The 57,671-nt window shown below is 35.4% G+C and carries 51 protein-coding genes and 1 riboswitch (2 of these 52 cut by a window edge); of the genes, 16 read left to right on the top strand and 35 right to left on the bottom strand.

The annotated features are described in order from the left end of the window. The 3 genes from AAIE21_RS21340 to AAIE21_RS21330 all read left to right on the top strand — a co-directional run. Window positions 1–865 carry the 3' portion of a purine/pyrimidine permease gene (locus tag AAIE21_RS21340; protein ID WP_343268652.1) on the top strand. Its footprint begins 419 nt before the window's first position, so only the last 865 of its 1,284 coding nucleotides appear in the window; its start codon lies beyond the left edge, outside the window; the stop codon is at window positions 863–865. Window positions 866–1,285: 420 nt separating this feature from the next. After that, the gene (locus tag AAIE21_RS21335) at window positions 1,286–2,107 is read left to right on the top strand and encodes a Cof-type HAD-IIB family hydrolase (protein WP_343268625.1); all 822 of its coding nucleotides are present in this window, start codon (window positions 1,286–1,288) and stop codon (window positions 2,105–2,107) included. A 382-nt stretch (window positions 2,108–2,489) separates the two neighbouring features. Beyond that, a complete protein-coding gene (locus AAIE21_RS21330) occupies window positions 2,490–2,780 on the top strand; it encodes a DUF3817 domain-containing protein (RefSeq protein WP_343268624.1) in 291 nt (96 codons plus the stop codon). Window positions 2,781–2,823: 43 nt separating this feature from the next. Here AAIE21_RS21330 and AAIE21_RS21325 read toward each other — a convergent pair whose 3' ends face one another. The 5 genes from AAIE21_RS21325 to AAIE21_RS21305 form a co-directional block, all read right to left on the bottom strand. Beyond that, complete coding sequence (locus tag AAIE21_RS21325) at window positions 2,824–3,501, bottom strand: uracil-DNA glycosylase (RefSeq protein ID WP_343268623.1); 678 nt, start codon at window positions 3,499–3,501, stop codon at window positions 2,824–2,826. A gap of 19 nt (window positions 3,502–3,520) precedes the next feature. Further along, entirely contained in the window at window positions 3,521–4,513 is a 993-nt protein-coding gene (locus AAIE21_RS21320; RefSeq protein ID WP_343268622.1) for an ABC transporter permease, read from the bottom strand. Further along, complete coding sequence (locus AAIE21_RS21315) at window positions 4,506–5,423, bottom strand: ABC transporter ATP-binding protein (RefSeq protein WP_343268621.1); 918 nt, start codon at window positions 5,421–5,423, stop codon at window positions 4,506–4,508. Before AAIE21_RS21315 ends, AAIE21_RS21320 begins: the two co-directional genes overlap by 8 nt. Then, window positions 5,420–6,232 carry an SGNH/GDSL hydrolase family protein gene (locus AAIE21_RS21310; protein ID WP_343268620.1) on the bottom strand — a complete coding sequence of 271 codons (813 nt, stop codon included), beginning with the start codon at window positions 6,230–6,232 and terminating at the stop codon, window positions 5,420–5,422. The genes AAIE21_RS21315 and AAIE21_RS21310 overlap by 4 nt, the downstream gene beginning before the upstream one ends. Before the next feature lie 80 nt (window positions 6,233–6,312). Further along, window positions 6,313–7,290 (bottom strand): LacI family DNA-binding transcriptional regulator, encoded by a 978-nt coding sequence (locus AAIE21_RS21305; RefSeq protein ID WP_343268619.1) that lies wholly within the window; start codon window positions 7,288–7,290, stop codon window positions 6,313–6,315. A 98-nt stretch (window positions 7,291–7,388) separates the two neighbouring features. Between AAIE21_RS21305 and AAIE21_RS21300 the strand changes: the two genes are divergently transcribed. Next, entirely contained in the window at window positions 7,389–8,015 is a 627-nt protein-coding gene (locus tag AAIE21_RS21300) for a YczE/YyaS/YitT family protein (protein WP_343268618.1), read from the top strand. A gap of 15 nt (window positions 8,016–8,030) precedes the next feature. Here the strand turns inward: AAIE21_RS21300 and thrC are convergent, their stop codons facing one another. From thrC to AAIE21_RS21270, 6 genes are all read right to left on the bottom strand, one after another. Continuing rightward, the gene (gene thrC / locus AAIE21_RS21295) at window positions 8,031–9,089 is read right to left on the bottom strand and encodes a threonine synthase (protein WP_343268617.1); all 1,059 of its coding nucleotides are present in this window, start codon (window positions 9,087–9,089) and stop codon (window positions 8,031–8,033) included. Continuing rightward, complete coding sequence (locus tag AAIE21_RS21290; protein WP_343268616.1) at window positions 9,089–10,384, bottom strand: homoserine dehydrogenase; 1,296 nt, start codon at window positions 10,382–10,384, stop codon at window positions 9,089–9,091. Before AAIE21_RS21290 ends, thrC begins: the two co-directional genes overlap by 1 nt. 144 nt (window positions 10,385–10,528) lie before the next feature. Further along, window positions 10,529–11,434 (bottom strand): homoserine O-acetyltransferase MetA, encoded by a 906-nt coding sequence (metA, locus tag AAIE21_RS21285; RefSeq protein ID WP_343268615.1) that lies wholly within the window; start codon window positions 11,432–11,434, stop codon window positions 10,529–10,531. Then, window positions 11,418–12,716 carry a bifunctional O-acetylhomoserine aminocarboxypropyltransferase/cysteine synthase gene (locus AAIE21_RS21280; RefSeq protein WP_343268614.1) on the bottom strand — a complete coding sequence of 433 codons (1,299 nt, stop codon included), beginning with the start codon at window positions 12,714–12,716 and terminating at the stop codon, window positions 11,418–11,420. Before AAIE21_RS21280 ends, metA begins: the two co-directional genes overlap by 17 nt. A 91-nt stretch (window positions 12,717–12,807) precedes the next feature. After that, a riboswitch (SAM riboswitch) is annotated at window positions 12,808–12,913 on the bottom strand. Window positions 12,914–13,045: 132 nt separating this feature from the next. Further along, the gene (locus tag AAIE21_RS21275) at window positions 13,046–13,669 is read right to left on the bottom strand and encodes a hypothetical protein (RefSeq protein WP_343268613.1); all 624 of its coding nucleotides are present in this window, start codon (window positions 13,667–13,669) and stop codon (window positions 13,046–13,048) included. Between the two features lie 234 nt (window positions 13,670–13,903). After that, complete coding sequence (locus tag AAIE21_RS21270; protein ID WP_343268612.1) at window positions 13,904–14,590, bottom strand: YjjG family noncanonical pyrimidine nucleotidase; 687 nt, start codon at window positions 14,588–14,590, stop codon at window positions 13,904–13,906. 119 nt (window positions 14,591–14,709) lie between these two features. Here AAIE21_RS21270 and yeiL point away from each other — a divergent pair, with 119 nt between their 5' ends. After that, complete coding sequence (yeiL, locus tag AAIE21_RS21265) at window positions 14,710–15,384, top strand: transcriptional regulator YeiL (RefSeq protein ID WP_343268611.1); 675 nt, start codon at window positions 14,710–14,712, stop codon at window positions 15,382–15,384. A gap of 120 nt (window positions 15,385–15,504) precedes the next feature. On the opposite strand, the gene AAIE21_RS21260 is transcribed toward yeiL, so the two are convergent. The 3 genes from AAIE21_RS21260 to AAIE21_RS21250 all read right to left on the bottom strand — a co-directional run bounded on the left by AAIE21_RS21260 (window position 15,505) and on the right by AAIE21_RS21250 (window position 18,575). Beyond that, window positions 15,505–16,131: an FMN-dependent NADH-azoreductase gene (locus AAIE21_RS21260; RefSeq protein WP_343268610.1), complete on the bottom strand. Its 627-nt coding sequence runs from the start codon at window positions 16,129–16,131 to the stop codon at window positions 15,505–15,507. 196 nt (window positions 16,132–16,327) lie between these two features. Beyond that, the gene (locus AAIE21_RS21255; protein WP_343268609.1) at window positions 16,328–16,975 is read right to left on the bottom strand and encodes a response regulator; all 648 of its coding nucleotides are present in this window, start codon (window positions 16,973–16,975) and stop codon (window positions 16,328–16,330) included. A 25-nt stretch (window positions 16,976–17,000) separates the two neighbouring features. After that, window positions 17,001–18,575 carry a GAF domain-containing sensor histidine kinase gene (locus AAIE21_RS21250; protein ID WP_343268608.1) on the bottom strand — a complete coding sequence of 525 codons (1,575 nt, stop codon included), beginning with the start codon at window positions 18,573–18,575 and terminating at the stop codon, window positions 17,001–17,003. 157 nt (window positions 18,576–18,732) lie between these two features. Here AAIE21_RS21250 and pdxK point away from each other — a divergent pair, with 157 nt between their 5' ends. Beyond that, window positions 18,733–19,557, top strand: coding sequence for a pyridoxine/pyridoxal/pyridoxamine kinase (gene pdxK, locus AAIE21_RS21245; protein WP_343268607.1), 825 nt, complete (start codon window positions 18,733–18,735; stop codon window positions 19,555–19,557). A gap of 146 nt (window positions 19,558–19,703) precedes the next feature. Here pdxK and AAIE21_RS21240 read toward each other — a convergent pair whose 3' ends face one another. The 7 genes from AAIE21_RS21240 to AAIE21_RS21210 form a co-directional block, all read right to left on the bottom strand. After that, window positions 19,704–19,907 carry a YbdD/YjiX family protein gene (locus AAIE21_RS21240; protein WP_343268606.1) on the bottom strand — a complete coding sequence of 68 codons (204 nt, stop codon included), beginning with the start codon at window positions 19,905–19,907 and terminating at the stop codon, window positions 19,704–19,706. Beyond that, a complete protein-coding gene (cstA, locus tag AAIE21_RS21235) occupies window positions 19,900–21,975 on the bottom strand; it encodes a carbon starvation protein CstA (RefSeq protein WP_343268605.1) in 2,076 nt (691 codons plus the stop codon). The genes AAIE21_RS21240 and cstA overlap by 8 nt, the downstream gene beginning before the upstream one ends. A gap of 122 nt (window positions 21,976–22,097) precedes the next feature. Beyond that, a complete protein-coding gene (locus AAIE21_RS21230) occupies window positions 22,098–22,814 on the bottom strand; it encodes a LytR/AlgR family response regulator transcription factor (RefSeq protein ID WP_343268604.1) in 717 nt (238 codons plus the stop codon). A gap of 157 nt (window positions 22,815–22,971) precedes the next feature. Further along, on the bottom strand, window positions 22,972–24,171 hold the full coding sequence (locus tag AAIE21_RS21225; RefSeq protein ID WP_343268603.1) for an MFS transporter: 1,200 nt from the start codon (window positions 24,169–24,171) through the stop codon (window positions 22,972–22,974). Window positions 24,172–24,643: 472 nt separating this feature from the next. Further along, window positions 24,644–25,384, bottom strand: coding sequence for a WecB/TagA/CpsF family glycosyltransferase (locus tag AAIE21_RS21220; protein ID WP_343268602.1), 741 nt, complete (start codon window positions 25,382–25,384; stop codon window positions 24,644–24,646). A 14-nt stretch (window positions 25,385–25,398) separates the two neighbouring features. Next, window positions 25,399–26,502, bottom strand: coding sequence for a glycosyltransferase family 4 protein (locus AAIE21_RS21215; protein WP_343268601.1), 1,104 nt, complete (start codon window positions 26,500–26,502; stop codon window positions 25,399–25,401). A gap of 85 nt (window positions 26,503–26,587) precedes the next feature. Further along, the gene (locus AAIE21_RS21210) at window positions 26,588–28,012 is read right to left on the bottom strand and encodes an O-antigen ligase family protein (RefSeq protein ID WP_343268600.1); all 1,425 of its coding nucleotides are present in this window, start codon (window positions 28,010–28,012) and stop codon (window positions 26,588–26,590) included. 302 nt (window positions 28,013–28,314) lie between these two features. On the opposite strand from AAIE21_RS21210, the gene AAIE21_RS21205 reads away from it, so the two are divergent. Beyond that, window positions 28,315–28,953 carry a trimeric intracellular cation channel family protein gene (locus tag AAIE21_RS21205; RefSeq protein ID WP_343268599.1) on the top strand — a complete coding sequence of 213 codons (639 nt, stop codon included), beginning with the start codon at window positions 28,315–28,317 and terminating at the stop codon, window positions 28,951–28,953. A gap of 119 nt (window positions 28,954–29,072) precedes the next feature. Here the strand turns inward: AAIE21_RS21205 and AAIE21_RS21200 are convergent, their stop codons facing one another. Beyond that, window positions 29,073–30,392, bottom strand: coding sequence for a hypothetical protein (locus tag AAIE21_RS21200; protein WP_343268598.1), 1,320 nt, complete (start codon window positions 30,390–30,392; stop codon window positions 29,073–29,075). A gap of 415 nt (window positions 30,393–30,807) precedes the next feature. On the opposite strand from AAIE21_RS21200, the gene AAIE21_RS21195 reads away from it, so the two are divergent. The 3 genes from AAIE21_RS21195 to AAIE21_RS21185 all read left to right on the top strand — a co-directional run bounded on the left by AAIE21_RS21195 (window position 30,808) and on the right by AAIE21_RS21185 (window position 34,165). Beyond that, window positions 30,808–31,320: an acyl-CoA thioesterase gene (locus AAIE21_RS21195; RefSeq protein ID WP_343268597.1), complete on the top strand. Its 513-nt coding sequence runs from the start codon at window positions 30,808–30,810 to the stop codon at window positions 31,318–31,320. 495 nt (window positions 31,321–31,815) lie between these two features. After that, a complete protein-coding gene (locus AAIE21_RS21190) occupies window positions 31,816–33,270 on the top strand; it encodes an oligosaccharide flippase family protein (protein WP_343268596.1) in 1,455 nt (484 codons plus the stop codon). Between the two features lie 73 nt (window positions 33,271–33,343). Beyond that, window positions 33,344–34,165 (top strand): glycosyltransferase family 2 protein, encoded by an 822-nt coding sequence (locus AAIE21_RS21185; RefSeq protein ID WP_343268595.1) that lies wholly within the window; start codon window positions 33,344–33,346, stop codon window positions 34,163–34,165. 52 nt (window positions 34,166–34,217) lie between these two features. On the opposite strand, the gene AAIE21_RS21180 is transcribed toward AAIE21_RS21185, so the two are convergent. Both AAIE21_RS21180 and AAIE21_RS21175 read right to left on the bottom strand, forming a co-directional pair. Further along, the gene (locus AAIE21_RS21180; RefSeq protein ID WP_343268594.1) at window positions 34,218–35,156 is read right to left on the bottom strand and encodes an SDR family NAD(P)-dependent oxidoreductase; all 939 of its coding nucleotides are present in this window, start codon (window positions 35,154–35,156) and stop codon (window positions 34,218–34,220) included. Window positions 35,157–35,212: 56 nt separating this feature from the next. Further along, a complete protein-coding gene (locus AAIE21_RS21175; protein WP_343268593.1) occupies window positions 35,213–35,785 on the bottom strand; it encodes a TetR/AcrR family transcriptional regulator in 573 nt (190 codons plus the stop codon). A 129-nt stretch (window positions 35,786–35,914) separates the two neighbouring features. On the opposite strand from AAIE21_RS21175, the gene AAIE21_RS21170 reads away from it, so the two are divergent. The 3 genes from AAIE21_RS21170 to AAIE21_RS21160 all read left to right on the top strand — a co-directional run bounded on the left by AAIE21_RS21170 (window position 35,915) and on the right by AAIE21_RS21160 (window position 40,183). Then, entirely contained in the window at window positions 35,915–37,507 is a 1,593-nt protein-coding gene (locus tag AAIE21_RS21170) for an ABC-F family ATP-binding cassette domain-containing protein (RefSeq protein WP_343268591.1), read from the top strand. Between the two features lie 102 nt (window positions 37,508–37,609). Next, a complete protein-coding gene (locus AAIE21_RS21165) occupies window positions 37,610–39,094 on the top strand; it encodes an MBOAT family O-acyltransferase (protein ID WP_343268590.1) in 1,485 nt (494 codons plus the stop codon). A gap of 18 nt (window positions 39,095–39,112) precedes the next feature. After that, a complete protein-coding gene (locus AAIE21_RS21160) occupies window positions 39,113–40,183 on the top strand; it encodes a hypothetical protein (protein ID WP_343268589.1) in 1,071 nt (356 codons plus the stop codon). A 147-nt stretch (window positions 40,184–40,330) separates the two neighbouring features. Here AAIE21_RS21160 and AAIE21_RS21155 read toward each other — a convergent pair whose 3' ends face one another. Continuing rightward, complete coding sequence (locus AAIE21_RS21155; RefSeq protein ID WP_343268588.1) at window positions 40,331–41,785, bottom strand: glycosyltransferase family 39 protein; 1,455 nt, start codon at window positions 41,783–41,785, stop codon at window positions 40,331–40,333. Window positions 41,786–42,337: 552 nt separating this feature from the next. Between AAIE21_RS21155 and AAIE21_RS21150 the strand changes: the two genes are divergently transcribed. Continuing rightward, a complete protein-coding gene (locus AAIE21_RS21150; protein ID WP_343268587.1) occupies window positions 42,338–42,718 on the top strand; it encodes a GtrA family protein in 381 nt (126 codons plus the stop codon). A gap of 43 nt (window positions 42,719–42,761) precedes the next feature. After that, window positions 42,762–43,739, top strand: a complete 978-nt coding sequence (locus AAIE21_RS21145; RefSeq protein WP_343268586.1) for a glycosyltransferase family 2 protein — start codon at window positions 42,762–42,764, stop codon at window positions 43,737–43,739. Window positions 43,740–43,829: 90 nt separating this feature from the next. Here AAIE21_RS21145 and AAIE21_RS21140 read toward each other — a convergent pair whose 3' ends face one another. After that, window positions 43,830–44,705 carry a TetR/AcrR family transcriptional regulator gene (locus AAIE21_RS21140; RefSeq protein WP_343268585.1) on the bottom strand — a complete coding sequence of 292 codons (876 nt, stop codon included), beginning with the start codon at window positions 44,703–44,705 and terminating at the stop codon, window positions 43,830–43,832. Between the two features lie 150 nt (window positions 44,706–44,855). Here AAIE21_RS21140 and AAIE21_RS21135 point away from each other — a divergent pair, with 150 nt between their 5' ends. After that, on the top strand, window positions 44,856–47,972 hold the full coding sequence (locus tag AAIE21_RS21135; RefSeq protein WP_343268584.1) for an efflux RND transporter permease subunit: 3,117 nt from the start codon (window positions 44,856–44,858) through the stop codon (window positions 47,970–47,972). A 25-nt stretch (window positions 47,973–47,997) separates the two neighbouring features. On the opposite strand, the gene msrB is transcribed toward AAIE21_RS21135, so the two are convergent. The 9 genes from msrB to AAIE21_RS21090 all read right to left on the bottom strand — a co-directional run. Then, window positions 47,998–48,963: a peptide-methionine (R)-S-oxide reductase MsrB gene (gene msrB, locus AAIE21_RS21130; RefSeq protein ID WP_343268583.1), complete on the bottom strand. Its 966-nt coding sequence runs from the start codon at window positions 48,961–48,963 to the stop codon at window positions 47,998–48,000. A 97-nt stretch (window positions 48,964–49,060) separates the two neighbouring features. Next, complete coding sequence (locus AAIE21_RS21125; protein WP_343268582.1) at window positions 49,061–50,089, bottom strand: AI-2E family transporter; 1,029 nt, start codon at window positions 50,087–50,089, stop codon at window positions 49,061–49,063. A gap of 229 nt (window positions 50,090–50,318) precedes the next feature. Then, a complete protein-coding gene (gene lrgB / locus AAIE21_RS21120; protein ID WP_000168859.1) occupies window positions 50,319–51,011 on the bottom strand; it encodes an antiholin-like protein LrgB in 693 nt (230 codons plus the stop codon). Window positions 51,012–51,045: 34 nt separating this feature from the next. After that, entirely contained in the window at window positions 51,046–51,477 is a 432-nt protein-coding gene (lrgA, locus tag AAIE21_RS21115; protein WP_343268581.1) for an antiholin-like murein hydrolase modulator LrgA, read from the bottom strand. 132 nt (window positions 51,478–51,609) lie between these two features. Next, entirely contained in the window at window positions 51,610–52,350 is a 741-nt protein-coding gene (locus AAIE21_RS21110; RefSeq protein WP_343268580.1) for a LytR/AlgR family response regulator transcription factor, read from the bottom strand. Continuing rightward, a complete protein-coding gene (locus AAIE21_RS21105) occupies window positions 52,328–54,100 on the bottom strand; it encodes a LytS/YhcK type 5TM receptor domain-containing protein (protein ID WP_343268579.1) in 1,773 nt (590 codons plus the stop codon). The genes AAIE21_RS21110 and AAIE21_RS21105 overlap by 23 nt, the downstream gene beginning before the upstream one ends. 135 nt (window positions 54,101–54,235) lie before the next feature. After that, window positions 54,236–55,027 (bottom strand): DUF6944 family repetitive protein, encoded by a 792-nt coding sequence (locus AAIE21_RS21100; RefSeq protein ID WP_343268578.1) that lies wholly within the window; start codon window positions 55,025–55,027, stop codon window positions 54,236–54,238. 388 nt (window positions 55,028–55,415) lie between these two features. After that, a complete protein-coding gene (locus tag AAIE21_RS21095) occupies window positions 55,416–56,984 on the bottom strand; it encodes a BCCT family transporter (protein ID WP_343268577.1) in 1,569 nt (522 codons plus the stop codon). A 328-nt stretch (window positions 56,985–57,312) separates the two neighbouring features. After that, on the bottom strand, window positions 57,313–57,671 hold the 3' end of the coding sequence (locus tag AAIE21_RS21090) for a nitric oxide synthase oxygenase (protein WP_343268576.1). Its footprint extends 712 nt past the window's final position; the window shows 359 of its 1,071 coding nt (coding positions 713–1,071); its start codon lies off the right edge, out of view — the gene reads right to left on this strand; its stop codon occupies window positions 57,313–57,315.

The raw sequence follows: 57,671 nt of genomic DNA, 5'->3' as shown, positions 1-57,671 counted from the left end.
CGGTTCTTTTCTAAAAGGAATGTTCGGCCTTGATGGACAACATACTGAAGTACAAGCAAACGTATTTATTCTTTCACTTATTGTTATTTTACTATCATTTTTCATTATGAAGCTACCTATTATTGGACAATACTCTGTTCTTTTCAGCATTGTCTTTGGATGGATTTTATTTGCATGTTTCGGATTGTCCAATCCAATTACACCGGTAACAGATACTATTCGACTTCCATCCCTATTTGTCTTTGGGACACCTCGAATTGAATGGAATATGGCAATTACCGTTGTCTTTGTCACACTGTTACTTTTAACGAACATGTTAGCAAGTATTCGTGTTGTACAAAAGGTTGTTTCTAAATATGAAGAAGATGCAGTTCAAAATCGCTTTAAACACGCTGGAATTATAACGGGAATAAATCAGCTATTAGGTGGGCTTTTCTCAGCAATTGGACCAGTAGCTATTTCAGGTTCAGCTGGATTTATTGCAACAACAAATATTTATAAACGACTTCCTTTTATATTAGGGTCAAGTTTTATTATTGTTATTAGTATATTTCCAAAGATCACATCATTCTTTGCAGCTATTCCTGTCGCTGTTGGATATGCAGCCATTTATCCTGTATTTGCAAGTATGATTGGTCTTGCCTTCCGCGAATATGACACTGTAGAAAATAAAGAGCGCTTATTCCGCGTTGCTGGCCTGTCTCTCTTCACAGGAATCGGTGTTATGTTTGTCCCACCGCAGGCATTTTCGACCCTGCCACCATTTTTAGCATCATTTTTAAGTAATGGCCTTGTGCTCGGTTCCGTCATGGCTATTGTACTTGAAGTTTTATTTTCCCGTTCAAAGGAAAAACAGCCATCATAAATTGGAAAACTTCCATCTTCACATATGTTTAGAGGTGGGAGTTCTCTCGAAAGATATGATAGAATTATCATGGGCAATACGCCCATGATAATATATACTAACAATACAGTAATTCACTTCACCATATAAATCGATTTTGATTTTTCAACATAGAAATTACGGCTCGGAAATCAAAAAAAGCCCTGCTCTCATTTTCTCCTTGTGTTTTCACATGGCATGGGGGCTAAAAGGGCTCTGTCCGCTTCTATCCATGAGCGGATTCTCTCTTCCACCTAAAAAAAGTGAGTTTCTATATTTTTCAATTTGCATTTATATATCTTCAAAGAGGCTTGATGTCTTACTATTTATTCCCTATCATTTTACTAGAATGAATTTCTAGCAAAATCAACCATTACCCCAACAAAGAAAGGAACTTTCTATATGTCTTATAAAATGATTGTTTTAGATTTAGATGATACTTTATTACGCGATGACCATACAATTTCAGAGCGTACAAAACAAGCTTTAATGACAGCCCAAGAGCAAGGTGTAAAGGTTGTACTTGCTTCCGGCCGTCCGACATTTGGTATGCGCCATATTGCAAAGGAGCTTCGCTTAGAAGAATACGGCAGTTTTATCCTATCATTTAATGGTGCTAAAATTATTAACTGTAAAACAGATGAAGAACTATTCAGTAGTACACTATCTCCTGAAATCGTTCACAGCCTATATGAAATCAGTAAAAATGAAGACGTTTGGATTCATACGTATATCGGAGATGATATCGTAACAGAAGAGAATAATCCATATACAGACATCGAAGGTCAACTAACAGGCATGTCAATTATCAAAGTAGATAGCTTTACTGCTGCCGTGCAAGGGCCTGTTGTAAAAGTATTAATGAATAAAGAAGCTGAACGCCTTATTGAAGTAGAAAAGAAGCTACAAAAACAATTAGAAGGCAAACTAAGTGTTATGCGTTCTAAGCCATTTTTCTTAGAGTTCACAGAAGCTGGTGTTACAAAAGGAACAAGCTTAAACCAATTGATTCAAAGGCTTGGTATTAAGCGCGAAGAAGTTATCGCGATGGGTGATAGCTACAACGATCAAGCAATGATTGAGTTCGCTGGACTTGGCGTTGCCATGGGTAATGCTCCAGATGACATTAAAGAAATTGCAAACTATGTAACAGACACAAATATGAATGACGGCGTTGCCAAAGTTGTAGAAAAATTTGTACTGAAAACCGAAGTTCTTGTTTAATATATAAATTTTTAAACACATAAATTACTGCTATGAAAACCAAAGGTGACCTACACTCATTTTCTCCCTTTGTTTTCACTTGGCATGGGGCGAAAAAAGGCTCTGTCCGCTTCTATGCATGGGCGGATCCTCTCTCCCATCTAAAAGAAAAAGGTTTTTGTACTTATCTTAATAGATACATTCACAAAACCCATTTGAAGTCAAACACTTCAAATGGGTTTTTATTTAAATGTAACTAGCTTTGTGAAGATATTTCGAACTTTACAACATTCTCGTAGTGTAAACTTTGTTTTTGTATATAATGAAACAAAATAGACTATTTTATTTTGAATTAGAATACAAATTTACTATATACAAGCTCATATTATAAGGAGGCTGTTTCATGTTATCTACACCAATCGGAAGATTAAGAGCAATTGGATTAGTCGAAGGGATTTCCTTTCTACTATTATTATTCGTAGCAATGCCGTTAAAATACTTCGCGGGTTTTCCAACAGCCGTTAAAATTACAGGTATGGCTCACGGCGTACTATTCGTACTATTCATCTTTGCAGTAATTCAAGTAACAATTGTACATCGTAAGTCTATTTTATGGGCTCTTGGTGCATTTATTGCATCAGTTATCCCATTTGGTACGTTTGTACTAGATGCAAAATTAAAAAATGAACAATAATAAAAAAAGTAGCTAACAATTATTCTGTTAGCTACTTTTCTTTTTACAGATTTGGAATTTGCCAATCAATTTCTTTCTCATTCATGCTAGATAAGATATCATTCACTTTTGAAAATGGTTTGCTTCCAAAGAAACCACGTCTTGCTGATAATGGACTTGGATGTACAGATTCAATAATGTGATGATTTGCATTTGTAATCAGCTTTTTTTTCGCCTGTGCATGACGCCCCCACAGTATAAAAATCACTGGTTTATCTCGTTCATTTAAAAGTTCAATTACGCGATCAGTGAAATACTCCCACCCTTTTCCTTTATGAGAATTTGCTTCACCTTGTCTGACAGTTAACACCGCATTAAGTAATAACACACCTTGCTCTGCCCATTTCACTAAATAACCGTTATTCGGAATTTCACAACCAAGGTCTGCATGCAGTTCTTTGTACATATTTTGCAGTGATGGTGGTGTTTTCACACCAGGTTGTACAGAAAAACTTAGCCCATGTGCTTGGTCTGGTCCATGATATGGATCTTGTCCTAAAATGACAACCTTTGTATTCTCATAACTTGTATAATGCAATGCATTAAAAATATCATTGGCATTTGGATATACTACATGGGTACTATATTCTTCTTTTAAAAACTGCCTTAGTTTCTGATAGTATGGTTTCTCGAATTCTGGTGCAAGTAACGGCTCCCAATCATTCTTTAAAATATGTTCCATCTCTTCACTTCCTATTCATTTAATTGACCATGTCTTGCTTTGTAAAGACTACAAACGAAACGATAAGGGAAGCTACGGCCCAAACTGTTAAATTCATTAACGAAAAGCTCATCGATAGACCTTGCAATGCTGGTAACTTTCCTGACAAATAATCTGTTAGTGATAAATTCACACTAAAAATATATTTTGCCCCTTCCCAAGACGTTGCGAAGGAACTTAAGATACCACCTGCAATTAGTGCTGCCAGCATGACTCCCATACCAGCTGGTGTATTGCGAATTAACACAGAAACCATAAAGGATATAGTTCCCACAACAATTGCCACAAACCACGCCAGTCCATAAGCCATTAAAATGTATTGCCACTGCGGAATAAGGTGGACAAAATTTGTATTTAATGTTTCTTTATTAATTCCAAACCCTGTCAATACCGGTAAATTCCACCCGGCATATCCGAAAACAACACCTGATAATGCATAGGAAAAAATTCCAACCAGGAGTAATATAAGTGAGATAAATAACAACATCGTCACATATTTACTGAGAAGGATTTTCCAGCGCCGAATTGGCCGCGTTAGAAGCATTTTCATCGTTCCATCACTTCGTTCTCCCGATACAATATCAATTGCAACAATCATGACAAGGAGCGGAATAAACAACGTAATCCCCTGTTCAATGAATGCTCGTACAAATGTCGGTGCCCCCGGTGCTGTTGGATTAATATCATGATCTAAATAATATTGTTGTTGCTCTACTCGTACTTTCAGCCAATCCCGCCATTCTTCTGGCAACCTAGAGTTATTTAAACGATTTTGCGAATCAACAATTTGTTGCTGAAGTGCTACTTTCCAATCACTTGTTCCAAGGCGCTTTTGCGTTGTTTGCACTTCACGGTACTGTGCATACACAAACAAAGGAATTAAAATTGCCAATATGAGCATAACGACCAAAATACGTTTCTTTCGATAGATTTTTTCGGATTCATTTAAAACAAGATTCGCAAATTCACGCATGCTGCTCACTCCTTGTGAGTTCAATGAATAAATCTTCTAGCGTAAACACAAATTCCTTCACGCTATGTACCGCTATCTCACTTTCTACAAAACGCTTATTCCAAGTACTAATTGATGAAATGTCCATTCGGCACAGTAAACGCTCATTGTCTACACTAATTTCTCTTACTTCTTCTGCCGCTTCTAACATATCCTTCGCCTTTGCAATCGGTGTAACAATCCATTCAACACGATCGCTCGCAGTTTTAATTAACTCTTCAATAGGCGCAACTGTAATCATTTTTCCTTTATGAATAATAGCAACGCGGTCACATATCATTTGCACTTCACTTAGTAAATGACTCGAAATAAAGACACTCATATTTTCTTCTTTCACAAGCGTATGTATAAACTTCCTCATCTCTCTTATACCAGCTGGATCTAGGCCATTTGTCGGTTCATCTAATATAAGGAGCTTTGGGTTTCCAAGAAGGGCCTGTGCGATTCCAAGGCGTTGCTTCATACCAAGAGAATACGTTTTCACTTTATCGTGAATACGTTCGTCTAAATGAACCATTTTCGCAATTTCTAAAATACGTTCATCTGATATACCACCTAGCATACGTGCAAATTGCTTTAAATTTTCCCATCCTGTTAAATATGTATAGAGCTCTGGATTTTCAACGATACTACCAATTTGCCGCATCGCTTCTCGAAAGTTCTCTTTAATATTATACCCACCAATAGTAATCTCGCCTTCAGTTGCTTTAATAAGTCCTACTAGCATCCGAATTGTCGTCGTTTTCCCAGCTCCATTTGGACCTAAAAATCCAAACACTTCTCCTTGTTTCACATCAAATGAAATGTTTTCTACAAGCGTCTTTTTCCCAATTATCTTTTTCACATTTCGTACTGAAAGTATCGTCGTCATTTCGCCTCTCCTCCATCTAGCTTTAGCTTACTTACAACGTTTCGTAATAAGCGATCCGCCATATATGAGTAGCCTGTTTCATTGGGGTGAAAATGATCGGAGTATAACAATTCTTTCCCGCGATTTTGAAACAGATCGAACGTTGGCGTGATGTATACATTTTTATTATCTATTGCTAATTTCTCTAAAGATGCGTTCCAATCTACAACAATCGATGAAGAACCTTTTAAATCTTCTACGTCCTCAAATGGATTATACAAACCGAGCCAAAAAATCGGACTATCTGGGTTTAACTTTCGAATTTCCGCTAAAATTTGCTTCGCCTGATTTTGAAATGTTTCTACATCAGGACGGTATGCTTCTAAATCTATCTTTTCAAGTGATTCCCAGCCCGGAAATAAGTCGTTTCCTCCAATTGTTAAAACAATGAGCTCTGCTTGCTTAATTGAATACTGAGCACCACTGCTCTCTATTTGATTCAACAAATCCGGCATCTTCGCGCCACTAACAGCTAAATTCGTTAACGCAACCTTTTGTTTATAATCCTTTTGTAAACCGTCCTTCACTCTTCCCACATAGCCAATTCCTTCTTTATCGCCAACTCCGCGTGTTAAAGAATCACCTAAGCTGACAACTTGTAATGTTCCCGGGTTTTGTTTCCCATGTACTTGTTTTTGTTCTGTTTTCGTAGTTAACTTTGAAGCCTTCGGATTTAATACATCATTAATACCCGAAATAAAGCCATATGCAAATAAACAAAAAGATGCAATTGTAATGAGTAAAATTCCTTTTACTAATTTTGATCTCATATCAAAACCCCTTTTAGCCTGGTAGATTGCCCATATTATACCAAACGCTCTTTTGAAAAGCGATTTTCACACCTTCTCTATTATGTCGTTTCCCTCTCAATTAATTGTGGCACTAACTCCACATGTTTCACACCTATCTTTGTATCATGAATTTTTTCATATAATAAATCAAACGCCTTTACACCAACATTTTTACTAGAATGTGAAATCGTTGTAATCCCTAATATATCCGCTACTTCTTGATCATCACACCCAATAATTGTGAGCTCTTCTGGAATACGTACTCCATGTTTTTTCCCCTCCGTTACCATACCTGCTGCAATATGGTTACAAGAAACAAGAAATGCTGTCGGCTTTACAGACATTTGTATCCATTCCCTTATTACATTACGCCCATCATCCACCTTAAAACACCCTTTAAATTTCCAGTTATCTGCAGGTATAATAGAAATATGTTGCATTGCATCCTCATACGCTTGTTTTCTTCTTTGACTATTAATGCTATTGTCTCTTCCAATACAATATCCAATACAAGTATGACCAGCATCTATCAAGCTTTTCATTCCTTGTGAAAACACTTTATAATAATCAATATGCACGCTTGAGATGAAATTCGAATCTATTTCTTCACACACCACAATTGGCCCGAATTTCGTATACTCCTCGAGCTTTTCCTTATCATTTATCCGTGAGCATATAATGACTCCATCAAGCTTTTTCATTTTTAACATCTGCAAAATTTCAAGTTCCCGTTCTTCACTATAATTTGTCTGACAAAGCATCATATGATAGTTATTCTTTGCAGTTTCTTTCGATATCCCCTCAATAATAGCGCTATAATACTGATCATTCACATGCGGCAATAAAACACCAATTACATTCGTTTTTCCTTTCACTAAATGAATCGCATTCACATTTTGCGTATAATTTAACTCTTCTATAATGGCTAAAATCTCTTTTCGTTTCTGTTCATTCACATACGGATGATTATTAAGTACACGTGAGACAGTTGATACAGATACTCCAGCCAATTCAGCAATCTTTCTTATATTAGTCATTTCGTTCTCCCCTTTTTACAAAATTTCTCCCTTGACCTGGTAAGCTTTCCACAATATATCCTTTCCTAGCACATACATTCAGAAAGGATTTGAAACATATGATACGTCTAAAACTAGACTATATATTTTTTATTAGCGGACTACTCATTCTATCTCTTGGAATTAACATGATGACAACTATTACTTCATTCGGTCTTAGTCCTTATGATTCATTTTTTATTGCACTATATCAAAACTTTGGAATAAGCATTGGCTTTTGGATTTTTATGATTAACTTTGTTTTTACACTTATTGTGCTATTTTTAAATAAAAAGCACATTACAATAGGAACAATTGTTACTATGGTTCTTATTTCTGTTTTTGTTGATTGGATTGGTTCTATTACTTTCATTATGGATTCAATTCGCTCTCTTCCAAAATATATAACACTTATATGTGGAAATCTATTTGTAGGCGCTGGAATTGGAATTTATGTATCGACACAGCTTTGTGCTGCACCGCAAGAAGCATTCGTCTTAACCATGGCCGAAAAGAAAAAGTGGACATTTCGCAAGACAGAAATTTCATTAGCTTTTTTATTTTTAGCGTGTAGTTTTTTATTAGACGGCCCTATTTATTTTGGTACAATTATCCTTTCATTTACAACAGGATGGATTATTCAAGCATTTATTCAGATTGGCACAAAGGTTCTTAACATAAAAAAGCCTATTGAGCATCACGCTTAATAGGCTTCATCTATTTTACTGAAAAACAGCTCCCTGAATATAATCAAAGACAGCCTTCTCATCATTTGGTAACACAACTGGCTGAATTTTCTTCGTATCAATAGCGATATTGGGATCCTTCAAACCGTTACCTGTTAATACCGCTACAATTCGGCTCCCTTTTGCAATTTCACCGCTTTGCAACTGTTTATAAACACCTGCAAGAGAAGCGCATGAAGCAGGTTCTGCAAAGATTCCTTCGTACTTGGCTAGCCATTCATATGCCTCAAGAATTTCACGATCTGTTACTTCGTCAATTTTACCTTGAGAGTGTTCTGCAGCTAGGGAGGCTTGCTTCCAACTTGCTGGATTCCCAATTCGAATCGCTGTTGCAATTGTTTCTGGCTCTTCAATCTTATGTCCACGTACAATCGCCGCGGCTCCTTCCGCTTCAAAACCGTGCATCTCTGGCAAACCCGTACCAAGCCTTTCATGATATTCTTTGAAACCTTTCCAATACGCTGTAATATTGCCCGCATTACCGACTGGAATTGCTAGAATATCCGGTGCTTTTCCAAGCGCATCACAAATCTCAAATGCAGCTGTCTTTTGCCCTTCAATACGGTATGGATTAACAGAATTCACAAGTGTAATTGGCGATGACTCGCTGAGGCTACGTACAATTTGCAAAGCGTGATCAAAATTCCCATCAATACTTATAATCTCAGCACCATACATGACAGCTTGCGCTAATTTACCATATGCAATCTTTCCATTTGGAATGATAACAATACATGACAATCCTGCCCTAGCCGCATAAGCCGCTGCAGATGCAGACGTATTACCTGTAGATGCGCAGATAATCGCTCCACTTCCTGCCTCTTTTGCTTTTGCTACCGCCATTACCATACCGCGATCTTTAAAAGATCCGCTTGGATTTGCTCCTTCTATTTTCCCGTAAATGGTTACGCCCCACCGTTTTGAAAGGTTTTCTAATAAAACAAGTGGTGTATTGCCTTCATGCAATGTTAAGGAAGGTGTCCTTTCCGTAATAGGTAAAAACTCCTTATACTCAGCAAGCAAACCTTTCCACATTACTTAGCATCTCCCTCGATTCGATAGTTTGCTTTCACACAATCTACTTCCTCGTATTCCCTAAGTGTATGTAAAATATATTCATAGTCTGCAAGTGATGCACGATGGGTTACGATAACAATCTCAGCCTTTCCTTTCTCCTGTAGCGGCATTTGGATAATCTTCTCAAAGCTAACACCACGTTCAGAGAATAAAGATGTAATTTTTGCAAACACACCAATTTCATCTTTTACATGCAAACGTAAAAACTTTTTCACAAAAATTTCTTTTGGCTCTTTTAATACTTTTTCATACTGCGGAGAGACTGCGCTATTCCCAGTTACGCCAAGGCGCACGTTTTGCATCACGGCAACTAAATCAGAAACAACCGCTGTTGCTGTTGGCAAACTTCCTGCACCAGGCCCATAAAACATCGTTTCTCCTACCGCTTCACCATATACATATACGGCGTTATATTCATTTTGAACAGCTGCAAGAGGGTGTGTATTCGGAAGTAATGTTGGCTCAACTGTTACCTCTAACTTTTCACCATCGCGCTTTGCAAGCCCAATTAATTTAATTGTGTATCCTAAGCTTTTACTATATGCAATATCTTCCTCGGTAATGGAAGTAATCCCTTTCACCTTCACATCTCCAAGCTCTACATTTGTAGAAAAACCTAGAGTAGCTAAAATCGTCATTTTTCTTGCTGCATCTAAACCTTCAACATCTGATGTTGGATCTGCTTCCGCAAATCCAAGCTGCTGCGCTTCTTTTAACACGTCGTCGTATGCTCTCCCTTCGTCAGACATTTTTGTCAGAATAAAGTTTGTTGTTCCGTTCACGATTCCCATCACTTTCGTAATCAGATCTGAAGAAAGCCCTTCTACGATGCTGCGAAGAATTGGAATCCCTCCAGCTACGCTTGCCTCGTAAAATAAATCAGCCTGATTTTCTTTTGCCACCGTCAAAAGTTCTGCTCCGTGCAATGCCATTAAATCCTTATTAGCAGTAACAACATGTTTACCATTTTTCAAAGCTTGTAAAATATATGCTTTCGCTTCCTCTATGCCGCCCATCACTTCAATGACAACATCAATATTAGGATTATCTATAATTTCATTGGCATTTTTCGTTAATAAGGTAGAGGGTACTTGGACCTCTCTCTCTTTTTCAATATTTTGCACTAATACTTTTGTTACTTTCACTGGGCAACCGACTTGGTGCATAAGACGATCTTGATGATCCGTAATAATACGAACCACACCGCTGCCAACTGTTCCAAGGCCTAATAAGCCCACTTGAATTTCATTCATGATACTGTCCACCCCTCTAAAGAATTGTATTTAGATGCCATTATATAAGGTAAAATTCTGAAAAACAATGTATTTTGAACATTTAGAAAAATATAAGATAATCCTTACAAAGAAAACGTTGCCACGTGTTATATAATGATCACCTTACAAAATATAAGGGGTTTCTTGATATACATAATAATTTAACCAATTTGAAAATAATAAGTTTCCATGACTCCGCCATCTTATAAGTGGTTTTTCAGCTGGATTATTATGTTTAAAATAGTTTTTGGGAACCTTAATATCTAGCCCTCTTTGTTTATCACGTTCATATTCCTCTTTTAACGTATCGCAGCTATATTCGCTATGACCAAGCACAAAAACATGCTTCCCCTCTTGCCCCATAACAAGGTGGACACCCGCTTCTTCTGATGTTGCTAGTAACGTCAGTTCTGACACCTTTTCAATGTCAGCTCTACGCACTTCTGTATGGCGAGAATGAGGTGCAAAAAAGAGTTCATCAAACCCTTGTAACAATTTCACATGCTGTTCCTGCACTTCATGTTCGAATACACCAAACATTTTTTCTTCAAGCGGGTATTTCGGAATTCCATAGTGATAATACAAACCAGCCTGTGCTCCCCAACAAATATGCAATGTAGATGTTACATTCGTTTTTGAATATTCCATTATACGCCTGAGTTCTTCCCAATAATCTACATCTTCAAAAGGAAGTGTTTCAATCGGCGCCCCTGTAATAATGAGACCATCAAATTTTTCTCCCTCAATATCACGACATGTTTTATAAAAACTTGTTAAATGGTCTTGCGCTACATTACGAGATATATGAGACTCCATATGAAGCAAATGCACATCTAATTGAAGTGGTGTATTACCGAGTAACCTGAGCAATTGCGCTTCAGTTTCTTGTTTTGTTGGCATTAAGTTCAAAATCGCAATTTTTAAAGCACGTATATCTTGCGTTTCAGCTCGCTCTTTTGTCATCACAAAAATATTCTCTTTTTGCAATACTTTACGGGCTGGTAAATCCTTATCAACAATGATCGGCATGTGCTTTGCCTCCAACTAATGCTTCCTCTAGGTCCGCAATAATATCAGAAACATCTTCTATACCGACGGATAAGCGAATTAAATCAGATGTAACGCCTGCTAAACGCTGCTCTTCTTCATTTAACTGTCTATGCGTTGTACTAGCAGGATGAATCACACATGTTCTCGCATCTGCTACGTGTGTCACAAGAGTTGCCAGCTCCACATTTGCAATAAACTCCTTCGCAGATTCTAGCCCTCCTTTAATACCGAATGTTAAAACACCACTTGCACCTTTTGCTAAGTACTTTTGCGCTAGCGGATAATTTTCATTACTTTCTAATCCCGGATAATTCACCCATTCAACACGATCATGGTTAGCAAGCCACTTCGCAACTGCAAGAGCATTTTCACTATGACGCTCCATTCGTAAATGCAATGTTTCTAAACCGATGTTGCTAATATACGCATTGAATGGGCTCATACAGTTTCCATAGTCTCTTAATAGTTGAACACGAGCTTTCACAATATATGCTGCCTGCCCAAAGTTCTGCACATAACTTACGCCATGATAACTTGGATCTGGTTCGACAAGCTCGGGATATTTCCCATTTGTCCAATCAAAATTTCCTCCATCAATAACAATACCGCCTAATGAACTTGCATGGCCATCAATGTATTTTGTTGTGGAATGAACAATGATATTTGCTCCGTGTTCAAACGCTTGGCATAAATATGGTGTCGCTAACGTGTTATCAACAACAAAAGGTACTTCTAACTCTTTAGCAACAGCTGAAAATTCTTTGAAGTTCAAGACATTCATCGCTGGATTACCAAGTGATTCTGCATAAATCAGCTTTGTCTTGTTATTTGCAAGTGCCACAATTTCATCAGCAGATAAGTTTGGATTAAAGAATGTAACATCAATCCCTAATTTACGTAGACTCATCCCAAATAAGTTAAATGTCCCCCCATAAACGGTTGAAGAACAAAGCAAATGATCACCACTACTACAAATATTTAAAACAGCAAGCATAATAGCCGCTTGACCAGAGGCTGTTGCAACAGCTCCAACTCCGCCTTCTAGATCGGATAACTTTTGTTCAAATGCTGCCAGTGTCGGATTCCCAATACGTGTATAAATATAACCTTCTGCCTCTAAATTAAAGAGCGCTGCCAAATCATCAGACGTATCGTATTTGTACGTCGTGCTTTGATAGAGTGGTAAAACACGTGGTTCACCATTCTTCGGTGTATAACCACCTTGCACACAAATCGTTCCTTTCCCCCATGATTCTCCCATTTCTTATTCTCCTTTCTTTTATAGAAAATAAAAAAACTGCTTCTTTCCCTAACAAGAAAGAAGCAGTTTGAAAACACGCTCTAAAGTCTCTTTCTTATCTCTCAGGGTTTATTACCTGCAGGATTTGGCACAATTCCGCTATACGGCTGTTGCCAAGGTTTCATAGGGCCTGTCCCTCCACCTTTTCTTGATAAGACTATGCAATTACCGTTGATTTTATAGCAATAATTTCCTAATGTCAATTATTTTTCTGAATGTTTATAAAAGATTTTATTAAATGTTTAATTATTTATTCCGAAAATTAAAATTATATTAAAATATTATTATAATTAACCTTTACCCCTAAAATATTCTACACGTTTACTTACACGTTTTTTCTTTTCATACTCTATCGTCATGAGTAAAGCGGCTATTATAAGCAAGCTATTACTAACAATCATCAAAGGAATAGATAAGTATATCATTGCATATAAACTTGGAAAAATCGCAGCGCACATGAAAAAAATTCGATGAAGAAACACTGCAATACAAACAAATAGTATAGATACCATAACCATAATAAAAATAGAAAACTGGTCTACATGAAAGAAAGTCCACTGATATTCTCGATAAAAATAGGTTATGACTTGTATGGCACATGCTAAAAAGCCTATCATGTGACCAACAACATGGAATTTATACCTATCTTTTTTCCTTCCAATTTTTATAGCTAAATTTATAAAGGTACCCATTACAATCCCGATTACTGTGAACACCCCTATATACCATAAATTTTTACCAATCGAAATCTTAACGCCATAAGCAGCATAAAGCATAAGGACCATACCCGTTCCAATCATTATAGTAGACAAAACAACATCATATTTTTTATAAGGAAATTGCCTTTGCAAAATTAACGAACTAATTAATATACAGGTACATGCTGCTAAAGCAGTATAAATAAAAACACCCAAACCTCTCCCTCCATTATGGTAAATTTCACCATAAAATCACAATAAGTCCTATATTCATTCATATGAAAAAAAACTCACGTACATAACGCGAGTTTTCACTATTTTACAATAACATCTATACCTTAACCAATTCATTTTCCCTCTATTTCTTTGGCTTGTTGCACAAGGTGCTCTCCCAATATCCTTAGAATCTTTAAAGGGATAACGTCATGTTTTAATCTAAGAAGATAGTAATTATCGTAAAACTTGATACAGCTCATTAAGACTTTGTATTTCATAAGTCGGAACAATTCCAGTAGGATTCGGCTTCTTTGCAGGATTAAACCAACATGTGTCTAATCCTGCTAGTTGCCCACCTTTAATATCTGCACTTAATGAATCACCGATAATTAATCCTTTCTCCACAGAAAAATTAGAAATTCGTGCAAAAACATAATCGAAGTATTCCTTCATTGGCTTTTGATGACCAGTGTCTTCTGAAACAAAAATATCCTTAAAGAATGAATGTAATCCCGAATTACGCAGACGTTTATCTTGCGTTTTGGAAACACCGTTTGTAACAATATATAAATCATATTCATTTTGGAAATCTTGTATTAGTTCAAAGGCTCCTTGAATAAGCTGATCCCCTTCTTCTAAATACCTTCGATAATTTTGTTCAAACAAAGGTCCATCAACTTCCTGACCGTACTTCTTAAATAAAATTGAAAACCGAGTATTTACTACCCCATCTCGGTCTATTTTTCCTTCCTCAAAGGATTTCCACAGACCTTGGTTTATTTTTTTATAATGTGCTGTAATTTCATCAGTTAAAGGGATTTTTTGTTCCTCAAAAAGTAAATGTAACGCTGTTCTCTCAGCCGCTTTAAAATCTAGTAATGTATCGTCTACATCAAATAGTAATGTTTGATATTTCCTCATGTTGCTTCTCTTCCTTTCCCCTATAAAAATACACTTTTGCTTTTGTTCTCAAATAAATCGTATCACTTCCACTTGTAAAAAGAATAGGAGATATCTCATACTAAATAAGAGGTGAAAAAATGAAAATCGAAAAAAAACGAGATGAGATTTACAACTATGTACAGCACTTCAACTTTCAAACGTTCTTTTCATTTGATATTTTTCCATATATAGAAGTTCATTCTTTTCAAAAGAAAGAAATGATTTGCAACGAAGGAGAAGAACTTCCCTATCTTTATTACTTAATTTCCGGAAAAGCAAAAATATATATGAGTCATCAAAATGGAAAAACTTCCTTAATTAACTTTGTAAAATCCCCATCGCTTATTGGAGAATTAGGATTAATTGGAGTCGAGTCTGTAACAAAAGGGATTGAAGCTATAGAACCATGTATCTGTTTAGCTCTTCCCTTGAAAGATTGTCGTCATCTCTTGTTGCAGGACGCACACTTCTTACAACAGCTATGCAAATTTATTGGAGAAAAAACAATCTCTCGGACTGAACAATATGCGAAAAGCTATAACTATCCTTTAGAAAATCGCTTAGCAGCTTTTATTCTGTTAACTGAGCAAAACAATTGTTATCTCGAAAAGCATACAGAGGCTTCTGAATACTTAAACGTTAGTTATCGTCATCTCTTATATGTATTAAAGCAGTTTTGTCAGCAAAATTGGTTAAAAAAAGACGGAAGAATATACCTAATACAGGACAAAAAGCAATTACAAAAGTTAGCTGATGAGCTCGAGCGGCAATAAAATAACGAAATCCCGCAAGCTCGTCTGCTAGGCTACTTCTTTATTCACAAACAACAAAAAAGCAGCACCAACACCATAAAGACGTTGATACTGCATATTGAGTGACGATTATTTTGTTAATTAGAATGCGCTTGCTACTTTAGCAGCTTTTTCAAGGCCTTCTGCAATAATTGCTTCTGCTTTATCTGGGAATTGATTATGGCCTTCAATGATCACTTGTTCCATATTTGTTGCACCGAAGAAGCCCATCATGCTTGCTACATATTTAACAGCCATTTCTACGCCAGCTGCTGGTCCTTCAGAATATACACCACCGCGTGCATTTAATAGTGCAATTTTCTTATCACCGATAAGACCTACTGGACCTTCTGGTGTATATTTGAATGTTTTTCCAGCACGGTTTAAGTAATCGATATATGTGTGCAGTACAGCTGGAATTGTTAAGTTCCATAACGGGAAACCAAATACCACTTTATCAGCAGCAAGGAATTGATCTAAATATTTATCCGCAACAGCTACTGCTTTTGCTTCTTCTGCTGTTAAATCAAACCCTTTACCAGCTTTAAATGTACCATTAATCATATCTACGCCTACATATGGCAACTCTTCATTATATAAATCAAGTTCTACCACTGTATCATTGGGATGTGATTCTTTGTAGCTTGCTAAAAATGTTTCATATAATTTCACGCTAACTGCTTGGTCCGCTGGGCGGTTGTTAGCCTTTACGAATAAAACTGTTGTCATGTTTTATTTTCCTCCTAATACTCACTCTTACGTTGTTTATTATTTACTCGCTAAAAAGGGACAATCCCTTGTAATTGTTGTTGCTTACAAATACCATTTTATCCTCTCTCTCCTTTCATTTCTTCCTCACATGGACGTATCTTTTCAAAAAAAAAGTCCGCCTCCTAAAGGCGAACTAGGTCTTACGACTTTTGTCTTATACGATTCCATTTTTCACTGCATATAAAGCTGCTTGTGTACGATCCGATAGATTTAATTTACTTAAAATACTACTTACATGAGCTTTTACTGTTTTTTCGGTAATAACTAAAACAGATGCAATTTCCTTATTACTCATCCCTTTTGCCAAGAGTTGCAATACTTCATTCTCCCTTGCCGTTAGTACATCTACATGAATATTTGATAACTCCTGTTTCTCTTCTTGCGGCAACGTTTGAGAAAGAAGGCTACTGGCTATATCAGGATGAAGCTGAATATTTCCTTTGTATGCACTACGGATGGCTTCCACCAGTTGATCCGGCTCGACATCCTTTAAAATGTATCCACTTGCTCCAGCCTTTAAAGCTGGTAACACGTGTGCTTGATCCGAAAAACTAGTTAATACGAGCACTTTTACATTGGGATACTCTTTTTTTATACACGCGGTTGCTTCGATCCCATCCATCTCTGGCATATATAAATCCATTAGTACAACATCTGGCTGCAACTCTTCTACTTTCATTAACGCTTCTTTTCCGTTATTAGCCTCTCCAACTAGCTCCAAATCTGCTTGCGTGCTTAAGAAGAATGCTAACCCTTTTAAAACAACTGTATGATCATCAACTAATAATACTTTTATCTTCACAAATTTCCCTCATTTTCACATGGCATTATAACGGTACAATAACTTTTATACTCGTTCGTTTTTTCTCACTTACAATCGTAATACATCCGCCAATTAACTCTGCGCGTTCACGCATTGTTGTCATACCAAGCGACTTTTTCTCTTTTATGTCTTTTTCTATAAAACCAAACCCGTAATCAACTACCTCTAAAGACACTTCTTTCTCCGTTACTTTCAAATAAATTGTCGCCTCTGTTACTCCCGCATGTTTACTCACATTATTTAACGCCTCTTGCCCAATTCGCCATAGCGTTTCTTCCACTACACGTGGTAAATCACGCACACCTGTAACCTGTTCACGTATTTTCAAACCTAAATTTTCACCATATTGCTTTAAGGCTGGCAGTAATCCTTTTTCTAGCCCCGCTGGACGAAGCTGCCAAATAAGTGTCCGCATTTCTTTTAAGGCACCTTTCGCTAACTCTCTCATCTCATGAAGAGATTGATCTACCCTTTCATTTTGTCCCTTCAAAACTGCTTCCGCTCCCTTTGTCATGAAGGTTAATGAAAATAATTTTTGTGAAACTGAATCGTGCAGATCCCTTGCCAAGCGGTTTCGTTCTTCCATTCTGACAAGCTCACGACGCTGCTGGTTTAATCGTAAATTTTCAATCATTAACGAAATATGATTCGTTAGCGCTTGAAGAACGTCTACGGCATTTGTATCAAACTCACCCTTGTTTGAATTCACACATAAAACACCAAACACATGATTTCGAATATGGATTGGAGCTGCAATAATAGAACCATTAGGATGAACACCATTTCCAACTTGTCTTTTCATTAAAATAGGCCGGTTCTTTTCTATCGCTTCCTTTGCCGCTCTCTCTAAACCAAAATCCTCTTGTACTGTATGCTTCTTATAGAAAGCTCGCATAGAGAGCTGTTCTTCTTGTATAAAAAATGCGACTTGCTCCCATAGAAATACATCTCCCACTTGTTTTACAATTTCTTCTGGCAATGTACTTAATTTATGAATCTTTCTTAGTTCCTGAATAAAACGCTCTAGTTTCACATAATAATGAGCACGTTTCTTTTCATTTTCATATAGCTTCGTTCGTTTTAAAGCTGTTCCAATTTGCAGAGCAACCGATTGTAATAGCATCAGTTCTTCTTCAGAAAAATGTATTTTCCCTGGGCCCGCTACATTTAGTACACCAAATTCTTCCCCACCAGCTTTTAATGGAACAGTCGCATGATGAAGAATCCCTTCTGTGTCACCCCAATTATTTTCAATCGCGTTGTTAATTCGTTTACATTCAATAATATTAACCGCTCGTTCTAATTTCCCTTCTACAAAACGGCGTAAACACCAGCATTCTCCTTCGCACATCGGCTTTTTATTTTGAAAGGAAAGCGCTGCTGGTAGCTGATAATCAATTAATTTTGTATACCTACCATTTTCATCAGCAAGAAAGATCCATCCGGTTGTTAATCCCGTTACATGCAACAATTTTTCTAATACTGCTTGTAACACATGATACGTATCATTAGATGTATTTAATGTTTCTGCAATCTCTTTTAATATGGCTAATTCACTTATACGGTTTTCTTGAAACATACATTGTCTCCTACATACAATATTTTCTTTTCTCATTGTACCAAATTCAATGTATTCTCAAACATACAAGTAACTTTTTCGCTTTGTACTTATCCATAACATTGATATAATGGATGAAAATGTAGTTTTCATTATATCACCTGAGGGGGCTTTCACAATGACATTAAACAAAGCACTTACAATCGCTGGCTCTGACACAAGCGGCGGCGCTGGTATACAAGCAGATTTAAAAACGTTCCAAGAACTTGGTGTGTACGGAATGACATCTCTTACAACAATCGTAACGATGGATCCACATAACGGCTGGGCACATAACGTATTCCCTATTCCTGCTTCTACACTCAAACCACAATTAGAAACAACAATTGAAGGTGTTGGTGTTGATGCTTTAAAAACAGGTATGCTTGGATCTGTTGAAATCATTGAAATGGTTGCTGAAACAATTGAAAAGCATAACCTACAAAATGTAGTAGTAGACCCCGTTATGGTTTGTAAAGGGGCAGATGAAGCATTGCATCCTGAAACAAATGACTGCTTACGCGATGTACTTGTTCCAAAAGCATTAGTTGTAACACCAAACTTATTTGAAGCATACCAATTAAGCGGTGTGAAAATTAATTCCCTTGAAGACATGAAAGAAGCTGCTAAAAAAATCCATGCTTTAGGTGCAAAATATGTACTCATTAAAGGCGGTAGCAAACTAGGTACAGAAACAGCAATTGATGTATTGTACGATGGAGAAACATTCGATTTTCTAGAATCAGAGAAAATTGATACAACAAATACACACGGCGCAGGTTGTACATACTCTGCAGCAATTACAGCAGAACTTGCAAAAGGTAAATCTGTAAAAGAAGCTGTAGCAATCGCAAAAGAATTCATTACAGCTGCGATTCGTCACTCTTTCAAATTAAACGAATACATCGGACCAACACATCACGGTGCATATCGTAAATTTACTGCTGGCAAAGAACTTGTATAAGAAATAAAAAACAAGCTATCTCTGGATAGCTTGTTTTTTATTTCTCTAAACTGAACTTGTCCCTTAATCTCAAAACTGTTTACTTTTTGCTGTTCCACGTGAAACAACAAAAATGTAAAAAAAGAGCGACGAATCGCTCTTTCTCTTCAACAACACCTCGATATCTTTCCACCTTTCGCATTGAATCTAGCTTCCTGTGCCTCTGCAAAAAACTGTTTTCGGCATAGAACCGCTTCTTCTGGATGGTGCTGTTTCATATGAGTAACATACGTTTCATAACTTGGTACTCCAACAAGCAAACTAATAAATTGCTTTCTTGTTCTCCACACCTTCCCCAGTTTTTTAAGCATAATTTCTCGACTCACTTTCATCTCTTGAAATATATGGCGCTTCTTTTAATGGTGTTGCCTTATTTTGCAATACTTTAATCCATATACGAATAGCAGAAATAAGAACTGCGATAACAACTACCATGAAAACGCCACAAAGTGCTGCATCGATATAATCATTGAAAATAATTTGTTTCATCTGCACCACATTTTTCGCCGGCGCTAGTATTTTCCCGTCATCTAAAGCATTTTGAAATACTTTTGCATGCGATAAAAATCCAATTTTCGGGTTCTCATGGAATAATTTTTGATAGCCAGCTGTCATCGTTACAATGAGCAATCCCACTGTTGGAATAAGCGTCACCCAAACGTATGCCTTTTTCCCCATTTTGAACAATATCGTTGTTCCAAGTAATAAAGCGATTCCAGCTAACATTTGGTTAGCAATTCCAAAGAGCGGCCATAATGTATTAATTCCACCGAGCGGATCAACTACACCTTGATATAAGAAATATCCCCAACCTAACACGCATAATGTTGTTGCAATAATATTAGCCAGCGTAGAATCTGTTTTCGCAAATGGTTTATATACGTGTCCTAAAATATCTTGAATCATAAATCGTCCTACACGTGTACCAGCATCAATTGTAGTTAAAATAAATAATGCTTCAAATAAAATAGCAAAGTGATACCAGAACGCCATCATCGCAGTGCCACCAATTACTTGTGAAAAGATATACGCCATCCCAATTGCTAATGTTGGTGCACCACCTGTACGAGATAAAATTGTTTGTTCACCGACATTTACAGCAAGGTCCCTTAATTCATTTGGTGTAATTGCAAATCCCCAAGAAGAAATAACTTGAGCTGCTTGCGAGACATCGGTCCCGATAAGAGCCGCTGGACTGTTAATTGCAAAGTACGTTCCTGGTGTTAATACACAAGCCGCAATCATTGCCATCGCTGCAACGAACGATTCCATTAGCATTGCCCCGTAACCAATTGGCTGGGCATGTCCTTCTCTTTCGATCATCTTCGGCGTCGTACCAGAAGAAACTAAAGCATGGAACCCTGATACAGCCCCGCATGCAATTGTAATAAATAAAAACGGAAATAGATTTCCAGAAAACACTGGTCCTGTTCCGTCAATAAACTTGGACACAGCTGGCATTTGTAGGTCTGGCGCTACAATGAGGATCCCGATTGCTAGCCCAACAATCGTACCCACTTTTAAAAAGGTACTTAAATAATCACGTGGAGCTAAGAGCATCCACACCGGTAACGCAGACGCAATGAAACCGTATACAATAAGCATAATTGCAATTGTTTCACCACTAAAAGTAAACATACTTGCAAGTGTAGGATTCTCAGCTACATACTGTCCTCCCACAAGAGATAAAAGAAGTAAAATAATACCGATAACGGATCCTTCCCCAACTCGTCCAGGACGAATGTAACGCATATAAACACCCATTAAAATAGCGATTGGAATTGTCGCTGCGATTGTAAACATTCCCCAAGGGCTACCAACAAGCGCTTTCACAACTACTAAAGCTAATACCGCTAATAAAATAATCATAATACCTAAAATACCAATCATCGCAATTAATCCTGTTACAGGACCAATCTCATCTTTAATCATTTCACCTAATGATTTTCCATTACGTCTCATTGAAGCAAATAAAATAACAAAATCTTGTACTGCTCCAGCAATTACAACTCCAACAATAATCCAAATTGTTCCTGGTAAATATCCCATCTGCGCTGCTAAAATTGGACCTACTAGTGGGCCTGCTCCAGCAATTGCTGCAAAGTGATGTCCAAATAATACCCATTTATTTGTTGGAACATAATCCTTCCCATCATTTAGCGTCTCAGCAGGTGTTTGTCGATTATTATCTAGTTCAAATACTTTTCGTGCGATAAATCTACTATAGAAACGATACGCAACCGCATATACAGAAACTGCTGCGACTAATAACCATACAGCATTAATCGTTTCGCCTTGTGATAAAGCAATTACACCAAATCCAGCTGCTCCTATTGCTGCGATTACACCCCAAAGTAAAATTGACTTAAATGCCTTCACATACAATTCCCCCTATACTACTTCTTAGTGGAGATTGTACTAAATTTTCTGAATATTTAATTTAAATCCTCCTTATCATGAAGGATTCTTATGTTAACATGTTGAAATTCACTCACAACTTGTCATAGTTCAATTTTATTTCGAAGTCGTTTTACATAATTCCGACTAACAGGAATCGACTGCTCATCATACCTTTCTAAATAAAGATTATAGGTTCCGTTATAATAAGGCTTTAGTTCCTGAACATACTTAACATTTATTAAATAACTTTTATGAACGCGTAAAAAATCATATGCTGTTAATTTATTTTCTAATTCTTGAAGTGTGTATGTTGAAATATACTGATTATCTGTTGTATATATCGAAACGGTTTTATTCTCCTTATTCTTGCTTACATATATAATATTATCTGGAAAAACATATGTAATTCCTTCATGACTTTCAATTGGAAGTTTGCGCAAATGATTTTTTATATTCTTTCCTTTTTCCTGCTCTATTCTATGCAACAGAAATTGTAAGTCTTCCTCACGAAAGGGCTGTAATAAATAATAAAATGCTTGGAAGCGAAAGGCTGTTATTGCCTCCTCTATATTCTTACCTATAAAAATAAACTTTGCACTACAACTTAATTGTTGTAATAAACTAGAGAATTCAAAACCTGTTCCATCCTTTAATTTTGTATCTAAAAAAACAAAGTCAGGAATATGCTTTTTGGCTACTTGTAAAGACTCCATTCCTGTTCTTGCTTCAAAGCACTCTATATTTCGCATACTTTCTGTAAATGTCTCAATTAATCGATTTCTATTTTCTGTCTCTTCCATGATAAGTAAAATTTTCATCTGCCCAACCACCTAATTGTTTTGTCCATATGTCTTGTTGTATACATTCGCTTTAGTACAAAACAATCCCTTTTTCTATGCATATTTTCTATTTAATATGCTACTCTTTTTCTGAATAATAACAAAGGAAGGAAGTCTTTTGGACTTCCTTCCTTTGTTATACCAATTCTTGTTGCTTCGTTTCCTGTCCAAGTACAACCACTGCAAGCACTCCTATTAAAATGGAACTGCAAAAGATTGTAAAGATTAAAGAAAGAGAAGCTTGGGAAGCAACAAGGTAACCTACTAACAACGGACCAAGAATACCGCCAATACGGCCAAATGCTGCAGCCATACCTGCCCCAGTACCGCGAATTACTGTCGGATACTGCTCAGGTGTATATGCATATAACGCACCCCATGCCCCTAGATTAAAGAAGGACAATAGCATTCCTGCTACCAATAATGTCGTAAGCGATTCAGCTACTCCAAAGACGTAAGCACTACATGCTGTGCCAATTAAATACGTAACTAAAACAAATTTACGGCCGAGGCGTTCAATAAACCATGCGGCAGTAAAGTACCCTGGAAGCTGTGCCAATGTCATGATTAATACGTACTGGAAACTTTTTATTAAACTAAATCCTTTTAACACCATCACACTTGGTAGCCAAAGGAACATGCCATAATAAGAAAAGACAACACAGAACCATAAGATCCATAACATAATCGTTGCTTTTCGATATTCTAAAGACCACACTGCCTTTATATTTGTAATCACAGATTGTTTTTTCTCAACCTTTTCAAACCTTGGTGAATCTGGTAAATTCCATCGTAAATATAGTGCATAAAAAGCTGGAATCGCACTTAATGCCATCGCTACTTGCCAGCCATACTTTGGAATTACAAAATAAGAAATAAGAGCTGCAATTAACCAACCACCAGCCCAAAAGCTTTCTAGTAATACAACAATTTTCCCACGCTCATGCGCCTCAACGCTTTCAGATACAAGTGTCGAAGCGACCGGTAATTCTCCGCCAAGTCCCATACCAATTAAAAAGCGTAATATAATGAATACTGTTAATGTCGTTGATAAAGCTGTTAAACCACTACCGATAGAAAATAATAATAACGTTATAATAAAAACAGATTTCCGGCCCATTTTATCTGCTAATATGCCAAATAAAAGTGCCCCAACCGCCATACCGATCGAATTTACACTTCCAATCCATCCCATCTCTTGGCTACTTAGTCCCCATTCTTTTTGTAGTGCCACGATGACAAATGATAGCATCCCAACATCCATTGCATCAAATAACCAACCAAGCCCCGCTATTCCAAGAAGCTTGCGCTTTGAAATTTCTTTTATATCCCCCACTAGAAGTCCTCCTTACACAGGTGTCTTTACACATCATTTTACATGTGTGTATTGTATAAGTAAAATACTTTTATCTTGCTATTTAGGATCGGTAAGACCCTCACCTCAATATTCAGAGAGAAACACGAGAGATACAGCCCTCTATTGATGAAAGTTTCACTTTATTTCTACACTTACTTGTAAGGTTTTATTTTAAATTCCCCATAAGAAGCCTCCCTTATTAGCAAGAAATACTTCACAAATTTCCCCAAATATATAAATCCAATTTGATTTTCCAACATATAAATTGCGGCTATGGAAACCAAAAAGAGACTTCCATTCATTTTCTCCTTCTGTTTTCACATGGCATGAGGCTAAAAAAGGAACTGACCACTTCTATCCACCGGCAGATTCTCTCTACCACCTAAAAGGAATGGTTTTACGTCGGTCTTTCAATCCGTATTTATATAAAAAAAAAAGCAGCGATATTTCGCTACTTTTTCGAACGCATCACTTCTTTTAGAAATTCAGCTAATACAAGCTGACGACGCCAACGCGTCGGATTACTACATAGACGGTAAAACCATTCTAAATGAATGGCCTGAATCCATTTTGGCGCACGTTTTACTTCTCCTGCCCAAACGTCCAAACTACCCCCTACACCAACAGCTACCTTTGCTTGCAAACGATGCTTATTATTTTGAATAAAGTTTTCTTGTCTCGGGAATCCGAGTGCTACAAGTAATAGATCAGGCTTTGCTTCTTGAATACGAGAAATAATATCTTCTTCCTCTTCTTGTTTGAAGTAGCCATCTTGTGTTCCCACAATAGATACAGCTCCATATGTTTTTGTTAAATGATCAGCCGCACCTTTCACAACATGTGGTTTTGCTCCAAGTAAAAAAACAGACACAGATTTATTCTCTTTCGACAACGCTCCAAATAAATCACTCATTAAATCAAAACCTGCTACGCGCTCTTTTAATGGTGTACCTAGCATACCGCTTGCTTTTACAACACCAATACCATCTGGTGTAATTAAATCTGTTTGTAAAAGTGTTTGATGAAAACTTGGATCTTTTTTCGCACACATTACAATTTCCGGATTCGCTGTTACAACTTGAAATGTATGAGTTTGTTCTAATTCTAACTGCTTCATGATATATCGAATTGTCTCTTCCATTGTCATCGTAGAGAAAGGGACACCTAAAATATCAACTGTTTGTACTGCCATAATTATAATCCTCTCTATTTCAATAAAAGTTTTTTATATGCTTTATGAGTATCTTCATATAGATTTCGTAATGAGAAATGAGAAGAAGCATGCTCATACAAACGTTCACCCATCGATGCTAATTCACCATTCACCCACTTCCTATAGCCTTCCTCTAATGCAATTGCTAATGCATGCGCATCACCAATCGGTACAATCCATCCATATGTATGATCCACAATCAACTGTTCCATATCACCAACATTTGTTGCAATAGACGTTAAACGTTGATTTGCGGCTTCTAATAATACAAGTGGGAAGCTTTCACTATAAGAAGTTAATAAATTAATATGAGCGGATGCATATAATTCTTTTACATCCGAACGATATCCTAAAAACATCACTTTATCTTCTAAACCTTTTTGCCTTACTGTCTCTTTCAATTCTGTCTCAATTGGACCATCGCCAACTAACAATACTTTTATGTTAGGAATCGTTATTTTTTGCAAGGCATCAAATAAAATATTATGTCCTTTTACAGGATGAAGACGCGCTACTTGAATCGCTGTAAATACTTCTTCTTCTATGCCCAGTTTATCTTTCATATTATAAGGCCTTGCTGGAACATCGTCATACTCAATCCCGTTATAAACAGTACAAATTTTATCTTCTGGCACACCGAGTGCTACAGTATTTTTCTTAAAACGTTCTGTAATTGCAAAAAACAAATCAACTTTCTTATAAGACTGTAAGTTTAACTTTGTAAAAATCCACCCTTTTAAACCACGCTTCATAAAATCGAGGGTTGGATCACTATGAACCGTTGTTACCCATTTTGCACGTATCTTCCTTTTTAGAAGAGAAAGATAAAAGTTCGCGCGCGCGCCATGTGTATGTACAATATCAAAGTGTTCTTCGTTAATAAACGTACGTATTTTGGAAAGAATCGATATGTCATAACGAGATGATTGAGAAAAAACGTGCACCTTAATTCCGAGCTCTCTTGCTTCTCTAGCAATCGCACCTTCTTCAAACACAAGTAGTTCAACTTCATCTTTTGGAAATTGCGACAAAAGTGAAATAATGTGAGTTTTCCCGCCACCTTCTTCTGCTCCAGCATTCATATGCAACACTTTCATCTCTTTCTTCCTCCATCTTTATGTTCTCTTATAGTTACTATAACAAAAAATAAAAGCTAACGTGACGCTAGCTTTTATTTTTCTATCATTCAATTTCTAAATCAACGATTAAATATGCAAAAATTACAGCAAAATAAATACTTACTCCAGGCGCCGTTAATACATGTCCCGCTATAAATGCGATACCCAATGCTAAACCGAGTGCAGTTGCTAATAATCCGTATTTGACTGTAAATACATCCTTAAATCTAGTTACTAATACGAGAAGAATTTTCACACCAAAATATAAGAATGGGATTAAAAGTAGAGCAAAACCGACAATTCCAAATGTATAGAACCAATCATGGAAATCTCTTTCAATTAGTTTCGGACCCTGATCCTCTTTAAAGTTACCGGAATACCCCATTCCTAATAGTTTTTGAGATGTTGGAGCTTCTGCATAATAGTCTTTATACATTTTCTCAAATATCTCACGTCCACTGAAAATCATTGCTTGTGTTTCTTCTTTTTTCTCTATTTCTTTTTCTTTTGCGATTTCTTTTTCTTTTTCCTCTTGTGTAACAGGAGGTTTATGCTGCGTCTTTTCTTCTTTCTTTTCTGCTTTCTTTTCTTCCGCCTTTTTCACTTCTTGCTTTTGCTCAAAAATTTGGAAGTGAAGTCCTATATTTTTTAAGAATGGTGAAAATGGTGTATACGCTAATACTCCAGCAAAAACGACAGTTGCAAGGATGCCGTTCAGTAAATATGGCTTCTTCTTTCTATCTTTACGCTGCAGGAATGCTTGGACATAACACATGAAAATAGCAACAACCATCGTACCAAAAATGGCTCCAACTCCCACCTTTGTACCAACAGCAAATAATGAGAAGATAATTAAAATAGAAGGAATCCAAAAATAACTCTTCGCTATGCTTGTTGTTTTTTCAATTGAATATAGAACGACAATTGGGCATATAACTGCTAAAATGGCCCCTAGTTCATTTCCTGCATAGAACCAACCACGTGAACCAAGTTTCACCCATTCGTAGCTATTATAATCCGTTCCTGTCGCAATCGAAATAACCATGATAATATTTATAATTAACGTTGCATACACAATGTAGTTACGCATTTTGGAATACGTATTTGTTTTTTCTCTTAATGATTTAAACACAAAAATGTAACAAGTAAGCATGATTAATGGATATAACGATTTTGCTATAAATTTAACTTCTTCTCCCAACATAATAGGGCTTTTGATAAATTTATTGTTTACTAAACCTGCTGCAAAAACAATCCCGACTACTATTAAATATATGACATATTTACGATTTTCTTTTTCTCTTGCTTGAAGCAAAATATAAATTCCACCAAGAGCCATTACAAATAAACGCGTAATAACCCCAATTGTTGTATCAATTTTCAAAACCATGATGCAAAATGATGTGAGTAAGTCTAAAACTGGCTGTAACATAATGAAAATCAATAAAAAATTTCCAAATTTATTACCTAAATTATTATTTTCTAACATCTCGAACCCCCATAACTATCATAACCTTATCTCACTTTATACAATTTACAATAAATCCTTAACTCGTCTCAAATATTTATTATAACATAATTTTTCAGTTAACTACTTGATATTTTCACTTACTATATATATAGATATAGGATAATATTCTTCCTCCTTATATGTTACACATTTCGTATTTTCAAACGCTTTCTTTCCTCATTTTTTCTTTTTTTCTACATGTAACGAAAAGTAATTGTTATTTCTAAAACTTTAGTGTATATTTTGCTCTGGAACATCTTTAAGAGGAAGGAATTAGAGCCATGTTATTAATCGAAATATTTACGTTTCTCGGCATTATCGCCGCTGCCATTTCTGGTACATTAGTTGGTTTAAAGAAAGATCTAGATTTATTTGGTGTCCTTTGTTTAGCTGTAGCTACTGCACTCGGTGGCGGAATTATTCGTGATATTATGATTGGTAACCTACCTCCCGTTGCATTTGTACAACCGATTTACTTTTTTGTCAGTGTATTAGCCGCTCTTTTTACTTGTATGTTTTTTGAACGCATTAATAAACTTCAAGTTGTCATTATGCTTTCAGATGCTGTCGGTTTAGGCGTTTTCACTGCTATTGGCGCAAATGCTGCCATGTCACATCATGTTGATGCTTCCTTCTTAGTTGTTTCGATGGGTGTTATTACAGGTATTGGTGGAGGGATTATGCGTGATATTTGCGCTCAAGATATTCCCTACGTATTCCGCAAAGAGATTTATGCAATTGCTTCTATTTTAGGTGCGATTAGTTTCCTAATTACGTATGAAATGGGTGCACACGTATTAGCCTTTTATATTTGTTTACTAGTAACGTTCATCATACGTGTAGTCACTGTTATATATAATGTGCATTTTCCAGTCTTCTTTAAGACACATGCAAAGGCTAATGCTAATAAAAGTCATTAAGAGAATTCAAGGTGAATTCTCTTTATTTATGCCTAAATATAAATAAACTCACCATTTTTAAAAATGATGAGTTTTCTTTTCTCCCATACCTTAGTATTTCTCCGAAAAAAGGCTTTACTTTATTTTTTGAAAAATAGCCTTTGACAATAGAATGACAACATATAGACACCGAAGCTTTGTAAAATGAATAGACTCGGTATAGTTAAATTACTATATACAACATCCTTATTTAAAAGTTTCATGCCAATATATCCTATTATAAGTAAAAGTAACAACATATAACCCTCGCTCTTTTGCTTCTGAATAAGAAAATGTAAAAGCGCGATTGACATAAATAAAGTTACAGCTATAAAGATACGTTTTTCACCTTTTAGTAATATCCCGTTCATTCCTTCTGAAGATAACCGATCTGCACTTAGCTTAACGGCAGCTAACCGTTCTGTTTCTAACTCGCTTAAATTTTGATCCAGGCGTTCTTTCATGCTTTTTGCTTGAACTGTTTCTTGTTTATTACGCTGCTCCCCAATTAAAACCGATTGCACATACGTATCATTAGAAATGGCATACTGCTTTATTCCCATTGCTTGAATCCCATAATTCATGCCGAAATGAGTCGCATAAAATACAGCCAAAACTCCTATCAATTTTAACAATACATTTTGTTTATCTGCACTCTGGAATACTTCCACTAACAGAACATACACAATTACTAAAATAAGTATAAATGCGCCTACTGGATACATCATATTACTAAGGGCAAATAGTATTGCAGCACACGCCCATATGTAAGAATGACTCAATCCTTTATGTATTAATATGTAACTTGCAAAGTAAAATAGAAATATAGAGAATAATTCTCCTGTTAATAATGAACAGGAAAGAATATTTGGCAAATATAGTGAGTAAAACACCGCCGCAATTCGACCGCATTCTTCTTGAAATAAAATTGCAGCGATTCGATAAATGAAAAATGCTGTTCCTGCGCAATATAAAACATTGCATAATTGCAAAACAAATGTTGCATCGCCAAATACACGAATTAATACTGACTCATATATAATGAAAGGAACTTGACTAACAAGAGCTATATTACTACTGCTCCCTAGCGCAACTTGTTTTGCAGTCTCATACATAGCTCTCATATCTCCTATAACTGGAGCATCAAAAAAGAGAATCGCTACAAATCTAACAAGCACCGTTATACTCATTAGAAAAATGAGAAACTGTTTATCCGTAAATCGATATTGCAAAATAGAAGAGAGAAGTAACAGTAATATAACGAAAATTGATAGCACAATCGTTAAACTTGTAGCGCTTCCTCCAAAAAATTGCTTACTTCCCTCGAAGGCGTTCCAACAAGAATAAACAAAAAAAGCAAGCATAGTTCCAATAATCATTTTACTAAAAAAAGATGAAAACCCTGTTTGTATATGATTCATATGTATATTGCACCTCTATTCCATTCATAACACAACGATTCTATCACGAATGGACTCATGACAGTTAGAAAATTTATATGACAAAAATATAGCAATCACTTTTTCACTTGCAATGTAAGCGAAACCTCTTTTACACTACAATCTATACAAAGTAAATTTTCTTTCAGTTACACGCATAGAAATACAATGTTATTCTATTTTAATAAAGTACAGTTGTTATCCCGCATTAACGGGGAGCCCGATTGGTGAGAGATGATACTCAGTGAAGGATGAAGAACCCCTACTGATTAAAGTTTCACTTTATCGAATCTCAATCTTCTAATTAACAAATTGCATTCGGTAAAAGACACCTATCTTTTTTATATTGTAAACAAGCATGCCACTCTGATTGAAAACATAAATAGGAGTAGATTATATGGATAAGAAATTTATGAGAGAATCGAAAGCAATTAAAACAACGCGTGTTTTCCCAAATGATTTAAACAATCATCAAACATTATTTGGCGGAAAATTGTTAGCAGAAATTGACAGTATTGCATCTATTGCAGCAGCAAGACATAGCCGGAAACATTGCGTAACAGCTTCCATTGATTCCGTTGACTTTTTAACCCCAATCCACCAAACGGATTCGGTTTGCTATGAGGCATTCGTTTGCTATACCGGTAGATCCTCTATGGAGGTATTTGTGAAAGTCGTTGCCGAAAATTTATTAGAAGGGGAACGCCGCATTGCTGCAACCTGCTTCATTACATTCGTAGCAATAAAAGATGGGAAGCCGTCTTCTGTACCGCAGGTGATACCAGAAACAGAAGAGGAACATTGGTTATATAAAACGGGGAAAGAGCGTGCACAAAGTAGAAAAGATAGCCGTTCAAAAAGTAAAGAAATGGCTGATGTATTAACCTTGAATAAACCTTGGAGTTTATAAACGAAATATCCATCAGTGGAAGAATCACTGCCTCAAAGTAGCTGGAACCTTACTTTGGGGCAGCTTCTTTGTTTACATAAAAATAATCTTCCTTTTCTAACATAATTAATACTGAATTCTGTCCAATTCCGGCCTTGTTTCGCTATAATTTTTAAAGTGAATATAACCACATCCGCTTATATCACCTCAATCTTCCTTTTTATGAATCATTACGTATAGGTGATAACACCAATTATACGTTCATTTACCATCACTCCATTCCGCTTATTAAGCTAATATATAAATGGAACAAAACCTCATATTTCATCTAAAGGTTTTATTCTCTCTGATCTATCAACCAATAGTTGCTTTACAAAGTTTATGTGCGGTAAACTTATACCCGTAGTTATTAACTACGGGTAGTAATTGATTCATTAAGGAATCTATTCCACTAACTAATATGATTCACATGAAAGGTGCTGTATTTGACTTTCATTTGTATGGAAAGGTGAAATTATGCAAAAGTCACTTGTATCAAATATTTTCTATAAAATATTGCTCAATACCTTTAATATCATTCTCCCAATTTTAGTAGGCCCTTACGCCTATCGAACACTCGGGGCAACTTCAATAGGGACAGTTAGCTCCGCTGAAACCATTTTTAATTATTTTTTCATTTTTGCTGTATTTGGTGTATATCAATATGGATTACGTGAAATTAGCTTAGTGAAAAATGATAAGAAAAAAGTTTCGCAATTGTTCACAAGTCTATATGTGATTAACTGTACAACAAGCATCCTGGCTCTAGGGGCATTCGTACTCTTTAGTTACCTTGGATACGGTGACCAAAATTTATTTCCTGTACTACTCATCTTTGGATTTAATTTTATTTCAAATTTGTTTTATGTAGAATGGTTTAACGAGGCCCATGAAAATTATGATTTCATTACGAAAAAAACTGTTATCGTTCGACTTACTTATGTAGTACTTCTTTTCGCTTTAATTCATGGGGTGGACGACTATAAAAAATTCGCTGCTTTATTAGCCTTATCAACATTTTTAAACCATATCATTAGCTTTATATATGTGAAGCGTCGAGTTAAATTTGATTTTTCTAATTTAACAATTGTTCCACATTTAAAGCCTTTATTGTTAGTTGTTATATTTTCAAACGCTAATATGCTATATACACAATTAGATCGCTTCTTTTTATTAGAGAATAACGGAGAAGCTACAGTCGCTTTCTATGTAATGGCTTTTCAAATTATGACCATTATTAACACACTTATGTTAAGTGTTGTACAAGTTACGATTCCAAGGCTTTCTTATTTATCAGGCAACGCAACTGAAGAAGAATACGAATCATTACTAAACAAAATTTCAAAAGTATATTTCATTACGTTGTTCCCAGCTGCTATTGGTTTAATGCTTATCGCTCACGGAGCCGTTATTATTTACGGCGGAAAAGAGTATGCTGCTGCTGGTGACACATTAATGGTTTTTGCATTTTATATGATTTCAGTAGGAATTGAATCTATTTTATCCAACCAAATTATTTACGTGAAAAAGAAAGAAAGTATTTTAGTGCGCTTTTTATTCATCTGCGGTTTTATCAACCTTGTATTAAATTTCGCACTGGTATTCTTCCGCGTACTTACACCAACAACAGCAATTATTACAACAACGATAGCTAACTGTACATTGATTGTATTGGAATATATTTATATAAAAAAGAAATTGAAAGTAAATTACACATTATTCGATATGGAAAAGCTAAAATACTTGTTTTATTCACTAACGTTTTTACCAATAGCATTCTTAGTGAATACGGTAATTTCAGGACAAATTCTACAAGTTATTGTCACAATGTTAGCATGCGGATTAGCTTATGCACTTATCCTATTCATAGCAAAAGATGAGATTCTCTTTATGCTGTTAGACAAAATAAAAGCAAGATTCAAACGAGCTTAATGCAATATAACACAAACGTACAAACTCTTTTCTAAATATAAACAAATGAACCCTCTTTAAGGAGCTGTTATAATTGAAATTCTCTTTAATCATGGCCACTTGCGGCAGACGTGATGATATTATTGATCTACTAAAGTCGTTAGAAAAACAAACATATAAAAATTTCGAACTCATTGTAGTTGACCAAAATGATACACCTATTTCTGATCTCTTTGAAGACTACAAAGAGAAATTCGCTATTAATTATATTTATACGCCTATTAAAGGATTATCCCGTGCCCGTAATGCAGGATTAAAAGTAGCTGATGGCGATATTATTGCTTTTCCAGATGATGACTGTATTTATGAAACCAACGTGCTAGAAAGCATTCTAGAAACATTTAATACCGATAAAGATATTCAGTTTATATCAACGAATACTACAAATGTTGAAGGAACAGGATCATTGATACTTGCACCCGAAACAAATATTATTTTAAATGACAAATATGGCTTCATGGGACCATCTTTTGCACTATTCTTTACGAAACAATTTGTACAAGATGTTGGTACATTCAATGAAGACTTAGGTGTTGGATCAGGAACAATTTACGGGGCCGGTGAAGAAACTGACTTCGTACTGCGCGGTATGAAAAATGGATATACAGGACTATTTAGAAAAGACCTATTCGTATACCATCCAGTAAAAGAAGAAGTAATTAATGAGCAATCATTAAAAAGAGCTCTTTCCTATGCCGGTGGCTTCGGAAAAGTGATTCGTTTACATTATGGCTTCCCTTACTTTTTACGTGCAGTTGCGGCTGCTACATTCCGCATGACGCAAAACGTTTCAAACGATAAACGTAGGTTCCATGCAAATCGCTTAAAAGGAATCGTTCGAGGATATTTTAAATAGAAGAAAAAGAAGAGCAACCGTTCAATATTAGAACAATTTGCTCTTCTTTTTTTTATCTAGTTTTCCTCTCCAAAAACAAAATAGTCTCCTTTAGTCCCTCACGATAAGATGTCTTTGGTACTTTACCAACATAACGCTCATACTTTTCTCCACTCAATACAACCGGTTCTTCTGTTAAATACAACATTTCTACAAACTCTTTCATTTGTTTATCAAGTAGGCCAATCATTCCAATCATACGTTTTTTTACAGTCATTATAGGTTTTGTATAGCCGGTTAATTCTCTTATATGCCCAATCATCTCTTCCCCTGTAATCACACCATAGCCTGGTATATTCCAGCTTTGTCCGTATGCATCATCTCGTAATGCTAGTTCAACAATAGCTTTAGCTCCATCCGGCGTAAAAATATATTCCCTAGCAAGTTTCTTATCCCCGACAAAGCTAGATATTTTATTTGCAAGAACACCTTGCAGTGTATGATGAACAAGCGTACTTTCTGCATTCGGTCCATAAAAATCTGGAAAATGAGCAGTAAGTACCGGCACGCCAGCCTGTTTCGCCATCAATTCAAGCTGCAAACGAATTTTCCCCTTCTTTGTGTGTGGATTCTTTACAGCCTCTTCCGTTACCTTCTCTCTTCCTTGTCTTCCATACGCATAAATATTATCTACCATCGCTAATTTAGCACCATGATGTTTCGTCGTTTCTAATATATTTTTTAGTAACTCTGGCTGCTTTATCTCCCAATCTGTATACGGAATATTTATAGCATGAAATATAACATCTACACCTTTAGCAGCTTCCATTATATTTGCTTGCTTAAATACATCTCCTTCCACTATTTGTATTTTCTCTTCATTGTAAAACAGTTTTTCTAATTTCTCCTTATTTCTAGCAAACGCAATTGTATCAATCCCTCTCCCACACAACTCCTTTGTAATTGCATACCCCATTGATCCAGATGCTCCCAACACTAACGCTTTTTTCATCATCATATCCCCCTTTTAATTAACCACTGTTCAATTAATGTTAAAAAGAAAATCACTTACATCAGAAGCGATTTTGCAATAAAATTCACATGTGCTTTAGCTAAATCTTGTACATCTTCAAACGTTTGAACGTTTCTACAATAATGCGATACAAACCCATGTAATGATAAAAAAACAGACCATATAGTCATTATACTTACCTTTCCATTACATAAGGAAGATATAACATTAGCGAACTTATCGTAACTAGCATTTGGTTCATCTGCTAGACATTCTTTTAATTCTTCATCTTTAATCAAAAACATAATTTCATAATGACTTTGATTTCGTAGACCAAATTCAATAAAACCTAATAACACTGCTTTTAATTGTTCTTCTCGCTGTAAATTTTGAGCAATCGTTTCATCTAGCTTTTGGTCCAATAATTGGAAATCTCGTTCAACCATCGCATAAAAAAGCTCTGCTTTATTTTTAAAATGATAATAGATTGATCCATGACTATATCCGAGTTCCGCTGCGATTTTACGCATTGAAGTATGCTGATACCCTTGTTTTATAAATAAATCCCTTGCTACATTCATAATCATTTCTCTCGTTAATTCTTGTTTAACTGCTCTTCTTGGCGACATTTCTCATACCTCACAATTTAATTAACCACCGTTCAATTATATTATATTATTCTTCCCCAAAAAAGCAATCCTATTTTTGAAAAAATATACATTTTGAAAGGATAGCATTATATCCGAGAATTTAGTATCATGATTCAAGGTACTACTTTGAAATGGACGGAGGACATTATGAGCTTATTAACAGTTGAAAATTTAGGTCATACATTTGGTGATCGTACACTATTTAAAGACGTATCAATGCGTTTATTAGCAGGAGAACATGTTGGTTTAGTTGGTGCAAACGGCGTTGGTAAATCAACATTTATGAATATTATTACTGGACAACTTATCCATGATGAAGGACGCGTAGAATGGACACCCGGTACACATTACGGATATTTAGACCAACATACAATCTTAACACCGGGCAGAACGATTCGTGACGTATTAACAGATGCGTTCTTGCCTTTATTTGAGAAAGAAAAAGAACTCAATATCATTACTGAGAAAATGGGAACAGCTACGCCGGAAGAATTAGAAGAACTTCTTGATCAAATGGCAGAGATTCAAGACGCGCTTGAAGCAGGTGGTTTCTATTTATTAGATATTAAAATCGAAGAAGCTGCACGTGGTCTTGGAATTGATGCAATTGGATTAGACCGTGATGTTTCTGCATTAAGCGGGGGGCAGCGTACAAAAGTATTACTTGCAAAGCTATTACTTGAACAACCAGAAGTACTATTACTTGATGAGCCGACCAACTATTTAGATGTTGAACATATTCAATGGTTAACAAATTACCTAAAAGAATATCCACATGCATTCCTTCTAATTTCCCATGATACGGAATTTATGAACAAATGTGTTGATGTTATTTTCCATCTAGAATTCTCAAAAATGACGCGTTACACAGCGACATATGAAAAGTTCCTAGAGCTAGCTGAAATCAATAAAAATCAACATTTAAACGCTTATCAAAAGCAGCAAGAATTCATTAAAAAACAAGAAGATTTCATCGCAAAAAACAAAGCTCGTTATTCTACAACAGGTCGTGCAAAGAGTCGTCAAAAACAACTTGACCGCATGGAGCGTATTGATCGCCCAGAAACAGCAATTAAACCAGAATTCTCTTTCAAAGAATGTCGCGCAAGCAGTCGCTTTGTCTTTGAAGGTGAAGATGTAGAAATTGGATACACACATGCATTATTACCAAAACTAACGATGACTATTGAGCGTGGAGAAAAAATCGCGATTGTTGGATGTAATGGCGTTGGTAAATCAACATTATTAAAAACAATCCTAGGTAAAATTAAACCATTAAGCGGGAAAACAAGCCTTGGTGACTTCTTAGAACCTGCATACTTCGAACAAGAGGTAAAAGCTGAGAATGTAACGCCAATCGATGATGTATGGAACACATTCCCAAGTCTAGATCAGCACCAAGTTCGTGCAATGTTAGCACGATGTGGTTTGAAAAACGAGCATATTTCTCGTCCATTAAGCCAATTAAGCGGTGGAGAGCAAGCGAAAGTCCGTCTATGTAAATTAATGGGTGAAGAAAGCAACTGGATTCTGTTTGATGAGCCAACAAATCATCTTGATGTTACAGCTAAAGAAGAATTAAAAAAAGCTTTAAAAGCATATAAAGGAACAATCCTTCTTGTATGTCACGAGCCAGACTTTTATGAAGATTGGATAACAAAAGTTTGGAATGTAGAAGAATGGGCTGGGCAAAACAATTAACCATATTTGTATGGTATACTATTTTCCATGTGGCAGTTTAGAACATCTGTACTGCCACATATTGTTTATCAATAAGACCTTATCAATGTTGGAGGCTATAGTATGCTTTTTAATTCCTATGAATTTATGTTCTTGTTCTTACCTATAGCAGTTATTGGATACTTCTTATTACAAAAAGTAAATCGAAACCTTGCAAAACTTTTCTTAGTAGGTATGTCTCTCTACTTTTATGCATATTTCGAAACAAAGTATCTACTGCTAATAGGCGTTTCATTATTTACCAATGCCATTATAGGTAACCAAATTATACATAAAACAAATGAAAAAACTAGAAAGATATTATTGATAGTCGGCTTACTTTTTAACATCTCGTTGCTAGGATATTTTAAATATGCAGATTTCTTTCTAGATAATGTGAATCTTTTATTTGGAACTGATTTTCCCTTACTAAAATTATTACTACCTTTGGGGATTAGCTTTATCACTTTCCAAAAAATAGGTTTCTTAGTCGATTGTTATAAAAAAGAATTAACAAAGTTTAATTTTATTGATTTTTGTTTATTCGTAACATTTTTCCCGCAACTTATCGCGGGGCCAATTGTCCACCATAGTAAAGTTCTACCTCAATTCCAAGATGAATCTAAAAGGAAATTAAATATAGAAAATATAACAAAAGGACTCTATATCTTTGGAATTGGTCTTACTAAAAAAGTCGTAATTGCTGATTCATTAGCACAATGGGCTGATTTCGGATTCAGTAACGTTAACCAACTATCTACAACCGACGCTTGGATTTCCTCACTCGCATACACATTACAACTCTATTTTGACTTTAGTGGATATTGTGATATGGCAATAGGTGCAGCGTTATTATTCAATATTACATTACCCGTTAACTTCTTCTCTCCTTATAAATCATTAAATATTCAAGAGTTTTGGAGACGTTGGCATATGACATTAGGACGATTTTTCACTCAATATGTTTATATTCCACTAGGCGGTAGTCGCAATGGAAAAGTTCGAACTTATATTAATTTATTTTTAATTTTCCTTATTAGCGGAATTTGGCATGGAGCTGGATGGACATTTGTTATTTGGGGTATTTTACATGGTCTAGCTATTGTGTTACATCGTATATTTACAGACTTGGGATGGAAGATGCCTAAAGTTTTTGCGTGGATTTTAACAATGGGGTTTGTGCATGTTGCATGGGTATTTTTCAGAGCCACTTCAGTAACAGATGCTTTGACAATGTTAAATCGTATGTTCAATATAAAATATCTAGATGTTTCAACAGCACTTATTCAATTCCGCCCCGAAACATTAGCAGGCGTTTCTAAATTAGATAATTTAATATACACAATTACTAATCTTTTCCCTTTCCAAGTAACAGGTAATCAGTTCAATTTCCAAACCATCCTGTATTTATTAATAGGGATAGCTATTGTATCACTTACAAAAAATTCTATAGAAAAGTTAGAATCTTTCCGTCCAAAACCGATTTATGCTTTCGCATTGGCAAGTATGTTCATACTTTCGTTAATGTACTTAACTCGTGTAAGCTCGTTCTTGTATTTTAATTTCTAATAAACGTAGGTGAAAAGTATGTATAAACGTTTTATAGGCTGGTTTATTATATTTCTATTCGTTTTAGGCGGAATAGTCTGTTCTATTGTTTATAAACTAGATCCATTATATATGTATAAATTTAAAAAAGATAACTATTTTTATGCGACTGAACGCTATCAAATGCCTGGACTCATTAAAAATATGGAATATGAAACTTTGTTCGTAGGTACTTCCATGGGGAGAAACTTTCTTGAACCTACGGCTGATCAATCGCTTCAGACCAAGAGTTTTAATGCTTCTCTTCCTGCCTCAACAGCAAGAGAACAAAAGATGGCAGCTCAGTTAGCTATTAATTCAAAAGCTGTTAAAAATGTCATTTGGGAACTTAATTTATATTCTTTTTCTGGGAAACCCGATTGGGTATTAGAGGGTAATTCACCCTTTCCTACATATATGTACGATACAAACAAAATAAATAATATAAAATATTTCCTTAGTCCATACTCTCGAAAAATGGCCTTACAGAACTTTAAGTTACAATTAGATCCAACAAAACTCACACAGGATCCTTATTGGCTTTATAAATTTGGAGATAAGGAAACTAATTTCACTGTAGAAAATGCTAAAAAAACTATCGATGCGACGCCTCTTCAGCCAATAACTGAAGGTTGGTATCATAAACCAATGCTCGAATCATTCGATGATAATATTGTTTCATTTGTAAAACAGCATCCAGATGTACAGTTTACATTCTTTTATGCACCATATCCAATTACATATCATGTAGTTTCAAATAAAAATGATCCACAGTATACAAAAGAAAATATACTATTTAAAAAAGAAGTATTTAATAAACTCAAAAAGCTTCCTAACGTTAAGCTCTATGATTTCCAAGATCAAAAAAATATTACATATAATCTTTCTAATTATATGTGGGATCAAACACACTACTATAGATATATAAACGATTGGATTATAAAAGAACTATCAGTAAAAGAACCAATTACTAATGAAAAGGATTATGAACAAAGATTATCAAATTTCGCAAATGAAGTAATGCATTTTGATGCTTCTAAATTAACAAATACAGATGTAAAACCTAACTAAAAAAGGGGCTCCTCCATAAATTGGTTTCACCGACTTATGGAGGAGCCCTTTTTTTGTATATAAAAAATTATCTCGTCCTGTATAGCTGTAAGTAACTACAGTACATTCTTCAACTTCTAACTATGATTTGTGTCTTTACTAATTTTATTAATTCATGCCATCAACAGGATTTTTCTTATTATAAATATGGTTAATACCAAAAGCGGCTAGAATAACCAGAGGCAGTGTAACTGAATAATGATATCTTGATGCTACTTCTACCAATAGTTGCGCTAGTGTTAACCCTATAGCATAAAGACAAATAATGAAAACTGCAGATTTATTTCTATTTTTAAATGCTGTCACTATACCTAAAAGCGAAGTTGCAATTAAGAAATAATAAAAAACATTAGAGATTACGGTGTACCTTACCGTATGATCCAAAACTGATTGTGCATATGTGACAGCCTGGCTATCATCCTCTAAAAAAATGAAGAACTTATCAAAAAATAACTGTGGAAAATCTATATTACCACTTTGTATTCTCTGCTTCGCCTCTTCTAACATTTGTTTTTGAGCATCATTTGCACTCCATCCCGGTTTATCACTGTAATGGATAAGTAATTCAGAATCTGCTGCATTCCATGTTCCTGAACTTTCTGTATTAAACCCTACATGAATATTGTACCCAGGTGTTGAGGCTATCTCTTCCCCTAAACGCGCTGTTATATAATGATTTGCTGCTGAAGAAAAAATAAAGTATCCCAATAAAATAACACCTAAGTATATTGCCTTACTTACAAATAGTTTTTTATTTCTCAAATGCCTTGTATCTATTATGAAAAGCCATATAGCTAAAGCTATAATCGGTACCGCTGCAATTGGACGTACCATGTTCATTAACGCAAGTAATAAAGCTAATAACACGGAATAAAAGAGCAATTTTTTAATACTCATACTTGGAAGCTTCTCATAAACAATAATCATAATTACCCAAATTAATAACAGTATTGTGCAATACAGCGGTTCGGAAATTACAAACATATTATAGATAGTTTGTGAAGGCAAAATAATCCATAATACACTTGCAGTTATTGCCGTTCTCACACCACCAATTCTTCTACATATAAAATATATTAATCCCATTGATATTGTTGATAAGACCACATTAACAATAGGTGGAATCATATAGCTTACCCCAAATATTTTAAAGATAATACTTAAGAACGATGCATATCCAAAAATGTGAGGAAAGAGCGCTACATATCTGCTACTAATAACAAAATTTTTACTGAGAGATTCTGCAGTATAATAAAAAGTTGCATAATCTACGAGTGGTTCAATTTTATATAAGAAAACCCAAGTTAATTTAACGGCCAAACAAATAATTAATAATGCCAAAAAACATTTTGTTTCGCTTAATTTTTCAAGATACAATGAACCTTTTCTAAGTATAAAAGTCCCAATCAAGCACAAGAATAAAAAACTAACTAATAGTAATACATAATTGTATTTTTGAGTATCAGAGAAATAGTTAATAATTAATACTGAAGCAAAAAACCCGTAAATCATATATACGGTTCTTGCCGAAAAAGTCGATAACCCTTTAAAAAATGTGTTCAACAATTACACTCCTTTAACCTAAATTTATACTCCACTGCTACAATAGCATCTTTATATTGTTCAAAAAAACAATCCCGAAAACTGGCCTTCGTTACTTAATTAAATAGAAAAAACCTAAAAAACCCCGAATAATATTATTCTTCTTAAGATCTCCTTATATATCCCAGTCGTTGAATTCCACTACAAATTACTATACATGAATCACCCTGGGATTTCCATATTCGATTTGGCACCGACAATTATAAGTTATATACGAATTAAAGTTATAGAAAAAACTTTTTAGCTTCCTATATTCAAACGATTCATTCTTATAAGGATTAGAAATACAATAGAATTTTAATCAATGGTTTCCCATCTTCCCCCTAACTTCTTTGCTTTCAACAAATTTCGCAGCTCCAATAATTTAATTACTAGTCAAAGCGAAAAATTAATCTACCCAAAATATGTAACATGTTACTAGCAACTATGATATAATTATTAGTTGTTATGTATGAATAACATTTCAGTACTACCTATTTTATTTATATATTTTATAAAGATGAGGATACTATTATGGAGAAATTCTTAAAGTTTGGTTTAGTAGGAATCTTTAATACACTTATTACAATTATCAGCTATATAATCTTAGTTAAATTCGGGATGAATTACCTGATTGCAAATATAATTTCCTATTTAATTGGCGTTGCAAATAGCTATTATTGGAATAAAAATTGGGTGTTTCAATCTAACAATAAAAATTTATCAGTGTTTTTCAAATTTCTGACTGTAAATCTAATCGTATTAGCTTTTAATACATTTAGCTTGTTTATATTGGTAGACAAACTTTTATATAATGAATTTATTGCACAAATTTTCGCGATTGGCATTGGTATGATGATAAACTTTTTCCTTAATAAAATTTGGACGTTTAATCAAAGCGAAAACTCCTACTAATTACAACCCATTAAAACTTATTGAAACTATGGAGGAGAAAAATATGGACAAACTCATTTCAATTGTAGTTCCTATGTATTTCGAAGAAGAAGTAGCACAGGAATGCTATAATCGTTTAAAATCTGTCATGATTCAAAATAATATAAATTATGAATTTGTATTTGTAAATGATGGAAGTACAGATCGAACAATGGAAATCTTAAAAGAAATTGCTGCAAACGATTATCGTGCTAAAGTTGTTAATTTCGCACGTAACTTTGGTCATCAAACGGCTGTAACTGCAGGTATTGATTGCGCAGACGGGGATGCTATCGTAATTATAGATGCAGACTTACAAGATCCGCCAGAAGTTATTCCTGAACTTATAGCAAAGTGGGAAGAAGGCTATGAAGTTGTTTATGCTAAGAGAAAACAACGTAAAGGTGAAACTTGGTTTAAACTTTTAACAGCTAAATATTTTTATCGCTTCTTAAACTATATGTCTGACATCAATATTCCAAAAGACACAGGTGATTTTCGAATTATCGATCGTAAAGTAGCAAATGTTTTCAAACAAATGACAGAACGAAATCGTTTCATTCGCGGGATGATGTCTTGGATTGGATTTAGCCAAACATATGTTGAATATGAAAGAGATGAGCGTTTTGCTGGTGAAACAAAGTATCCACTAAAGAAAATGATTAAATTCGCATCAGATGGTATTATCGCATTCTCTACGAAACCATTAAGAATCGTCATGACATTAGGCCTAATGTCTGTTTTCATCTCTATTGCTGTTTTACTATACACTGTTATCATAAAGATAATTGGACAAGATATTCAAACAGGCTGGGCATCTATTATGGTTGCCATTACATTCTTCAGTGGAATTCAATTACTTGGCCTTGGGATCGTTGGGCAATATATCGCTCGGATTTATGATGAAAGTAAAAACCGTCCAATTTATATTGTGAAAGAAACAATAAATGTCGATCAGAAAGATACTTCTGATTCTAAAAGAGAAAAGGTAAATTCATTATAAATAGAAACAAAAAGGTATCGTTATAAAATATAACGATACCTTTTTGTTTAGAAAACTCGTTTTCCACCATATTTTATTCTGATCAAAAGTTTAAAACTCTTTTATATTATAATACCCTTTAAGTCGTAAGTTAAAATCATTCAAATTAGGATATGCATTTAAATTTGATAACATTCCTTGAATAACTGGAACTCTCGGATTTAGCAATCTCATTTCTGCTTCAAGAACATCTAACGTAACTAGCAACTCATCATTTTCTAATTGATCTGCTAATGTACGTTTGAATGTAACAATCTCCTGTAAAAAATGCTCTTTCGCTTGCTCTTTAATAAGCTCTGAACTACAAAAGAATTGTCCCAGCTTTTCTTCATGCAAAACCGGTATATCCTTAGATTGTACAATGCCCTCTACAAGGTCATCCATTCTCTTTAAAATAAATGATGAAACATGGAATAAATCTATTTCAGCTGCATTTAAAATAATTAGCTCTAAATAACCTCTACATATCCCTTCTACCATAATAACCAGATCTAAAAGATATGGAGTAACCTGTTCGCCATAAATTGATAATAAACTATTTCGATAAAATGCATGTGACTCTAGTTTCATTCTCGTCATAAACGCTTCTACTTCTTTATTAAAAGGAATTGCGCTTTCCCTTGCATGCATAATAATAAATTCCTTATGCTGTTGTACATCACTAAACTGACAATATAATTGTTTTTCAAATTTTTCACGTGGTAATAACGAATCATTGTCAAGATCCATCATCTTCTTATGGATTTTGTCATAATAATACTTGAGTGTCGCTAAAAGCAACTCATCCTTTGATTTAAAATATAAATAAAAAGCTCCCTTCGATATCCCGCACGCCGTTACAATCTCTTGCACCGACGTTGCGTTCACACCTTTAGTTGCAAATAACTTCATTGCCATTTCTATAATTAAACGTTCTTTTTCTTTCATAGTTTCTCTCCTAATTTAATCTCGCATCTTAAAATTTTTAACTTACTTTTATTATACCATCCCTTTTCATTGACGACTGACCACTCAGTCAGTTATATTATGTATTAGACTGACCAGTTGGTCAATATACGTTAAAAAGGGAGCGCAAACATGAACAAAATCATTAACTTTTCGTTAAAAAATAAGTTCGCAGTTTGGCTATTAACCATTCTCGTTACCGTGGCAGGAATTTATTCTGGGCTTAATATGAAACTAGAAACGATCCCTGATATTACAACACCTGTTGTAACAGTAACAACGGTTTATCCTGGTGCGACACCAGCTGAAGTAGCCGATAAGGTATCGAAACCAATGGAACAGCAACTGCAGAATTTAAGCGGAGTCAATGTTGTCAGTTCTTCCTCTTATCAAAATGCCTCTTCTATTCAAGTAGAATATAACTTTGATAAGAATATGGAGAAAGCTGAAACTGAAATTAAAGAAGCGCTTGCGAATGTAAAATTACCAGAGGGTGTGAAAGACCCTAAAGTTTCTCGAGTAAACTTTAATGCCTTCCCTGTTATTTCATTAAGCATAGCAAGTAAAGATGAATCTTTAGCTTCCTTAACTGAAAAGGTTGAAAAAAATGTTGTTCCAGGACTAAAAGGGCTCGATGGCGTTGCATCTGTTCAAATTTCTGGACAACAAGTAAATGAGGTACAACTTGTCTTTAAAAAGGATAAGATGAAAGAATTAGGTTTAAGTGAAGATACTGTTAAAAATATGATTAAAGGTTCTGATGTATCTTTACCACTCGGACTCTATACTTTTAAAGATACGGAGAAATCAGTTGTTGTAGATGGTAATATCACAACAATCAAAGCTTTAAAAGAAATGCAGATTCCTGCTGTTCCTTCAGCAGCAAGTGGTCAAGGTAACCCAGGAGCAGGAGCTCAAACACCTCAGATGAATCCAGCTGCAGCTAATGGGATTCCTACTGTTACATTAGAAGAAATTGCTGATATTAAAGAAGTAGGAAAAGCCGAATCTATTTCGCGTACAAATGGAAAAGAAGCAATCGGTATCCAAATCGTCAAAGCTGCTGATGCAAATACAGTTGATGTCGTAAATGCGGTCAAAGACAAAGTGAAGGACTTTGAGAAGAAATATAAAGACTTAGAAATCGTCTCAACATTTGACCAAGGTGCACCGATTGAGAAATCAGTTGATACTATGCTTAGCAAAGCAATGTTTGGTGCTATCTTTGCTATTGTGATTATTATGTTGTTCTTACGAAATATCCGAACAACATTGATTTCTGTTGTCTCTATACCACTTTCTTTATTAATTGCTGTTTTAGTACTAAAACAGATGGATATTACACTTAATATGATGACGCTTGGAGCGATGACCGTTGCCATTGGGCGCGTTGTCGATGATTCAATCGTTGTTATTGAAAATATTTACCGACGCATGTCCTTATCAGACGAAAAATTAAAAGGTAGAGACTTAATTCGCGAAGCGACAAAAGAGATGTTTGTTCCGATTATGTCTTCAACAATTGTAACAATTGCAGTCTTTTTACCTCTTGGACTTGTAAAAGGTATGATTGGTGAAATGTTCTTACCGTTTGCTTTAACAATTGTCTTTGCCTTGCTAGCTTCTTTACTTGTAGCAGTTACAATTGTACCGATGTTAGCACACTCTTTATTTAAAAAGGAAAGTACAAGAGAAAAACAAGTACATCATGAAGAAAGACCAAGTAAATTAGCAAATGGCTATAAACGTGTACTTGGTTGGGCATTAAACCATAAAATCATTACATCTAGCCTTGCTGTCCTTCTATTAGTAGGTAGCCTTGCACTTGTACCAATTATCGGTGTAAGTTTCTTACCATCTGAAGAAGAGAAAATGATTATTGCAACGTATAACCCTGAACCAGGTCAAACATTAGAAGACGTTGAAAAAATCACAACAAAAGCTGAAAAACACTTACAAGATAAAAAGGATGTAAAAACAATTCAGTTCTCATTAGGCGGAGAGAACCCAATGAGTCCAGGTAAAACAAATCAAGCTATGTTCTTCGTTCAGTATGATAATGATACGAAAAACTTTGAAAAAGAAAAAGAACAAGTTATTAAAGACTTACAAAAGATGACAGGAAAAGGCGAGTGGAAAAACCAGGACTTCGGAGCAAGTGGCGGTAGCAACGAAATTAAGCTATACGTATACGGAGATAGCTCAGAAGATATCAAACCTGTCGTTAAAGATATTCAAAATATAATGAAAAAGAATAAAGACTTAAAAGATATCGACTCCAGTATTGCAAAAACATATGCAGAATACACCTTAGTTGCCGATCAAGAAAAACTAAGTAAAATGGGTCTAACTGCTGCCCAAATTGGAATGGGACTTTCTAATCAACATGATCGCCCTGTTCTTACAACGATTAAAAAAGACGGTAAAGATATTAACGTCTTTGTAGAGGCAGAAAAACATGATTATGAAACAATTGATGATTTAACAAATCGTAAAATCACAACACCACTTGGTAACGAAATTACGATTAAAGATGTTATGACTGTTAAAGAAGGAGAAACTTCCAATACAGTCACACATCGTGATGGCCGTGTTTATGCAGAAGTAAGTGCAAAATTAACAACTGATGATGTTTCTAAAGCATCTGCTGCTGTTCAGAAAGAAGTAGATAAAATGGACCTTCCTTCTGGTGTAGATGTTTCCATGGGCGGTGTTACAAAGGACATCCAAGAATCATTCCAACAACTTGGTTTAGCGATGCTAGCTGCAATTGCCATTGTATACTTCGTTCTTGTCGTTACATTTGGCGGTGCCCTTGCACCATTCGCAATTTTATTCTCGCTACCATTTACAATCATTGGTGCTCTTGTTGCCCTATTAATCTCTGGTGAGACATTAAGCGTATCAGCGATGATTGGTGCCCTTATGTTAATCGGTATCGTTGTAACGAATGCGATTGTTCTTATCGACCGTGTTATTCATAAAGAGCGCGAAGGTCTGTCAACGCGCGAAGCGCTATTAGAAGCTGGCGCAACACGCTTACGCCCAATTCTGATGACTGCAATTGCAACAATTGGTGCTCTTATTCCACTTGCACTAGGGTTTGAAGGCAGTGGATTAATTTCTAAAGGCCTTGGGGTAACAGTAATTGGTGGATTAACAAGTTCAACATTATTAACACTTCTTATCGTTCCAATTGTATATGAGGTACTCAGCAAGTTTAAAAAGAAAAAGAAAATAGCAGAATAAAGAAATAACCTCGCATATTGCGAGGTTATTTTTTACTTCCAAATAGGATAAGAAAATCTCCATAGCCTTCTTTCTCTAATTCCTCTTTCGGAATAAAGCGAAGTGCCGCTGAATTAATACAATAACGGAGACCATTTGGCCCTGGTCCATCGGGGAATACGTGACCAAGATGAGAATCTCCTTCCTTACTTCTTACTTCCGTACGCGTCATATTGTGACTAACATCCATTTTCTCTTTTACACTAGCTGACATAACAGGTTTTGTAAAACTCGGCCAACCACATCCACTATCAAATTTATCTAAAGAAGTAAATAGTGGTTCACCAGAAACAATATCTACATAAATACCTTCCTCTTTATGATTCCAATATTCATTTTGAAAAGGCGGTTCTGTACCATTCTCTTGTGTTACATAAAATTGCATATCTGTTAATCGTTCTTTTAAGTATACATTATCTTTTGGCCAATGTTGTTTAATAAAGGCATCTCGCCCTGACCCTTTTCGATATAGTTCATAGCGAAAAGCATTTTTCTTATGATATCCTTGATGATATTCTTCAGCTGGATAAAATGTAGCTGAAGGGAGAATTTTTGTAGCAATTGGCTTCAAGAAACGGCCACTATTAGCGAGTTCCAACTTTGATGCCTCAGCTTGCTGACGTTGTTCTTCATTGTGATAAAAGATGACTGTTTCATAAGACTGTCCACGATCATGGAATTGACCGCCGACATCTGTCGGATCAATTTGTCTCCAATACATGTCCAATAACTTTTCATACGGCATTTGATTTGCATCAAATGTAATTTGTACTGCTTCATAATGTCCTGTCGTTTCTGAGCATACCTCTTTATATGTTGGATTCTCTTTATGCCCACCCGTATAACCTGAAACAACCTTAATGATGCCCTCCATTTCTTCAAATGGTGAAACCATACACCAGAAACATCCTCCAGCAAACGTAGCAAGCTCTACTTTTTCATTCATAGCCAATTTGCATCACCTCACTATTTATTCTTCCTACAGTATGGCATATAAACATAGACAATATGAAAGAAAAAGCATCGGCGTCCGATGCTTTTTCTTTCCTTTATTTTTCAGCAAAATCTTTTTCGTCACTCGTCACATCTAACACATCTAAAAGGAACATAAAGACTGGAATACCGATAATCAACCCCCACACACCTAAAAAGTGTTCTGAGAAAATTAATACCATAAATGTATAAAAAATCGGTAAATTTGTTTTTTGTGACATGAATTTTGGATTTAAGACATAGCTTTCAAGTGCATGAATAACAGCAACAATTATTAAAATATAAACTACATACGTAATGCTACCAATATTATAAGCAATCATACAAAGCGGAACGAGCGAAATGATTACACCAGCTACTGGAATTAAACCGAGTAAGAAAATCATTAACGCTAAACCGAGTAACTGTGGAAACCCTAAAATCCATAGCGCGATTACTGATAGGATACAATTAACAATTGCAATTAGAAACTGCGCTTCAATTACCTTTCCAAACGAACGAGCAAATTTCTTCCCAAAATATTCAATTTCATTATAAAAAATAGCAAGTCTACTCTCTTTAAATTTTGCAGTAAAAGCCACAATACGAGCTTTCTCCAATAAGAAGAACAAACTTAAAATGAGGGAAAGTAAAAATTGCAAACCAAACTTTCCGACATTGGCAATAGATTTATAAAGAATATCTACACCTTGCCCAACATATTTAGAAAGTTCCATATGGTTAATTGCGTTAATTGAAGCCTTTATAATATCATTATCTGGCGGATTTTTAAGAAACACATTGAACTGGTAAATCAATTGTGAGATTTGCACCGTCAATACTGGTAGATATTTGAATAATGTAATGGAAATTCCACCAACTAACATTACATATAAGAATGCTATAATAATTTTCCGATTAATCGGCATAAAATGATTAAATTTTCGAGAAATAAATTTTTGGAATCGATCCATTAAATAAGTAAGAATAAACGTAATTAAAATTAAATTGAACATGCTTTTTAGCCCATATAACATAAGAGCCAGCAAGAGTAATACAAGTAACCTCTGAAATCCTTTGCTTTGAAACAGGTTTTTCATTTGCATAATTGACGAGTGATCTCTCCTGTCCTATAAATCATGTTACTTTCTATTTTACAATACAATGGTCCTTTTCAGAACGCATTATGCAAAGTATTAATGAAGATTTAAGGAAAATCTTATTTTCTTTCATATAAAATAGGTCTTACGACTACTGTAACACAAAAAGCAAGCTATCAGTAGAAATCTGTTCTACGCATAGCTTGCTTTTGTATTTTTCACCAAACATATTCTGCTAACCGATAAATGGCATAAACATCGGAATAACAACTACTGTTACAACCCCAACGACCGTTACAGCAATACTTGCCATCGCTGCTTCTACTTCGCCCATTTCAATCCCAACCGCAACGCCAAGTGCATGTCCTGCTGTTCCTAGCGCTAAGCCTTTTGCAATTGGATTTTTCACTCTAAATGTTTTTAAGAATAAAGCGCCAAGTGCATATACAATAACTGCATTAAAGATAACTGCAAAAGATGTAATGGCTGGAATACCACCGATGCTTTCAGATATTGGTAGTGCAATTGCCGTTGTTGCTGCTTGCGGTAACATAGAGTTCATTACAGATGTATCTAAGCCAATTGCTTTAGCGACAATGAACACAACAATCACTGAACAAACAGATCCAACAACGATAGCGGATAAAATTTGCCACCAATATTTTTTCAACTTATCAACTTGTTTATATAATGGAATTGCAAAGGCAATTGTTGCTGGCTCTAAGAAGAAACTGATCATTTTACCGCCAGTATTATATTCTTCAAATGTAAAGTTACCAACCTTTAAAAAGACAATTCCAAGTACCATTGCTACAAACAGTGGTGTGAATAAGAAGAATCCTTTTGAATGTTTGAATAAGAATGTTCCGATCCCGTATGCGATTAATGAAACGACGATTCCGAAATATGGAGTCATTGTGCTTGCCATGTTCATTACCTCCTAACCATTTATGGTCTAATAGTTACGCAACCTTTCCGTGTTTGCGTCCTTTGTTTACAACATCTAATTGTTTTGTATCTTTTGTTTCTTTTTCATCTTTACCTAGAATAAATTGTGCAAATAAACCAGTTACTGCTAGTAAAATAATTGTTGCAACAACTATTACAGTTATGATTTGTACAAAGTATTGTCCCATTACCCCAAGGGAATTAATAACGGAAATACCAGATGGTACGAAAAGAAATCCAATAATACCTGTTAACGCTGTGCCAAGTGATTCAACCTGCTCCAATTTAATGACCTTTAAGCATAATAGACTAAACAAAATCACTAATCCGATTACTGATGAAGGCATTGGAATTGGTAAGTGCGTTGCAATAATATGAGAAACAAACATAATAGCTGAAAAAACAAATGCTTGTGATAAGAAACTGTATACTTTTTTTGTACTCATTTTGGCCACCTCTTTCGATTTGGTACCTTTATTGTATATGATGTAAACGCTTAAGTAAGCGTTTACATTACGGAATGTCAAATATACGGAATCAGTTACAAAAATGGCAGGACGAAATGCAAAAGCTGCTTCTTAAATACGAAGCAGCTTTTTGAGTTCCTTTGCATATGTACGACTTACTGGTACTTTCGAATCATCTTTCATAATTAAATTATATGTGGAGTTAAACCACGGCTGTACTTCTGAAATATGATTGATATTCGCAATAAAACTACGATGAACACGCATAAAACTTGTTTGCGGTAATTTCTTTTCTAAAATAACAAGTGTATCATGGGTTACGTATGTTTCCTTCATCGTCTTTACAGTTACTTTCCCGTCCACAAGTCCTACATAAACAATATCTTCAATATTTACAAGTACAATAGATTCTTCTATTGGCAGTGCGAGCTTATGCATCTCTGCCGTAACATCTGGAACTTTCATATCTTGTTTTTTCTCTGTTTCACTTTGCTTACGCTTCTTATATTTTTTCAATGTCTGCAAAATACGCTCTTCATCAAATGGCTTTAAAATATAATCTAATGCATCCACTTCAAATGCTTGCAGCGCATATTGATCGTACGCCGTTGCAAAAACAATAGCCGGTGGGTTCTTCATTTTCTTTAATATATTTGCAATCTCAAATCCATTATCATCTGAAAGCTGAATATCTAAAAAGACAAGATCCGGCTTATTCTCCATTAATTTTTCTAATGCATCTTCCACGCAATCAGCTTCATCAATTACGTCAATTTCTTTTGTACGCTGTAATAAATATTTCAATTCATCTCGTGCTAACATTTCATCGTCAACCACTAATACCTTTAACACTGCCTTTTTCCTCCCCTATGTTTTGAATCGGTATTGCAAACGAAATCTCTGTTCCTGTTTCTACTTCACTCTTAATATGAAGGATTGTTTCTTTCCCAAACAGTCCCATTAACCGTTGATTAATATTATATAAAGCTGTGCCAGTCCCTTTTTTTGATGGCACAACCGCTTTTCCTAGTTGTTCTAGACGCTCCTCTTCAATTCCCTGGCCATTATCCTTCACTTTAAAGCGAATCATATCTCCTTTAGTGTGTGCATGAACTTCTACATGACAAATCGGTTGTTTCTTTGGAAAAGCATGGCGTAGTGCATTTTCCACTAATAATTGCAGTACAAATGGTGGAAGTAAAATTGTCTGTAATCCTTCCCAAATATATGTTTTTACCTCATATTTATTTGGAAATCTGGCTTGCTCTAATGATAAATATGCATGTACATGATTCAATTCTTGTTCTAATGGAATAAGCAACTGGCGTGCCCCCTGTAAATTACAACGAAAATAAACGCTAAGTTGTAATAAGAGCTTTCTTGCTTTTTCTACATCTGTACGGCATAAAGCTGATACTGTATTAATTGCATTAAATAGAAAATGCGGATTAATTTGTGCTTGTAATGCCTTTATTTCTGCGTCTTGAAGCAGTTTACTTTGCAGTTCTGCTTCCCCTAATTCAAGCTGTGTCGAAAAAATTTTCGCTAACCCTTCTGCTAATTCTTCTTCTACACGACTTAATCGATTTGGATTTTTAAAATAAAGCTTTAATGTCCCAATTGTATTCCCATGTGATGTTAGCGGGATTACTACTGCAGCTTGCAATGGACACCCTTCATGTTGGCAATTAATAACCTCTCGTGATTTCGCTTTCATTATTTCCCCTGTTTTTAATACTTCTTTTGATAACCCTGTAATTAAACTATGAGAAGGGATATGGTGATCTGATGCTAATCCAACATGCGCTAATATTTTTTCTGTATCCGTTAAAGATACCGCATCTGTCCCTGTAAAACGGTGGATTATTTGTGCTACATGCTTACAAGATTCCTCCGTTAACCCTTGGCGAAAGTAAGGTAGTGTCTTATCAGCAATTCGAAGTACTTTATGGGTTTGTAAAGCCTTTGCATTTTCTTCTTGGCGCAAAATAGCTTGCACCATAGAAAGTAAAATAAAACTACCAAAACTATTCACGAGAATCATCGGGATTGCGATCGTTTTCACAACGTTAACCCCATCTTCTACAATAAACAGAATCATCACCATTTCTAAAGATACAATAAAAACACTTAAAATAGCAGAAAACTTTGGTGTAATGGTGCGATTATGCTTTTGAAAAATACGGCCAATATAACCAGTAATAATCCCTGCTAAAATAGACGAAATCGCACAGCTAAGTGCTGTCGTCCCCCCAAGCATATAACGGTGAATACCAGCAATAAATCCAACGCCAATCCCGACAATTGGTCCACCTAATAAACCACTAATTCCAACTCCCATAATACGCGTATTGGCAATCGTACTCGATGAAGAGACACCTTGCAGCCAATTTTCATTCATAATTGTATTACCTGCAATTTCAATCCCTGTGTAATTGCTTACAATTGTAAATGATGAAAAAATACAAATAAGCATGAGCTTGTCTTTATACCCATCTTGTTTATGAAGGAGTCGCCGAAATGTTTTAATATGCGAAAGTAAAAAACCTAATATAACAATTAATCCAACGCGTTCGATCATCATAAGCACTAAATCTAGCATCTGTGATTCATCCTTTATTTTTTAGTTAGTTTTATTATCGGAAAATAATAGAGTAAGAGTCAAGGATGAATAAATCAACGAAAATACAATTATATAAAAATAGGATGTTTTCTTTATTATGAAAGCATCCCTTCATCAATCCTCAGGCTCTATCGTTTCTCCAATTGCTCCGATTACCGCTCCCGTTGCCTGTACCCAGCTCCCGATTAGCCCCATTAATTGTTCATCCACTTTGTTCTCTTTCTTTTCTTCTTCATTTTCCTCTTCATTCTCCTGATTATTACTACCTTTCTTATCATTTTCGTTCTTTTTTTCCATCTCTTCTTCTTTCAATACATTGTATAAAGCTTGAAATGCTTGTAATCCCGCTCCTACTGTTTGTAATGAGTTACCGATAACCCCTAACCATTGAATATTCTGAGTATCCCTAAGTTCATCGACAACTGCTAAGAAAGCACCTAAAGACTGCAAACTATTCCCAGCTATAATTAAATAATCATTTTCCTTCTCCTCATTCTCTATATTAAGGGCCGTTCCAATTACATCGGAAGTATTCCCCAACGCTTGTACGAAAGCACTTGTTCTCCCCAATGAACAACCTGATTTCTCACTCTGCCGCATTTCACTCCCTATTTGCTCCATGAAATCGTTAGATTGTTCGATAACTTCATCTTCATTTTCCGTTTTCTTTAATGAGCCATTTGGTTGCTTAGCATCTTCTTTATTCTCATTTTCCTCTCCTGCATCTTCTGTTTGTCCAAGCCCTTGCAAGATACCTCCAATGGCTTGCACCGATTCCCCAACAATAGTTAATGTATCCTCTACGTTTTCCTCACCAATAAATGCTCTTGTACCTCCAATGGCTGATATAATATTTCCACCAGCTTGAAACCACGCTCCCGTAACTGCTAAACTTTTTGAATTCATAATTGTTCATCCACCCTAAAAAAATCACCTTATTATTTATTTATGATATTCGAGGTCCTTGCCCATTGTTTATATACAAGTAAAAATGACAACTATCGGGCTGATTACAATGTTAGTATGTGTACCCGAAACAAAAGGAAACATATTAGAGTATGTTTTAAAATAAGAAGCTCCTTCTTTTCACTGCAACAAAAAACCCCTTGTACAATAAAACATACAAGGGGTTCGTTCATCATTTATCCCGCCTTAACGAGCAGTAATACTCCTACCTCAAAGTTCGGTGAAAGCAAAGAAGTTAGGTGGGAAATAAACTGCCCATAAAGGCCCGATTGATTGAACTAATAATCAGTGGGGGATGAAGGAACCCCCCACTGATTAAAGTTTCACTTTATTTTGTTCGACTAGCTTTCTGAAATAAGAAAGCTGTTTTATCCTTTTCTTTGACAATACCTTGTTCGAAAGCTAATTCTCCTGCAACCTTAGGCGCTAACCAAAGCATTGGTAACAACAGAATAGATACAGGGACAGCTGTCACAACGATGAAGGACTGTAAAGCATTAATACTCCCCTCACCCATATATAACAAAATTGCTGCAACTGCGCCCATAATAAGTGACCAAAATACTCGTAAGCTAATTCTAGGGTCTCCATTCCCTGTCACTGCCATTGAAATCGAATAAGCCATAGAATCTCCTGTCGTCACTACAAATAATATCGTTAACAATAAAAATGCCGGTCCAATAATATTTGCAAGCGGCAATTGCTGCGTAATTGCAATCATAGCTGCCGGCATACCAGATTCACTTAATGCAATTGATACAGAACCAGGATTCATTAACTCATAAAACACACCTGATCCTCCCAATATAGTAAACCACAATGTTGTAATAACAGGTGCGATAATTCCAATTGCAACAATAATTTCTCGAATCGTGCGCCCTCTTGAGATTCGGCTAACTAAAATCGCCATCATTGGACCATATCCAATAAACCATCCCCAGAAGAAGATTGTCCAAGATCCTAACCATCCTTTATCGCCTCGGTACGTACTTATTGGTATAAATTTATTTACATAGAAACCAAATGAGGAAACAAATGAATCTATAATAAATCCACCAGGTCCAAACAATAATACAAATGACATTAGAAGAATCGCTAATCGCACATTTAAATTACTAATAATTTGAATCCCTTTATCAATCCCTGTAACGGCAGATATCGTAGACACCGCTACTACACAAACTATAATTGCTAACTGTGTCGTAAATACATCAGGAATTCCAAACAATGCTTGTAAACCATAGCTTGCTTGCAAGCCTAGAAAACCAATTGGACCAATTGTCCCCGCTGCTACCGCAATAATTGCAAAAGCATCTATCACGGTTCCTAATACACTCTTTCGTAACTTTTCTCCAAAAATAGGATACAACAGTGTTCGAGGTTTTAACGGCATCCCCTTATGATAGTGACCATACATCATAACTACTGCACTAATTGTTCCTAAGATCGTCCATGCTAAAAAACCCCAGTGCATATAACTTTGCGCTAACGCAGGCATTACTGCTTCTTTCGTTCCAGCAGAAATCCCTTCATGTATTGGTGGGACTGTCATAAAGTGATACATCGGCTCTGCTGCTGCCCAGAAAACACCACCACCAGCAAGTAACGTTGCCATAATAATGGACAGCCATTTCGCTGTACTAATTTCAGGCTTATCTAAATTTCCAAGCTTAATCTTCCCATATTTTGAAAAAGCCATTCCCATTGCAACAATAAATGTACCTACTAATAAAACTTGCCAAAAAGCACCAAAAAATTTAATTGAAAAGGCAAAACTATTATTAATTAAGCCCTCTACATAACTTTTATTTAAGAAAACAGCTATTACAAATAATAAAAGCGAACCACCACTAATAAGAAATACAGGCCAATCCGTTTTTTGATTCTTCATTCTCATCCATCTTCCTCCTTCCTCAGCAATCTAAAAAAACAACCCTATTATGTTTTATTGCTTACATTCCCAAAACAATAACTATATACGTATAATGATTTTCCAATCTTTACACATTTATGTTGTCCCTAAAAATATGCTAAATACCATTAATCCTAATGGAAAATCTCTAGTTCTTACACACAAATCCAAAACAAAAGACCTTATATTTCTATAAGGTCTTCGAAACAGAAATTTGATTATAACACAAGGATCTTATCGTTTCAAAAAGACCCTTGGTAAAATATATCAAAGTAAAGGCTTCCAATTGCTATTTAACAGGGATTAAAAAATATCATTTATGAAAGAAATTTGGAGTAAGAATATCATTTGGATAAGGTTTATGATAGATATGAGTTGTAGCTGGTGATAACGGTGGAATAAGCCATACCCAGTTTCCTGTCACGACTCGGCCACAAGCTGTTTCTTGCTTTTCAAATTGCTGGAATTGTTGTGCGGCTGTATGATGATCCACAATGCTTACCCCTTGCTTTTTGAAAGAATGCAAAACAGCTATATTTAATTCAACTAATGCCCTATCTTTCCATAATGTACTGTTTCTTGAAGTATCCAAGTTCATGATTTCCGCAACAGCCGGCAATAAATTATAACGATCATGATCTGCTAAATTGCGAGCTCCAATTTCTGTTCCCA

The organism is Paenibacillus sp. 102, from assembly GCF_039549175.1.
Taxonomy (GTDB): domain Bacteria; phylum Bacillota; class Bacilli; order Bacillales; family Bacillaceae_G; genus Bacillus_A.
Note: the sequence above shows the minus strand (reverse complement) of the source record. Positions and strands in the feature narration are given on the sequence as shown.

Excerpts from the sequence above, each read along its gene's own strand:
- AAIE21_RS21335 (WP_343268625.1), top strand. The coding sequence starts at position 1,286 with ATGTCTTATAAAATGATTGTTTTAGATTTAGATGATACTTTATTACGC.
- AAIE21_RS21330 (WP_343268624.1), top strand. The coding sequence starts at position 2,490 with ATGTTATCTACACCAATCGGAAGATTAAGAGCAATTGGATTAGTCGAA.
- AAIE21_RS21325 (WP_343268623.1), bottom strand. The coding sequence starts at position 3,501 with ATGGAACATATTTTAAAGAATGATTGGGAGCCGTTACTTGCACCAGAA.
- AAIE21_RS21320 (WP_343268622.1), bottom strand. The coding sequence starts at position 4,513 with ATGCGTGAATTTGCGAATCTTGTTTTAAATGAATCCGAAAAAATCTAT.
- AAIE21_RS21315 (WP_343268621.1), bottom strand. The coding sequence starts at position 5,423 with ATGACGACGATACTTTCAGTACGAAATGTGAAAAAGATAATTGGGAAA.
- AAIE21_RS21310 (WP_343268620.1), bottom strand. The coding sequence starts at position 6,232 with ATGAGATCAAAATTAGTAAAAGGAATTTTACTCATTACAATTGCATCT.
- AAIE21_RS21305 (WP_343268619.1), bottom strand. The coding sequence starts at position 7,290 with ATGACTAATATAAGAAAGATTGCTGAATTGGCTGGAGTATCTGTATCA.
- AAIE21_RS21300 (WP_343268618.1), top strand. The coding sequence starts at position 7,389 with ATGATACGTCTAAAACTAGACTATATATTTTTTATTAGCGGACTACTC.
- thrC (WP_343268617.1), bottom strand. The coding sequence starts at position 9,089 with ATGTGGAAAGGTTTGCTTGCTGAGTATAAGGAGTTTTTACCTATTACG.
- AAIE21_RS21290 (WP_343268616.1), bottom strand. The coding sequence starts at position 10,384 with ATGAATGAAATTCAAGTGGGCTTATTAGGCCTTGGAACAGTTGGCAGC.
- metA (WP_343268615.1), bottom strand. The coding sequence starts at position 11,434 with ATGCCGATCATTGTTGATAAGGATTTACCAGCCCGTAAAGTATTGCAA.
- AAIE21_RS21280 (WP_343268614.1), bottom strand. The coding sequence starts at position 12,716 with ATGGGAGAATCATGGGGGAAAGGAACGATTTGTGTGCAAGGTGGTTAT.
- AAIE21_RS21270 (WP_343268612.1), bottom strand. The coding sequence starts at position 14,590 with ATGAGGAAATATCAAACATTACTATTTGATGTAGACGATACATTACTA.
- yeiL (WP_343268611.1), top strand. The coding sequence starts at position 14,710 with ATGAAAATCGAAAAAAAACGAGATGAGATTTACAACTATGTACAGCAC.
- AAIE21_RS21260 (WP_343268610.1), bottom strand. The coding sequence starts at position 16,131 with ATGACAACAGTTTTATTCGTAAAGGCTAACAACCGCCCAGCGGACCAA.
- AAIE21_RS21250 (WP_343268608.1), bottom strand. The coding sequence starts at position 18,575 with ATGTTTCAAGAAAACCGTATAAGTGAATTAGCCATATTAAAAGAGATT.
- pdxK (WP_343268607.1), top strand. The coding sequence starts at position 18,733 with ATGACATTAAACAAAGCACTTACAATCGCTGGCTCTGACACAAGCGGC.
- AAIE21_RS21240 (WP_343268606.1), bottom strand. The coding sequence starts at position 19,907 with ATGCTTAAAAAACTGGGGAAGGTGTGGAGAACAAGAAAGCAATTTATT.
- AAIE21_RS21230 (WP_343268604.1), bottom strand. The coding sequence starts at position 22,814 with ATGAAAATTTTACTTATCATGGAAGAGACAGAAAATAGAAATCGATTA.
- AAIE21_RS21220 (WP_343268602.1), bottom strand. The coding sequence starts at position 25,384 with ATGGCAGTACAAACAGTTGATATTTTAGGTGTCCCTTTCTCTACGATG.
- AAIE21_RS21215 (WP_343268601.1), bottom strand. The coding sequence starts at position 26,502 with ATGAAAGTGTTGCATATGAATGCTGGAGCAGAAGAAGGTGGCGGGAAA.
- AAIE21_RS21210 (WP_343268600.1), bottom strand. The coding sequence starts at position 28,012 with ATGTTAGAAAATAATAATTTAGGTAATAAATTTGGAAATTTTTTATTG.
- AAIE21_RS21205 (WP_343268599.1), top strand. The coding sequence starts at position 28,315 with ATGTTATTAATCGAAATATTTACGTTTCTCGGCATTATCGCCGCTGCC.
- AAIE21_RS21200 (WP_343268598.1), bottom strand. The coding sequence starts at position 30,392 with ATGAATCATATACAAACAGGGTTTTCATCTTTTTTTAGTAAAATGATT.
- AAIE21_RS21195 (WP_343268597.1), top strand. The coding sequence starts at position 30,808 with ATGGATAAGAAATTTATGAGAGAATCGAAAGCAATTAAAACAACGCGT.
- AAIE21_RS21190 (WP_343268596.1), top strand. The coding sequence starts at position 31,816 with ATGCAAAAGTCACTTGTATCAAATATTTTCTATAAAATATTGCTCAAT.
- AAIE21_RS21180 (WP_343268594.1), bottom strand. The coding sequence starts at position 35,156 with ATGAAAAAAGCGTTAGTGTTGGGAGCATCTGGATCAATGGGGTATGCA.
- AAIE21_RS21175 (WP_343268593.1), bottom strand. The coding sequence starts at position 35,785 with ATGTCGCCAAGAAGAGCAGTTAAACAAGAATTAACGAGAGAAATGATT.
- AAIE21_RS21170 (WP_343268591.1), top strand. The coding sequence starts at position 35,915 with ATGATTCAAGGTACTACTTTGAAATGGACGGAGGACATTATGAGCTTA.
- AAIE21_RS21165 (WP_343268590.1), top strand. The coding sequence starts at position 37,610 with ATGCTTTTTAATTCCTATGAATTTATGTTCTTGTTCTTACCTATAGCA.
- AAIE21_RS21160 (WP_343268589.1), top strand. The coding sequence starts at position 39,113 with ATGTATAAACGTTTTATAGGCTGGTTTATTATATTTCTATTCGTTTTA.
- AAIE21_RS21150 (WP_343268587.1), top strand. The coding sequence starts at position 42,338 with ATGGAGAAATTCTTAAAGTTTGGTTTAGTAGGAATCTTTAATACACTT.
- AAIE21_RS21145 (WP_343268586.1), top strand. The coding sequence starts at position 42,762 with ATGGACAAACTCATTTCAATTGTAGTTCCTATGTATTTCGAAGAAGAA.
- AAIE21_RS21140 (WP_343268585.1), bottom strand. The coding sequence starts at position 44,705 with ATGAAAGAAAAAGAACGTTTAATTATAGAAATGGCAATGAAGTTATTT.
- AAIE21_RS21135 (WP_343268584.1), top strand. The coding sequence starts at position 44,856 with ATGAACAAAATCATTAACTTTTCGTTAAAAAATAAGTTCGCAGTTTGG.
- AAIE21_RS21125 (WP_343268582.1), bottom strand. The coding sequence starts at position 50,089 with ATGCAAATGAAAAACCTGTTTCAAAGCAAAGGATTTCAGAGGTTACTT.
- lrgB (WP_000168859.1), bottom strand. The coding sequence starts at position 51,011 with ATGGCAAGCACAATGACTCCATATTTCGGAATCGTCGTTTCATTAATC.
- lrgA (WP_343268581.1), bottom strand. The coding sequence starts at position 51,477 with ATGAGTACAAAAAAAGTATACAGTTTCTTATCACAAGCATTTGTTTTT.
- AAIE21_RS21105 (WP_343268579.1), bottom strand. The coding sequence starts at position 54,100 with ATGCTAGATTTAGTGCTTATGATGATCGAACGCGTTGGATTAATTGTT.
- AAIE21_RS21100 (WP_343268578.1), bottom strand. The coding sequence starts at position 55,027 with ATGAATTCAAAAAGTTTAGCAGTTACGGGAGCGTGGTTTCAAGCTGGT.
- AAIE21_RS21095 (WP_343268577.1), bottom strand. The coding sequence starts at position 56,984 with ATGAGAATGAAGAATCAAAAAACGGATTGGCCTGTATTTCTTATTAGT.